General features: G+C 63.0%; 51 protein-coding genes and 1 pseudogene (2 of these 52 only partly in view). 28 read left to right on the forward strand and 24 right to left on the reverse strand.

Translation table 11 applies throughout. The annotated features are described in order from the left end of the window. Positions 1 to 271: the 5' portion of a hypothetical protein gene (locus NOV72_RS32025; protein ID WP_146150028.1), read on the reverse strand. 8 nt of this gene lie to the left of the window's left edge; the window shows 271 of its 279 coding nt (coding positions 1-271); its start codon is at positions 269 to 271; its stop codon lies off the left edge, out of view. Between the two features lie 217 nt (positions 272 to 488). On the opposite strand from NOV72_RS32025, the gene NOV72_RS19660 reads away from it, so the two are divergent. Then, positions 489 to 1,658 carry a YbfB/YjiJ family MFS transporter gene (locus NOV72_RS19660; RefSeq protein ID WP_106856349.1) on the forward strand — a complete coding sequence of 390 codons (1,170 nt, stop codon included), beginning with the start codon at positions 489 to 491 and terminating at the stop codon, positions 1,656 to 1,658. 44 nt (positions 1,659 to 1,702) lie between these two features. Here the strand turns inward: NOV72_RS19660 and NOV72_RS19665 are convergent, their stop codons facing one another. Then, positions 1,703 to 3,109, reverse strand: a complete 1,407-nt coding sequence (locus tag NOV72_RS19665) for a replication initiation protein (protein ID WP_106856257.1) — start codon at positions 3,107 to 3,109, stop codon at positions 1,703 to 1,705. 633 nt (positions 3,110 to 3,742) lie between these two features. On the opposite strand from NOV72_RS19665, the gene NOV72_RS19670 reads away from it, so the two are divergent. Together NOV72_RS19670 and NOV72_RS19675 are read left to right on the forward strand one after the other, a co-directional pair. Continuing rightward, positions 3,743 to 4,954, forward strand: coding sequence for a ParA family protein (locus NOV72_RS19670; RefSeq protein WP_106856258.1), 1,212 nt, complete (start codon positions 3,743 to 3,745; stop codon positions 4,952 to 4,954). After that, positions 4,951 to 5,928 (forward strand): ParB/RepB/Spo0J family partition protein, encoded by a 978-nt coding sequence (locus NOV72_RS19675; protein ID WP_106856259.1) that lies wholly within the window; start codon positions 4,951 to 4,953, stop codon positions 5,926 to 5,928. Before NOV72_RS19670 ends, NOV72_RS19675 begins: the two co-directional genes overlap by 4 nt. 1,326 nt (positions 5,929 to 7,254) lie before the next feature. On the opposite strand, the gene NOV72_RS19680 is transcribed toward NOV72_RS19675, so the two are convergent. Beyond that, positions 7,255 to 7,728, reverse strand: coding sequence for a hypothetical protein (locus NOV72_RS19680; protein ID WP_106856260.1), 474 nt, complete (start codon positions 7,726 to 7,728; stop codon positions 7,255 to 7,257). Positions 7,729 to 7,756: 28 nt separating this feature from the next. Continuing rightward, a complete protein-coding gene (locus NOV72_RS19685; protein WP_106856261.1) occupies positions 7,757 to 8,224 on the reverse strand; it encodes a zinc-finger-containing protein in 468 nt (155 codons plus the stop codon). Positions 8,225 to 8,533: 309 nt separating this feature from the next. Here NOV72_RS19685 and NOV72_RS19690 point away from each other — a divergent pair, with 309 nt between their 5' ends. The 3 genes from NOV72_RS19690 (at position 8,534) to NOV72_RS19700 (ending at position 11,223) form a co-directional block, all read left to right on the forward strand. After that, the gene (locus NOV72_RS19690; RefSeq protein WP_245933096.1) at positions 8,534 to 8,872 is read left to right on the forward strand and encodes a hypothetical protein; all 339 of its coding nucleotides are present in this window, start codon (positions 8,534 to 8,536) and stop codon (positions 8,870 to 8,872) included. Positions 8,873 to 9,153: 281 nt separating this feature from the next. Next, on the forward strand, positions 9,154 to 10,203 hold the full coding sequence (locus NOV72_RS19695; RefSeq protein ID WP_106856262.1) for a catalase: 1,050 nt from the start codon (positions 9,154 to 9,156) through the stop codon (positions 10,201 to 10,203). Positions 10,204 to 10,296: 93 nt separating this feature from the next. After that, positions 10,297 to 11,223, forward strand: a complete 927-nt coding sequence (locus NOV72_RS19700) for an AEC family transporter (RefSeq protein ID WP_106856263.1) — start codon at positions 10,297 to 10,299, stop codon at positions 11,221 to 11,223. A 3-nt stretch (positions 11,224 to 11,226) separates the two neighbouring features. Here the strand turns inward: NOV72_RS19700 and NOV72_RS19705 are convergent, their stop codons facing one another. Both NOV72_RS19705 and NOV72_RS19710 read right to left on the reverse strand, forming a co-directional pair. After that, positions 11,227 to 12,192, reverse strand: a complete 966-nt coding sequence (locus NOV72_RS19705; RefSeq protein WP_106856264.1) for a LysR family transcriptional regulator — start codon at positions 12,190 to 12,192, stop codon at positions 11,227 to 11,229. A gap of 21 nt (positions 12,193 to 12,213) precedes the next feature. Continuing rightward, on the reverse strand, positions 12,214 to 13,059 hold the full coding sequence (locus NOV72_RS19710; protein ID WP_106856265.1) for a helix-turn-helix domain-containing protein: 846 nt from the start codon (positions 13,057 to 13,059) through the stop codon (positions 12,214 to 12,216). A gap of 258 nt (positions 13,060 to 13,317) precedes the next feature. On the opposite strand from NOV72_RS19710, the gene NOV72_RS19715 reads away from it, so the two are divergent. The 10 genes from NOV72_RS19715 to NOV72_RS19760 all read left to right on the forward strand — a co-directional run bounded on the left by NOV72_RS19715 (position 13,318) and on the right by NOV72_RS19760 (position 22,232). Next, positions 13,318 to 14,250, forward strand: a complete 933-nt coding sequence (locus NOV72_RS19715; RefSeq protein WP_245933097.1) for a transporter — start codon at positions 13,318 to 13,320, stop codon at positions 14,248 to 14,250. A gap of 35 nt (positions 14,251 to 14,285) precedes the next feature. Then, positions 14,286 to 16,010 (forward strand): FAD-dependent oxidoreductase, encoded by a 1,725-nt coding sequence (locus NOV72_RS19720; RefSeq protein ID WP_106856351.1) that lies wholly within the window; start codon positions 14,286 to 14,288, stop codon positions 16,008 to 16,010. Then, on the forward strand, positions 16,007 to 16,384 hold the full coding sequence (locus NOV72_RS19725; protein ID WP_106856267.1) for a c-type cytochrome: 378 nt from the start codon (positions 16,007 to 16,009) through the stop codon (positions 16,382 to 16,384). Before NOV72_RS19720 ends, NOV72_RS19725 begins: the two co-directional genes overlap by 4 nt. 23 nt (positions 16,385 to 16,407) lie before the next feature. Further along, complete coding sequence (locus NOV72_RS19730; RefSeq protein WP_106856268.1) at positions 16,408 to 16,842, forward strand: nuclear transport factor 2 family protein; 435 nt, start codon at positions 16,408 to 16,410, stop codon at positions 16,840 to 16,842. A 149-nt stretch (positions 16,843 to 16,991) separates the two neighbouring features. Further along, positions 16,992 to 17,483, forward strand: a complete 492-nt coding sequence (locus tag NOV72_RS19735) for a cupin domain-containing protein (protein WP_106856352.1) — start codon at positions 16,992 to 16,994, stop codon at positions 17,481 to 17,483. A gap of 38 nt (positions 17,484 to 17,521) precedes the next feature. Next, complete coding sequence (locus NOV72_RS19740) at positions 17,522 to 18,517, forward strand: hydroxyquinol 1,2-dioxygenase (protein ID WP_106856269.1); 996 nt, start codon at positions 17,522 to 17,524, stop codon at positions 18,515 to 18,517. Positions 18,518 to 18,551: 34 nt separating this feature from the next. Continuing rightward, positions 18,552 to 20,015, forward strand: a complete 1,464-nt coding sequence (locus tag NOV72_RS19745) for an aldehyde dehydrogenase family protein (RefSeq protein ID WP_106856270.1) — start codon at positions 18,552 to 18,554, stop codon at positions 20,013 to 20,015. Positions 20,016 to 20,029: 14 nt separating this feature from the next. Beyond that, positions 20,030 to 21,085: a maleylacetate reductase gene (locus NOV72_RS19750; protein ID WP_106856271.1), complete on the forward strand. Its 1,056-nt coding sequence runs from the start codon at positions 20,030 to 20,032 to the stop codon at positions 21,083 to 21,085. Then, the gene (locus tag NOV72_RS19755; protein ID WP_106856272.1) at positions 21,082 to 21,900 is read left to right on the forward strand and encodes an intradiol ring-cleavage dioxygenase; all 819 of its coding nucleotides are present in this window, start codon (positions 21,082 to 21,084) and stop codon (positions 21,898 to 21,900) included. Before NOV72_RS19750 ends, NOV72_RS19755 begins: the two co-directional genes overlap by 4 nt. Further along, positions 21,897 to 22,232, forward strand: coding sequence for a Rieske (2Fe-2S) protein (locus NOV72_RS19760; protein WP_106856273.1), 336 nt, complete (start codon positions 21,897 to 21,899; stop codon positions 22,230 to 22,232). The genes NOV72_RS19755 and NOV72_RS19760 overlap by 4 nt, the downstream gene beginning before the upstream one ends. On the opposite strand, the gene NOV72_RS19765 is transcribed toward NOV72_RS19760, so the two are convergent. From NOV72_RS19765 to NOV72_RS19785, 5 genes are all read right to left on the reverse strand, one after another. Further along, positions 22,210 to 23,436 (reverse strand): glycoside hydrolase 5 family protein, encoded by a 1,227-nt coding sequence (locus tag NOV72_RS19765; protein ID WP_245933098.1) that lies wholly within the window; start codon positions 23,434 to 23,436, stop codon positions 22,210 to 22,212. The genes NOV72_RS19760 and NOV72_RS19765 overlap by 23 nt on opposite strands. A gap of 300 nt (positions 23,437 to 23,736) precedes the next feature. After that, positions 23,737 to 24,480: a FadR/GntR family transcriptional regulator gene (locus NOV72_RS19770; RefSeq protein WP_106856274.1), complete on the reverse strand. Its 744-nt coding sequence runs from the start codon at positions 24,478 to 24,480 to the stop codon at positions 23,737 to 23,739. 19 nt (positions 24,481 to 24,499) lie between these two features. Then, positions 24,500 to 25,267, reverse strand: coding sequence for an ATP-binding cassette domain-containing protein (locus NOV72_RS19775; RefSeq protein WP_106856275.1), 768 nt, complete (start codon positions 25,265 to 25,267; stop codon positions 24,500 to 24,502). After that, a complete protein-coding gene (locus NOV72_RS19780; RefSeq protein ID WP_106856276.1) occupies positions 25,267 to 26,277 on the reverse strand; it encodes an ABC transporter permease in 1,011 nt (336 codons plus the stop codon). Before NOV72_RS19780 ends, NOV72_RS19775 begins: the two co-directional genes overlap by 1 nt. Then, positions 26,277 to 27,383 carry a sugar ABC transporter substrate-binding protein gene (locus NOV72_RS19785; protein WP_106856277.1) on the reverse strand — a complete coding sequence of 369 codons (1,107 nt, stop codon included), beginning with the start codon at positions 27,381 to 27,383 and terminating at the stop codon, positions 26,277 to 26,279. Before NOV72_RS19785 ends, NOV72_RS19780 begins: the two co-directional genes overlap by 1 nt. Before the next feature lie 329 nt (positions 27,384 to 27,712). Here NOV72_RS19785 and NOV72_RS19790 point away from each other — a divergent pair, with 329 nt between their 5' ends. Beyond that, complete coding sequence (locus NOV72_RS19790; protein ID WP_106856278.1) at positions 27,713 to 29,455, forward strand: IlvD/Edd family dehydratase; 1,743 nt, start codon at positions 27,713 to 27,715, stop codon at positions 29,453 to 29,455. 5 nt (positions 29,456 to 29,460) lie between these two features. Here NOV72_RS19790 and NOV72_RS19795 read toward each other — a convergent pair whose 3' ends face one another. After that, on the reverse strand, positions 29,461 to 30,366 hold the full coding sequence (locus tag NOV72_RS19795; protein WP_106856279.1) for a DMT family transporter: 906 nt from the start codon (positions 30,364 to 30,366) through the stop codon (positions 29,461 to 29,463). Positions 30,367 to 30,502: 136 nt separating this feature from the next. Here NOV72_RS19795 and NOV72_RS19800 point away from each other — a divergent pair. After that, positions 30,503 to 30,736: pseudogene (locus NOV72_RS19800) on the forward strand (SAM-dependent methyltransferase); the annotation flags it as partial. A 7-nt stretch (positions 30,737 to 30,743) separates the two neighbouring features. After that, positions 30,744 to 31,211, forward strand: coding sequence for a cupin domain-containing protein (locus NOV72_RS19805; protein ID WP_106856280.1), 468 nt, complete (start codon positions 30,744 to 30,746; stop codon positions 31,209 to 31,211). On the opposite strand, the gene NOV72_RS19810 is transcribed toward NOV72_RS19805, so the two are convergent. Further along, positions 31,208 to 31,993 carry a DeoR/GlpR family DNA-binding transcription regulator gene (locus NOV72_RS19810; RefSeq protein WP_106856281.1) on the reverse strand — a complete coding sequence of 262 codons (786 nt, stop codon included), beginning with the start codon at positions 31,991 to 31,993 and terminating at the stop codon, positions 31,208 to 31,210. The two genes, NOV72_RS19805 and NOV72_RS19810, sit on opposite strands and share 4 nt — an antisense overlap. Before the next feature lie 224 nt (positions 31,994 to 32,217). On the opposite strand from NOV72_RS19810, the gene glpK reads away from it, so the two are divergent. Beyond that, a complete protein-coding gene (glpK, locus tag NOV72_RS19815; protein ID WP_106856354.1) occupies positions 32,218 to 33,744 on the forward strand; it encodes a glycerol kinase GlpK in 1,527 nt (508 codons plus the stop codon). Between the two features lies 1 nt (position 33,745). Further along, positions 33,746 to 35,308, forward strand: a complete 1,563-nt coding sequence (locus NOV72_RS19820; protein WP_106856282.1) for a glycerol-3-phosphate dehydrogenase/oxidase — start codon at positions 33,746 to 33,748, stop codon at positions 35,306 to 35,308. A 24-nt stretch (positions 35,309 to 35,332) separates the two neighbouring features. On the opposite strand, the gene NOV72_RS19825 is transcribed toward NOV72_RS19820, so the two are convergent. The 3 genes from NOV72_RS19825 to NOV72_RS19835 are packed head-to-tail and all read right to left on the reverse strand — an operon-like array spanning position 35,333 to position 40,298. Continuing rightward, positions 35,333 to 36,523 (reverse strand): porin, encoded by a 1,191-nt coding sequence (locus tag NOV72_RS19825; RefSeq protein ID WP_106856283.1) that lies wholly within the window; start codon positions 36,521 to 36,523, stop codon positions 35,333 to 35,335. Between the two features lie 49 nt (positions 36,524 to 36,572). Continuing rightward, entirely contained in the window at positions 36,573 to 38,987 is a 2,415-nt protein-coding gene (locus tag NOV72_RS19830) for a glycoside hydrolase family 31 protein (protein WP_106856284.1), read from the reverse strand. Positions 38,988 to 39,011: 24 nt separating this feature from the next. Beyond that, positions 39,012 to 40,298, reverse strand: a complete 1,287-nt coding sequence (locus tag NOV72_RS19835) for an MFS transporter (RefSeq protein WP_106856355.1) — start codon at positions 40,296 to 40,298, stop codon at positions 39,012 to 39,014. 301 nt (positions 40,299 to 40,599) lie between these two features. Here NOV72_RS19835 and NOV72_RS19840 point away from each other — a divergent pair, with 301 nt between their 5' ends. The 6 genes from NOV72_RS19840 to NOV72_RS19865 all read left to right on the forward strand — a co-directional run bounded on the left by NOV72_RS19840 (position 40,600) and on the right by NOV72_RS19865 (position 45,658). After that, positions 40,600 to 40,998, forward strand: a complete 399-nt coding sequence (locus NOV72_RS19840; RefSeq protein ID WP_106856285.1) for a VOC family protein — start codon at positions 40,600 to 40,602, stop codon at positions 40,996 to 40,998. A 61-nt stretch (positions 40,999 to 41,059) separates the two neighbouring features. Next, positions 41,060 to 41,704, forward strand: coding sequence for a twin-arginine translocation signal domain-containing protein (locus tag NOV72_RS19845; protein ID WP_106856286.1), 645 nt, complete (start codon positions 41,060 to 41,062; stop codon positions 41,702 to 41,704). A 39-nt stretch (positions 41,705 to 41,743) separates the two neighbouring features. Next, positions 41,744 to 43,327 carry a GMC family oxidoreductase gene (locus tag NOV72_RS19850; protein ID WP_106856287.1) on the forward strand — a complete coding sequence of 528 codons (1,584 nt, stop codon included), beginning with the start codon at positions 41,744 to 41,746 and terminating at the stop codon, positions 43,325 to 43,327. 89 nt (positions 43,328 to 43,416) lie between these two features. Beyond that, positions 43,417 to 43,746: a ribbon-helix-helix domain-containing protein gene (locus NOV72_RS19855; protein ID WP_106856288.1), complete on the forward strand. Its 330-nt coding sequence runs from the start codon at positions 43,417 to 43,419 to the stop codon at positions 43,744 to 43,746. 320 nt (positions 43,747 to 44,066) lie between these two features. Then, complete coding sequence (locus tag NOV72_RS19860) at positions 44,067 to 45,128, forward strand: catalase family peroxidase (RefSeq protein ID WP_106856289.1); 1,062 nt, start codon at positions 44,067 to 44,069, stop codon at positions 45,126 to 45,128. Continuing rightward, on the forward strand, positions 45,125 to 45,658 hold the full coding sequence (locus tag NOV72_RS19865; RefSeq protein WP_106856290.1) for a cytochrome b: 534 nt from the start codon (positions 45,125 to 45,127) through the stop codon (positions 45,656 to 45,658). The genes NOV72_RS19860 and NOV72_RS19865 overlap by 4 nt, the downstream gene beginning before the upstream one ends. A 10-nt stretch (positions 45,659 to 45,668) precedes the next feature. Here NOV72_RS19865 and pdxR read toward each other — a convergent pair whose 3' ends face one another. From pdxR to NOV72_RS19905, 8 genes are all read right to left on the reverse strand, one after another. Further along, positions 45,669 to 47,186 carry a MocR-like pyridoxine biosynthesis transcription factor PdxR gene (gene pdxR, locus NOV72_RS19870; RefSeq protein ID WP_106856291.1) on the reverse strand — a complete coding sequence of 506 codons (1,518 nt, stop codon included), beginning with the start codon at positions 47,184 to 47,186 and terminating at the stop codon, positions 45,669 to 45,671. A gap of 129 nt (positions 47,187 to 47,315) precedes the next feature. Next, the gene (locus NOV72_RS19875; RefSeq protein ID WP_425428740.1) at positions 47,316 to 48,620 is read right to left on the reverse strand and encodes an MFS transporter; all 1,305 of its coding nucleotides are present in this window, start codon (positions 48,618 to 48,620) and stop codon (positions 47,316 to 47,318) included. 43 nt (positions 48,621 to 48,663) lie between these two features. Continuing rightward, complete coding sequence (locus NOV72_RS19880; RefSeq protein ID WP_106856293.1) at positions 48,664 to 50,337, reverse strand: GMC family oxidoreductase; 1,674 nt, start codon at positions 50,335 to 50,337, stop codon at positions 48,664 to 48,666. Positions 50,338 to 50,546: 209 nt separating this feature from the next. Continuing rightward, entirely contained in the window at positions 50,547 to 51,371 is an 825-nt protein-coding gene (locus tag NOV72_RS19885; RefSeq protein ID WP_245933099.1) for an IclR family transcriptional regulator, read from the reverse strand. A 9-nt stretch (positions 51,372 to 51,380) separates the two neighbouring features. Continuing rightward, positions 51,381 to 52,394, reverse strand: a complete 1,014-nt coding sequence (pta, locus tag NOV72_RS19890) for a phosphate acetyltransferase (protein WP_106856294.1) — start codon at positions 52,392 to 52,394, stop codon at positions 51,381 to 51,383. Between the two features lie 63 nt (positions 52,395 to 52,457). After that, entirely contained in the window at positions 52,458 to 54,224 is a 1,767-nt protein-coding gene (gene xsc, locus NOV72_RS19895; protein ID WP_106856295.1) for a sulfoacetaldehyde acetyltransferase, read from the reverse strand. A gap of 280 nt (positions 54,225 to 54,504) precedes the next feature. Beyond that, positions 54,505 to 55,353 (reverse strand): IclR family transcriptional regulator, encoded by an 849-nt coding sequence (locus NOV72_RS19900; protein WP_106856296.1) that lies wholly within the window; start codon positions 55,351 to 55,353, stop codon positions 54,505 to 54,507. 118 nt (positions 55,354 to 55,471) lie between these two features. Further along, the gene (locus tag NOV72_RS19905) at positions 55,472 to 56,224 is read right to left on the reverse strand and encodes an IclR family transcriptional regulator (RefSeq protein WP_106856297.1); all 753 of its coding nucleotides are present in this window, start codon (positions 56,222 to 56,224) and stop codon (positions 55,472 to 55,474) included. 153 nt (positions 56,225 to 56,377) lie between these two features. Between NOV72_RS19905 and NOV72_RS19910 the strand changes: the two genes are divergently transcribed. Further along, positions 56,378 to 56,572, forward strand: the 5' portion of a protein-coding gene (locus NOV72_RS19910) for an AAA family ATPase (protein ID WP_106856298.1). The gene runs 792 nt beyond the window's last position; only the first 195 of its 987 coding nucleotides appear in the window; it begins with the start codon at positions 56,378 to 56,380; its stop codon lies off the right edge, out of view.

The raw sequence follows: 56,572 nt of genomic DNA on the forward strand, positions 1-56,572 counted from the left end.
CCGTGTGAATCACCGGTGTTGCGAGCGGCTCCGATGCAACCGGTGCCATCGCGGGTCGTGCGGCTTGATCGGATGCGCTTCCTGTCGCTTGCTTCGCCCAGTCCTGAAGCTCGCTCGTTGCGCTGATGGTGGATGTCGCGGACGGCTCGCTGCCCGTCGTGTCGGCCGATGACGATGAATCCGCGTCGGATTTGCTGCAACCGCAAACGATTGCGCAGACGGAAACGGCCAAACACGCCACGACGATGCGGCGGCACGGGACGATCGACATCGGGGTACTCCGGCAGGGTCGCGCAGAACGGATACAGCGCTGCGAAGCTTAGCCACGGCTTGTGTAAGCAATGTGACCGGTCCGCGATACCATAGGCCCGCAGGCCAACGACATGACAGAGGACGACACCAGCGTGCTACAGCGTGACGATGCGAGCGGAGACCTTCGCGAATGCAACCTGCGCCCGACCGATCGCAAGCAAGCGCTCTTGCTCGCGATGGCGCTCTCGCTCGGCAGCGCCATCGCGCTCGGGCTCGCGCGCTTTTCGTACGCACTCCTCCTCCCGCCGATGCGGCTCGACCTTTCGTGGAACTTCGCCCAGGCCGGCGCGATGAACACGGCGAACGCGTTCGGCTATCTGCTCGGCGCGCTCGCGTTCTCCCGCTTGTCGATGCGCGTCGCGTCGCGGACGCTGTTCATCGCCGGATGCGTGCTCACGGCGTTATTAATGGCGGCGAGCGGCGCAACGACCGATACCAACGCGCTGCTCGCGCTGCGCGTCGCGACGGGCATCGGCAGCGCGCTCATCTTCGTGAGCGGCGGTGTGCTGGCTGCGCGGCTCGCATCGATGTCGCCGCGCGACGCGGGGCTCGTGATCGGCCTCTATTACGGCGGCACGGGCTGGGGCATCGTGGTTTCGTCGGTGCTCGTCCCGCTCGCGGTCTTGCCTGCCGCGCACGGCTGGCGTTTCGCGTGGATCGCGCTCGCCGCGGCGTGCGCCGTGTTTTCGAGCGTGGCGGTCCGGGCCGCGCGGCAGATCGAATCCGCGCATCCGCTTTCGTCGGCGCGACACGGCGCGGATCGCGCATCCGGCGTGCCGGTGCAGCGGCGTCGTTTTGCGCTCGCGCTCGCCGGATATGGATGCTTCGGCATCGGCTATATCGGCTACATGACGTTCATCGTCGCCCTGCTTCGCAACGCGGGCATGAGCGCGTCGGTCGTGAGCGGCTTCTACATTCTTCTGGGTGTGGCGACGGTCGCATCGGCGCGGATGTGGTCCGGGCTGCTGAATCGCATGCGGGGCGGTCAGGCGCTGGCGATCCTCAACGCCCTGCTCGCCGCGGCGACGCTCATTCCGGCGATCATCGTGCATCCGCTGGCGGCATTCGTTTCGGGCGCGCTGTTCGGTGCGACGTTCCTGTCCGCCGTGGCTTCGACGACGGCTTTCGTGCGGCACAATCTGCCGGCGAATCTATGGCCGGCCGGCATCAACGCATTTACGATCGTGTTCGCGCTGGGGCAGATCGTCGGACCGGTGGTGATCGGGAGGATATCCGATAGCGCGGGGCTGACGCGGGGCCTCGTCTATTCCGCGTTCGTGCTCGCGGCGGGCGCCGTGCTCGCGGCTTGTCAGAAGCCGTTAAACCAGCCTTCGGAATCGGGCTGACGAATAGTACGGATTCCAGATGAATCCGCGGCGCTTCGTGACGATCAGATCCGGCTGCCCGCGCGCGCCTTTTTCATCTTCGCGTGGACATGCGAACAGAACGCGTCGGCGACCACGCGATTGACCGTGAGAATGTTGTCGGCGCTCACGCTCTCGCGCGAAAGCCCCTGCTTTTCGATGAGCCGCTGCGGAATCAACTGGCTCACGAACGAGTGACACAGTTCCTTGCGCGCCGGGGCGTCGACCGATTCGAAGTACTCGCGGCCCGCTCGAATCTCTTCGCTCATCTTGGCTTTGGCCGTGTCGTTCTGAACCTGGATGCTGGCTTCGAGATGCGCCTGAGCCGTATCGCGCGAACGGCGGTCCTTCTTGTCGTCTTCGAGTTGCTTCGCCTTGATCGACGCCATCTTCCGGTCCGCTTCGCCGATCCGGTAATTCCCCTCCAGCGCCTTGAACAGATAGCCGCGCGGGCTGACCGTCACCTTGCCCTCGTTGAGCTTGTGACGCGTGTATTCGATGGCCTGTTCGAGCCGCGCGTCGGTCCAGACGTCGCGGCGCTTGGCGAGACGTTCGAAGTCGGGCGTGTCGAAGGCGAATTCGTTGTGCAGCAGGAGATACATCGAATCCTGAATGCCGGCGCGCGCGGCGTCGGCGCCCTGCTTCTTCGTGAAGCGGAAACGGATCTTCAGCTTTTCCGCCGGAACACGCTCGGCGTTGGGCTCCCAGCTGACATCGAAATCGGAGACGTCGTTGAGCTGGTCGATGGCGGGCTCGAGGAAGCGCTTCTTGAACTCCTTCACTTCCTTGCGCGACTCGCCGACCTTTCCCGGCCATTCCAGCACGTCGTCGAACGCGAACCACTCCGTCACGCCGTGGCCTTCGCACGGGATGAGGCGGTCGTAAATCGCGCGGGCAAGCGAAAGCGAGAAAGCCGTCGATGCACGCAAGCTCAGCCAGTGCGCCTTGTACGGGCTGATCAAATACTTGATGACACGCCCCGCAAGCAGGATGCAAACGACGTTACGCTCGATGTAGCAATCGCCCAGCAGACTGATGGTGCCCCAGGAGTCCTTTTCGGTCAGCTCTTCGATCGACGGCGCCGTCATGATTTCGACGCGCGCCCTGGCCGCGGAGCGCATCTGCGCGATGAGGTGGCTGTGGTTGCGGCTGTCGTAACGCATCAGCCACTTGAAGTAGTTGATGTCGGCCGTGAACGTGTAGACCTTGTCGTCGATGAGTTCTTCAGGCGCCTTGGTCGCGACGATGAAGTACGCCGCGTCGAGCACGCGCCGCGCGGCGATGCCCAGGCCGCCAACCCGCGTGAAGATGTTGTTGCGCAGGAAACCGATGTCCCTTGTCGATTCGCAGATCGCCGAGCCTTGCGCAGACATGTCTTCGTAGATGTCCAGCGCGAGTTGCTTCGGTGTGACAGTGAGGTCTTGGTTTTCCATGCTTCCGATTCGGCTTCGATCCCCGGCACTCTATCAGGCGAGCAAGGGGTGTCAACACAAAAACCACCCCGGCTCGGCTACGAGTTTATCCGCACAAAAAGCGTCCCGATCGCTGAAGTCGATCACAATTTCCGCCCCGGTCGCCACAATTTCCGCCCCCAGTGACCAATTTACGGTTCGTGCAGCACAAAAACCGCCCTGTGCTTCACAAAAAGCGTCCCTATCCACAGGCTCGGTGATTGATTTTTAAGGAAAATGAGGTCTCTTGTTTGTTGGTGGGTGGGTCTAGGTTTACAAAAAACAAAACAAGCAAGCGCGAAAAGTTTACGGAATTCGGTGTGAAACCGATTACTAAGTACCTGAATATGCAGGGGAAAATGATTGTGCACAAAAACCGCCCTCGGGGTGGTTTTTGTGCTGTCCTCGAAAGAGGCTTAATCGCTGTGGAGGCCGATTGGCTCGTCGGCGTGATATGACCGCTCGAATCGAGCGTTGCGAGAGAAAAAAAGGCGAAAAATCAAATGAATACGGGTTTGCCGATGGCCGAACAGCCAATTCTCCGCGCAATACAACCTTGTTTACGCGTATTCGTGTATTCTGCGCTTCGGCGTCAATACTAGGAGAAAGCGCAGAATGGCAAACGTAGGCACCCTACCTATGGAAGACCGAAAGGTAACCCTTCGCGAAGTAGCGGAGTTCGCCGATAACCTCGAACCCTTTTCGGACAATCTTCGGGAGCAAATCCTCGCTCCGCGTCCGCGCAAGCTCGCGCCCTACTACACGATCAGCGAACTGGCTGAAATGTGCAATCTGACCCGGCAGCAGATCCAATATCTGGTGACGAAGGGCGAAGGCGGATTGCCTGCGGGTACGCTCAATGGAAGTGGCCGCAGTCGCACGTTCACTCTGCCCGAAGTGCGCGTCTGGGTGAAGATGGCTTCCGACATATACCAAACCCGCCTCGACGACGGCGAGAGCGCCTTCCGAGGCAAAGTTTTGACCACCGCCCAATTGAAGGGCGGATCGGCAAAGACCACGACGACGGTTTGCCTGGCCCAAGCGCTAACGCTTCTCGGCCGCAAGGTGCTGCTGATCGATCTCGATCCGCAGGCTTCGGCATCTGAACTGTGCGGTCTGTATGCCGAGAAGGAGATTTCCGGCGACGACACGGTGCTGCCCTATATCTACGACCAGAACGTGGAAGGCGGCCTTGGGGCGAGTGTGCAGTCGACGTACTGGGATGGCCTCGACATCATCCCCGGACATACCTTCCTATATGGAGCGGAGTTTCTTCTGCCCGCTCGACAAAAGACGATTCAGGGTTACCGCTTCTGGGCAGTGTTGCGCGAGGGACTCGAACCGCTGCGATCGCAGTACGACTATATCTTGATCGACACGTCGCCGTCGCTGTCGTACATGAACCTTAACGCGCTGCTTGCCGCGGACGCGCTGGTCATGCCGATGATTCCCGAGAATCTCGATTTCATCAGTTCGCTTGCGTTCTGGCGTTTGTTCTCGGATGTCGCGGAAGACTTCCTTCCGTACGAGGAAGACAAGGTCTACGACTTCATTTCGATCTTGTTGTCGAAGGTGGATTACGGCAAGACATCGTCGGCGCCGGTCGTACGTCAGTGGGCACAGAGCGCGTACGGTCGTTGGCTTGATCCGTTCGAGATTCCGGCAAGCTCAGTGATGAGCGGTGGCGCGCTTTCCTTCTCGACCGCTCTCGACGTCGTCAGCACGCACTCGACAGCGAAGTCGCTGCAACGGGTGCGGCAACCCATGATGCAATATGCGAAGTGGCTGGATGATATGTTCGTCAAATCGTGGAAGGAGCCGGCATGAGCAATAACATCCGAGAGCAACTCATGGCCAAGACGGCCAATCTTCCCAAGCCGGCGGATTTCAAGGGTGAGAACAAGAAGGATAAGACGAATCGCGGTCCGCAGACGATGCCCGGCATCACAAGCGCATTGGCCGCTGCCCAACTGCGAATCCAGGAACTGGAGGCGCGAGGCGTCGAGACTGAGATTTCCGTCGATGCCATCGTGCCGAATCCTTGGCAGCCACGTCGGCAGTTCAATGAGACCAAACTTTCGGAACTGGCACGATCGATAGGCGAGGTCGGATTGCTCCAAGCCGTGACCGTGCGACGCGTTGGCGAGGCGTTTCAGCTCGTTGCAGGGGAGCGACGTTGGCGTGCCCACAAGCTGATCAACAAGACGACGGTTCGCGCGGTAGTGATCGATTGCACAGATCAGGATATGGCGGCGTTGGCGTTGATGGAAAACGTTACGCGCGACGACCTGTCCGACTATGAAATCGCGATCGCGATTCGGCGAGCTGAAGCGGAGTTTCCTAATCGAACGCGACTCGCGGAAGCGATGGGTATCACGCGAAGTGACCTGTATCGCTTTCTCGCATACGACTCGCTACCGGACTTCGTGAAGCGCGATCTCGATTTGAATCCATCGGTGCTTGGAGCTTCGTCGGCGCAGGATATCGTCAACGCGTTGAAGAAGGCTGGCGAGCAGGGACTTAAGGCGCTGCAGGAACTGTGGCCGCAAGTGCTTTCTGGCGATCTGGTTCAAACGAAGGTTGCAGCGAGTTTGAGCGCCCAGGCGAGCCGCGGAGAGTCGGCTACGGATTCCGGTGGTCGAAGCATTCTCAAGATATTCGCGGGCAAGGTTCAGGCTGGAAGTATCACGAAGGATGTGAAGGGGCTTACGTTCAAGTTCAAAGCGGGTGTTATGACTGAGGAGCAGGAGAGTCAGTTGAGAGAGCACATAGGAAAGATGTTCTCTATCCGATCTGAGTGATCGGTTCGATAACCCGCTGCGGCGGGTTTTTTTTCGACCTGCACCGATGAGTGTCCGAATTCGGACACTCATCGGTTGCAGCAGGCAGCCTGCGATCGCGGTGCGGGTCGTTCTGGCAGGACTGTCCGAATTCGGACAGTGCGCGATCTTTCGATATGAGACTCTGACAAGTGTTCGCCGGCGGCAGATCCTGGCCGCTCAAACAGGCTGCTCCCAATACGAAGGGTGTCGACGCACCGCTGGCGCCTACGGTCGTAATTGGGACGAAGCGTGTCGAAGTGCGGCTAGTAGGCGCGGTCTGCAACGGCCCATCGATCCACGTTGATGCGGCTTAAAATGAGCATCAGTTAGCCACACGCGGAGGAGCCATAGCCTCCAGCAAGCAAAGTGTCCGAATTCGGACACTTGAAGACGAGATCAAATCCTGGATACCGCAAACTTCAAAAGGATCGAAGCTTGTCGCCTTTGGTAGAACGACAATTAGGCAGCGCAGAGTCAGCCGATGTGCTGTGGCGCAAGCAAGAATCGTCTCAAGAACTCTCGTAAGTCGCGGTCGCGTATGAAGGCGGATCGTCGATTGGAGCGCTCCCGAAACCTCCGTGCGACTCGTACCCGACGTCGGGGCTTTTGACGCTACGCGTCGCTAGGATTGATACGCAGGCTAGGAAAACAATGTCGCCGAGAAAAATCGATCCAACAAAATTGTTCAACTGAACGAATTCTCAACCGGCCTGACTTCACTACCTTATCGCGGAAGTCGATGTTCGAGACAGAGCCGATCCGCGCAGGAGACGGGCCAGTCATCGAAATCATCGGAACACGCGTCGGAAGAGGGGCCCGCTACCCGGCGACGGGGTGCCACGCCTCCGCGAGGCGTCGCTCTAAGACACCGTGTCCGTGAAACATCGGCGCATCAAAATTTCACGGACAAATGTCTTTTAAATCAGCTATTTAAAACTTACGTCCGAGATTGTTTCACGTTAAAGGACCCGGCAGACGGCGGCATTTTCGGAAACCGGCTCTTAAGCCGGGCAAGCATTCCGGTGAATGCCAACATGAACCCGATAACTGTATCGAACGATACATTTTTGTATGAAACCCGGCGACACACGTTGAAGGCACCTTCGCGCCCCATCGCCGCATTGGATACCGCGTCTGAATAAAGATGCCACACAGCGCCCGGCATCACCCCGAGGTACGAGTTCCGCCCCCGCTCAACGAGCAGCCTCGTCCATTATCGGAAGTCAGAAACTGCACTCGACGAACTCCGTCGCCCCGGCGACGACCGCAGCACGACAAGCCGCCGTCCTCCGCCAAGCCGCCGCATCAAAGCGGCGCCGACTTTCGCACAGGCACCGGCTGATAGTGCTCGCCCGCCTTGAAGCGTTCGAGCCGTTCGCTCGCGACCGACAGCGCAGCCAGCGACGCACGCCGCAACTGATGATCGTAGAGCGATACGATCGCGGCGAGCCGATCGAAGTCCTCCGCTGCGAGCGCCCATGAACCGGACGCGCGGCCCGCGCTGAACACGGCGGCCATCGTCTGGTCCGCGCGAAGCAGTTCGTCGTGCGAGAAGTCGCCGTGGCCCGCTTCCGCGAGGAACTTGGCGAGATACATCGCTTCGGTAATGTGCTGCGCGGGCGCGATGTCGGGCGAGCCCGAACGCAACGCCGTCAGCGACATATGCGCCGCGAGCGCGAGCTCGTCCGCCACGGCGCGCGGAATGGGGAGCAGCTGCGCTTTGCTGAGCCGCGCGCGCGTCGCCTGAGGCGAGCGCTGGAAAGGAAGAGTGCGTGACATGCGAGCATCGATGGTTGACCTTCTCAGGTTAACGTTCATCGATCGCCGAATCTGAAGGGTGCCGGCCGCGTTCCTGTTCGAAATGTTCGACGGCCGCGATCGCGCGTTCGCACTGGTTCGCATCGAGCGTGTGGATGCTGCATTTGTCGGGCTCGACGCCGATCGTCTGCGCGAGCCACTTCATCCCCTTGGATCGCGCCTCGAAAACATTGCAGCCGTCGCGCCGGACTTTCGCCTGCACGAGTGGTTCGAGCGCCGCATGCAGCTTCACTTTCAGATCGCGCAAACGCGCATCGGCGAGACGGCCGAGCGGGACATGGCGCGTGCTGCGCGGAAAGATGCCGATCCACGCCTGACAAGCGGCGCACATCCAAAGCGGGCCGTGATCGTCGCGATACGGATAGACTTCGTCGCCCGCGCGCGTCAGCGTCGCGGGCGCGCCGCAGTAGTCGCAGTTCGGATGAGGCAGTGGTTTGACAGGTCGGCCGACGCGCATAGCCAGAAACTCCCGGGTCGGGAAATCCAATATAACAAAATCGAAAGTCCGCTTCGAAACGCAAGCGCCGTGAAAGTTCCCGACGTCGACGGATCTCGCAGCCCGCTTAATGCAAGCTCGTTCGCAAAGTCATCGGCACGCACGAGTGCAAAGGAACGCGTCGATCGGGAATTTACTTTTTCGATTCACGGTATAGGGTAGGAGTGCGTGCTACAAGCCACGCGCTTTCGGAGCCTACAGGCCCCCAACCCTCAAGTTCGATCAGAAGCCTGGAAGGCGCATCGCCCGCGCCCGCAACCCGGTCCCCGCATGCGTGCTCGCAAGCTCGTCGCAAGCTTGCAGTCCTTAATTGATGTCTCGATCCAGGAGGTGATGGCGATGAGAGCAACTCTTCTATTGGCAGCAACGGCCGCCGGCGTCTTCGCGATGAGCACTGTCGCGCAGGCGCAAGACATGCAGATGTCGCCGGCTCAAGGCAGCGTCACACAGCAAAGTGCGCAGGACAGCAGCGCCGCAACGAGCGATTCAAGCTATGGCGGAACGATGGCGATGAGCAAGTCAGGCAGCGCATCGCGCGATGCGTGGGCGGGCAGCTCGACTCAGCTTTGCACGCCGGGCCTGAGTTGCAACATCTACAGTGGTCAATAAGCCGAAGTACCTCGGCTACATGGCGAAGGCGGCGGGGACGCCTTCGATCTCGCTCCGTCTTCCCGTCCGTCATCTTCCACTCCGCAGTCCCCCAATGGCGGGGTGATCTCCCTCCGCATGCATGGTTTTTCCCGACGATCGTTCGATCGATAGTAGAGCCCATCACAAGACGGCCTCTCATCGGCCGGTTTCCTGGCTTCGCATTCGTCGAGGCCACGCTCGTTCTCTGATGCATGACCCCATATGCACGCTTCGCCCGAAGCGTGAACGGAGATGAAATCATGGACTTCACTCAATCGATCGGCGACGGCACCGGCTGGTCCGACAGACTCGACGACGCCACGACGCTCGCCATGCTCGTCACGGCGATCGGCGAGCAGCAGACGAAGCTCGCCGCCAGCAGCCACACCGGTCTGAACGGGCGGGTGGACCGCGCGCAGCATCAGAAGCAATTGCTGGGCGCGTTCGGAACGCTTCGGATTGCTGATGATATTTTCGATGCCGCGCGATTCGGACCGTTCGCGTCGGCGGGACACAAGACCTATCGCGTCGCGTGCCGCATCTCGAATGGACAGCCGTGCCCGCAGGCCGATACGTCATCGGATGTCCGCGGCATCGCGCTCAAATTCTTCACGGAAGCGGGCGTAGAAACCGATCTGCTGATGACGAATGAAGGCGGCCGTTCGCATGCTCGCGATGCGGCACAGTTCATGGCGGTAGCCGATATCATCGTCGCGTTGCTTGCCGAGGGCACGGTCAGCGGCATCGCGCAGGGCTTGCGCGAGATGATGATGGCAAGGCTCGGGCCCATCGAAGGCGCGCGCATTCTGGCGATACTCTTCAAGGAAACAAAGGCGCATCACGTCGATAGCGTGGCGACCGAGCACTACTGGGGATCGGTCGTGCAGCTCGGGCAGGCCGCGGTCAAATACTCGCTGCATCCGCACCCTTCCTCGCCCGCCGGAACGAACGCCGAGCGTCATGGCGAAAACTATCTGCGCGCGGACATGTTCAATCGTCTGGAGCAAAGTCCGGTGAAGTGGCAACTCGGCTTGCAATTCTTCATCGACGAAGAAGCGACGCCCGTGAACGATGCATCCGTCGCGTGGAAATCGGATGTGGTCATGATCGGCGAACTCGAACTCGATGCGCCGCCATCCGCCGACGACGAAGCGCGCATCAGTCAGTTCGCGTTCAATCCGGCCAATGGTTTTGCGCCGCTCGGCATCACGCATGCGCGCAAGGATGTGTATGCCGCGAGCGCCGCGAATCGCAAAGCACGAGGCTTGCTGTCGGGCGAGGAAGCGCGCGCGCTGCTGAACGGGCATTGAAGTACGCCATCGCGCGATGTTTTTCTCCGATAATGAAGCCCATTCGGAAACGGGCCTTCGCGCCCGGGCGCTTCATTCAAATCGGAGCTCGCCATGCATCTCGCCGGCATGATTCTTCCGATCTTCGCCGTCATCCTGACGGGATGGCTCGCGCGCGTCTCGGGCTACATGCCGCATGCGCTGGCGCCGTCGTTGATGCGCTTCGCCTATTACGTCGCGATGCCCGCGCTGGTTTTCCTGACCATCGCCGACGAGTCGCTGCATTCGCTGCTCGAATGGCGCTTTCTCGCGGCGTTCGGCGGCGGCTCGATGATCTGCTTCGCGGCCGTGCTGCTCGTCGCGCGAATCGCACGCGGTGCCAGCCTCGCGGCGAGCGCGATGCTCGCCGCAGCCGTTTCGATGACCAATACCGGCTTCGTCGCGCTGCCGATCCTGAAGACGCTCTACGGCAAACCCGGCGTGCTCGCGGCGGCGGTCGCGACCGTGTTCGTCGGCGCGATCATGTTTCCCGTGCTCGTCATCATGGTCGAGATCGGCCGCCTGGACGCGTCGCGCAAGATCGACGTGACGGCGCTCATGCGTCAGATCGCGACCAATCCCGTGATTCTCGCGACGATCTGCGGATTGCTCTGGTCGATCGTCGGACTGACGCTGCCCGCGCCGCTCGCCTCGTTCCTCACGATACTCGGCGAAGCGCTCACGCCGTGCGCGCTCTTCGCGATCGGCCTCGATCTGACCTTGAGCGAGCTGCGCGGACGCGTGAGTCTCTACGCGCTGCTGACCGCGCTCAAGCTCGTGATCGTGCCGCTCGTCGTTTATGCGCTGTGCCTCGCGAGCGGACTCGGCCGCACCGCGACCATCGCCGCGGTCGTCTGCGCCGCCGTGCCGACCGCGAAAAGCGCGTACGTACTTGCTTCGGAGTACGAACTTGAGAAAAATGTCGTCGGCGCCGTCATCTCGATGACCACGCTCTTCTCGATCGTCACGCTGCTCGCGTGGCTCTACATGCTCCAGCGTTAGCGCTCACACGTCGCCCAGTTCTTCATCGACGTCGCGCTCTTCGTCGTCGGGCGGCGAAATGCCGAGCGCCTTGTCCCATTGCGGCTCGCTCAGATAACGCTCGCGCAGGAAATCGACAAACGCTTTCACTTTCGTCGTCGAGCGATGCGATGTCGGATACACCGCGCTCAGCCACAGCGGCGGCGCTGCGTAGTCGGGCAGCACGCGCACGAGCCGGCGTTCGAGCAGATCGCTTGCGGCGACCATCGTCGGCAGATAGACGACGCCCGCGCCCGCGCGCGCGAACTCGAGCAGCAAATGCACGCTGTTGGTCTTCAACACGGCATTGAGGGCAATTTCATAACACTCGTTGCCCTTCATGAGCGGCCAGTTGTCGCCCCACGGATAATGCGCATAACGCGCGAAATCGTGGCGCAGCAGATCGAGCGGCGTCTCGATCACAGGCTCTTCCTTGAGATACGCAGGCGTTGCGCACAAAACGCCGCGCACCGGAAAGAGCTTGCGTTCGACGAGCAGATTCGACGCCGGCGGATAGATCTGCAGCGCAAGATCGAAGCCTTCCTGCACGGGATCGATCACGCGATCGTTCACTGTCACGACGAACTCGATGCGCGGATGCGCCTCGCGAAACGCGATCAACGCTTGCGAAAAATGTCCGAGTGCGAACCCCGGAAGCACGTGAACGTTGAGCGTTCCAGAAAGCGACTGCGTTTGCTCGCTCGCGCGCGCCGACAGTTCGCGCACCTTCGAGACGAGCAGCAGGCAATCGCGATAGTACGTTTCGCCGACTTCCGACAAACGCACCGCACGCGTCGAGCGATGAAACAGCGCGACGCCGAAGTGCTCTTCGAGCTGCTTCACGCGCGACGTGACCACCGATTTCGCCACGCCGAGCTGACGCGCCGCGTTCGCGAAGCTCTGCGCTTCGGCTGCGCGAACGAACGCCTCCATCGACATGAAGAGGTCCATGCTTCCTCCTGTTTGCGTCCGCTACGCAGCGCCGTTCCGGTAACGCAGCGGTGTCGTGCCGAGCCGCTCGGAAAAGAGCGCCGTCATATGTTGCTGCGATGAAAACCCGCACGCGGTGGCGACATCGACGAGCGGTGCATCGCCCGAACGCAGCATGCGCGCCGCTGCGCCGATGCGCTTTTCCAGCACGTAGCGATAGAGCGAATAACCGGTGCGCGCTTTCACGCCATCGAAGACGACGCGCACGGGCAGACTGAGTTCGGCGGCGATATCGGCGCAGGAAAGACTCTGATCGATGTTATCCGCGACATACGTTTCGAGCGTGACGAACCCGGCGTCCGTCAGCGCGGACTTGCGCTCGCGCGAGGCGCGTTCGAGATGCCGCGTCGTTTCGATCCATGCAAGTGTGGCGACGCATTGCAGTTCCCACGGATCGGCCTTGTGCGAATCGCCGGGCGCTTTCTGGCGCGCATAGCGCACGAGATGCCGGATCGGATCGGCGCCGAGATTGCTGCGGCTGCCCGCACGCCGCAGCGCGTCCGTGCTGCGATCGGCGATGCGGTTCACGAACGCATCCGCATAACGAAACGCGATGAAGCCATGCCGCACGTCGTGTGCATCGATACGCATGCTGCCGCCGCGCGGATGATACGCGGCCGTTTCGGCGCGAAACGTGAAGGGCGCGGCGGGGCCGTCGTCATAGCGCGTGTCGGAGACGATGGTGCCGAGCAAGAGGCAGATCATGTCCGACGAATTGCTCAGTTCGAGCGAATAGGGGCGCGGGCCGGAGATGCAAAATTCGAGTCCGGGCACGCCTTCGACCGCACTGAAGCGGTCGATGCGGGCCGGCGCGGCGGTGGCGCTCATGGTCGTGTCTCCGTGTTTTACGCGGCTTGCCATCGAATCATCGGACGCCGCTGTTCACGCGAGTATAAAGGCGCGCGCGAAGCCTTTGCACGCGCGATGGGTCGCCGTTCGCGAACGCTGCGTGCGCGCTTTGTGTCCCGGTGTTAACCCGAATCCGCTCGCGATCCGCCCGGAATCTGTAATCCGCAAAACCTGAAAGACCCGCGCGCCGCGTCTTCGTAACGTTCGCTCATACGACACGAACGACCGGAGACGACGATGCAAACGCGACACAGGAAATCGACGATACGAATACGCACGGCATGCGCGCTCGCCATGCTCGGCGCGACCGGCTCCATGACGGCGCACGCCGCAGGCATTCCCTTCGCGACGGACCGCCCGCAGACCTGGCAATTCAGCAGCGACTTCGAAGGCACTTACGATTCCTTCGGCCAGAACCTCGAATGGAATCACGACAACCGCGCCTTCGATTCGCACGGCAATCAGGTCGCGGGTCCGGGCACGAACACGTTCGTCGGGCTCTCGACGTTCATTCACTACTGGAAAGTGCCGTCGCTGCCGCATGTCGGTTTCAACGCGAGCATCACGCTGCCCGAGATCCGCACGCAAGGCTCGCAGTTCTCGGCGAGCGGCATCGGCGATCCGCTTGTCGGCGGGCTCGTCTGGTACAACCCCGCGCCTGCGACGACGCTCGGACTTCAGGCCTATGTGCAGGTGCCGATCGGACAGAACGATGTATCGACGAATACGTGGTCGTTCTGGCCTTCCGTCTTCTACGACGACTGGTACGGACACCTGAATGTCGATCTGCTGCTCGGCGGCATTCTGCGCGGACGTACGCTGCGCTCGGGCCACGACGATCTGAGTCCGGGCAACACCTTTCATCTGAACCTGCGCGTCGGCTACAGCATTTCGCCGCCCGACAGCCCCTTCGCGATTCCCTTCGTCGGTCTCGATTACCAGACGAGCGGCGGCACGTTCAACCAGACCGCGTCGATGCCGGTATCGAACAGCGCGAGCCGCGAAACCACCGTGGGGCTGGGCGTCCTGTTCCAGTTCAAGCCGAACAGCCTGCCGTTTCTGCACCAGAAGATGTACGACCAGCTTTCCGTTCAGTACCAGCACTCGGTTTCGGGGCGCAACACCACGCTCACCAACGGAATTCTCGTGCAGGCGTGGCACTACTGGTGAGCACATTCAAACGACATGAGTCGATGGAGACGAACATGAGTGAGACGAACACGCTTCCCGCCGCGTCGCGGCGCAACTTCATCAAGGCCGCGAGCGCCGGCACAGCGGCGGCCGCGTTCGGCGCGGTGTCGCTCACGGCGCGCGCCGCGAACGACATCAAGTTCGATGCGGAATACGACGTCGTCGTGTGCGGCGGCGGCGGCGGCGGCTTGCCGTGCGCGCTGTTTTCGCGCTGGCTCGGCAACCGCGTCGTGATTCTGGAAAAGGCGGGCAGCGTCGGCGGCACGGCTGCGAAGGCCGCGTTCTGGTACTGGGTGCCGAACAACGAGCCGATGCGCCGCGCGGGCATCGCCGATCCGAAGTCCGATTACATGCGCTATGTCGCGCGCCTGTCGCGGCCCGAGCAATACGATCCTTCGTTGCCGAAGCTCGGTCTCTCGGACTGGGAGTACGAGATGTGCGAGGCCATCTACGACAGCGCATCGCCCGCTGCGGAACTGCTCGCGAGCAAGGGCGCGCTGCCGTACCGGCATGAAGCGGCGGTGCCGGATTACTGGGCCGAATTGCCCGAAGACAAGGCGCCGCGCGGCCGCGTGCTGTTTCCGAAGGACGGCTTGCCGAGCATGTCCGATGGCGGGCGCGTCGCGATCCGCACGATGAGCGCGGCGGCACGGCGCGATGGCATCGACATCAAGACGGGTTATCGCGTGCAGAAGGTGCTCGTCGATGAATCGGGCGCGGTGATCGGCGTCGAATCGCTGACGGAAGAGGGCACGCTCTTTCGTGCGCGCGCGAAAAAGGCGGTGATCTTCGCGACGGGCGGCTTCACGCACGACCCCGAATTGCGCAAAAACTTTCTGCATGGCGCGGTGTATGGCGGCTGCGCCGCGCCCACCAACGAAGGCGACTTCGTGCGCATTTCGAGCGCGCTCGACGTGCAGTTGCGCAACATGAACTACTCATGGATGGCGCCGATTTCGCTCGACAAGGCCATCGCGAAAGACGGCTCGCTCTCCGGCATCTTCACGCCGACCGGCGATTCGATGCTCTACGTGAACAAGTACGGCAAGCGCGTCGTCAATGAAAAGCTCGCCTACAACGAAGTCTGCGCGACCTTCTCCGAATGGGACGGCGCGAAGGGCGAGTATCCGAATCTCACGCTCATTTCCATTTGGGACCAGCAGGCACAGGACCATTGCGCGAGCGACGACTACGGCAGTCTCATCGTGCCGAAGGGATCGAACGATCGTCACGTGCTGCGCGGCAATACGCTCGCGGAACTGGCGGGCGCGATCCGCGAACGCATGGCGAAGTACCAAAGCGCGCTCGGCAGCGCCGGTCTCTCCGACGACTTCGTACGCAATCTCGACGCGACGATCAAACGCTTCAACGGCTTCGCGAAGACGGGCGTGGATCAGGACTTTCATCGCGGCGAGCGCATCGTCGAGAAGCTGTTCAATGGGCCGGTATCGAAGAAGGCCGATCAGAGGAACGAGACGATGTATCCGCTCTCCGCGAAAGGGCCGTACTACGCGGCGTTGATCGTCGCGGGCAATCTCGACACCAAGGGCGGCCCCAAAACCAATTCGCACGGACAGGTGCTGGATACGCGCGGCGAGCCGATCAAGGGCCTGTACGGCGTCGGTAATTGCGTCGCGTCGGCGTCGGCGCGTGCGTACTGGGCGGGCGGCGGCACGCTCGGACCGATTCTCGCGTTCGCGTATCGCGCGGCGCAATCCGCCAATGGAGTTCAATCATGATTCGGATAGCTAATCTATTGACGATACTTGCACTCGCCAGCGCCACGGCGCATGCGCAACAAGACCCTGTCGCGCTCGGCAAGAAGCTCACGACGAACAATTGCGCCGTATGCCATACGTTCGGCAAGGGCGAGCCGAACGGGCAAGGGCCGAATCTCTTCGGGATCGTCGGCAAGCCGTTGGCCTCGGACCCGAGCTTCAAGTATTCGGCCGGCATGAAGGCGGCCGCTGCGGGCAAGGTCTGGGACGACAAGCTGCTCGACGCCTGGCTCTCCGATACGCAATCCGTCGCACCCGGCAACGCCATGACCTATTTCGAAGGCGACGAAGCGCGACGCCAGAAGATCATCGCTTATCTGCGCACGCTGCATTGAACTGGACCACTGGAGACGAAAGCATGAACCCCATCACCATGACCGACGAACAGCGCAAGACCATCGCGCTCGAATATCTGCGCAGGCTCGATCGCGGCGCACCGTTTTTCGATTTGTTCGACGACCACGCCGAAGTCTATTTCCCGAAGTGGGGCATCGCGACGGGCCGCGCGGCGTTCGAGCAACTCTTCGCGGACCTCGGTTCCATTGTTGCGAAGTTCAAGCATGACCTCGCGTATCTGAACGTGATCCAGCAGGGCGATACGGTCGTCGTCGAAGGTACGAGCTACGGCACGACCCAAAGCGGCGTCGAGTGGCGCGCGGGCGTCACGCACGCGGGCCGCTGGACGGACATATTCGAAATACGCGACTTCAAGATCCAGCGCTGCTTCATCTATCTCGATCCCGACTACGAGGGCGCGGACACGCAGCGCTATCCGTGGCTCGCGGCTAAATAGTTGCGGAAGTAAGTACTTTCCCTAGGGCCGCGATCGAGCACGCATCGTTCGGCAAACGCGAACCTCGATTCATTGCCTCTTGCCGCGCGCAGCCCTAATCTTGATTCCAGCGCGACACCGCGAACGTGAACGCAGACATGGAGACAGACATGCAACAGACTCAACTCGGCAGCCTCGAGAACTATCGCAAAGGCACCATCGAAGTCATCAAGGGCAAGGCCTCGCACTACGTGATGTCCAACGTATTCGAAGTCGCGAACCACGCGAAGCCTTACGAAAAAGTGGTCGTCGGCAAGAACCTCAAGTACGTGATCGAAACGTTGCGCGCGGAAGGCGCGTCGCCGTGGTTCAGCGCATCGCACGATGAATTCGTGGTCGCGCTCGACGGCGAAATCGACGTGCATTTCATCAAGCCGTCCGATGGCGCGCTGGTGAGCGACGACATCGAAGGCACGGTCCAACTCGAAGGCGAGCCTTCGGGCCAGAAGATGGGCTTCGTGCGTCTGCGTCGCGGTCATCAGGCGCTGCTGCCCGCGGGCGCGGCGTATCGCTTCGAAGCGCGAAAGACAGGCGTGTTGCTCGTGCAGACGATTTTGGGTTCGGCTTCGGTCGAGAAGTGGGCCGACATCTGCATTCAGTAACGCCGCCGCGAACTCACATCTTTTGGAGCAAAAACATCATGGATCAAGGCATTTTCCTGCAAAGCGTCGTTGCGACCGACCCCGATGCGGACACCGGCTATCGCACGTTCAAGCTCGGCGACTTCGAATTCAGCCGCGACGCGTACTTCGTCACCGTGAAGTGGCCGGCGCAAGGACAGACGCGCTCGCACCAGATGCACGCCGACGACTTCCTGCGCGCGATGATGCGCGACGTCGCGTGGGGCTTCTTCTACGGCTGGGTCAATTTCGACGAAGTGATCGGCACGCGCAATCACTACGGCAAGGTCGACATGTATGCCGGCGCGTATAACGCGAGCTTCCGCGAGGCGGGCGTCGATTACACGCAGCAGTTCGAAACGCCGATCATCATGGCGACCTTCAAGGCGATCCTGAAGGACTGGGTCAACGAAGGCTTCGATCCGTTCGCCGCGCCCGAGGAAACCGGCTCGGCGTTCGGTGCGAAGCACGGCGACAACATCGCGGCGATCGATCGCACGCGTATCGCGACGAAGCGCATGCCCGGCCTCGAAGGTGATTCGCCGCTGCGCGACGACTTCCCGGTGAATCGCCAGTTCGCGGACGTATCGCAGGACGAGCCGGAGATTCACGCGGAGCCTGGATTCGAAGGGCAATTGCACGCGTTCAGTCTGTTCAAGTATCTGTCGCGTTCGGACGTGACGTGGAATCCGTCGGTCACGTCGGTCTGCAAACAAAGCCTCTTTTGCCCGACGACCGAGGAATTCGTGCTGCCGGTCTTTCATGGCAACGACCGCGTCGAGTGGTTCCTGCAACTGTCGGATCAGATCATCTGGGACGTGGCCGACAAGGACACCGGCGAGCCCCGCGCTCGCATCACGATGAACGCCGGCGATATCGCCGCGATGCCCGCCGACATTCGCCACAAGGGTTATTCGCAGAAGCGCTCGATGTTGCTCGTCTGGGAGAACGCGACGCCCGATCTGCCCAAGCGCTACGAAAGCGGCGAACTGCCGCCGTATCCGGTCGCGCTCTAAAGACCTCTCCGTTCCTCTTCGATACGAGCAAGACATGCAAACGCAACTCTTCATCGATGGCCGCTTCGTGCCCGCCCTTTCCGGCGAAACGCTCGCGACCCTGAATCCGCACGACAACAGCGAGATCGCGCAGGTCTCGATGGCCGGCCGCGAGGACATCGATCGCGCAGTGGAAGCCGCGAAAAAAGCGTTCCCGAAGTGGAGCAACATGGCGGCCGCCGATCGCGGACGCCTGCTCCTGAAACTCGCCGACGCCATCGAAGCCAACGCCGATGCACTCGCGCGCCTCGAATCGATGGACACGGGCCACCCGATCCGCGACACGCTCAATCTCGACGTGCCGCGCACGGCCGCGACGTTCCGCTACTTCGGCGGCATGGCCGACAAGTTCGAAGGTTCGGTGATTCCGGTCGAAGCGGGCTTTCTCAACTATCTGACGCGCGAGCCGGTGGGCATCGTCGGGCAAGTGGTGCCGTGGAATTTTCCGCTGATGTTCACGAGCTGGAAGATGGCGCCCGCGCTCGCGGCGGGCAATTGCGTCGTGATGAAGCCCGCTGAACTGACGCCGTTGTCGAGTCTCGCCATCGCCGAACTGATGGCGGAAGTCGGCTTTCCTGCGGGCGTCGTCAACGTGTTGCCGGGGCTCGGGCACGTCGCGGGGCAGTACATCGCGGAACATCCGGAGATCGGCAAGGTCGCGTTCACCGGATCGACGGCGGTGGGCCGCAAGATCGTGCAGGCATCGAGCGGCAATCTGAAGAAAGTGCAGCTCGAACTCGGCGGCAAGGGCGCGAATGTCGTGTTCGGCGACGCCAATATCGATGCCGTCGTGCAAGGCTCCGCGTTCGGCATCTTCCATAACCAGGGGCAGGCGTGCATCGCGGCATCGCGATTGATCGTGCATGAATCGATCGCCGATGAATTGCTGGAGCGCTTCACGTCGCTTGCACGTTCGATCCGCATCGGCGATCCGCTCGATCCCTCGACGGAAATGGGTCCGCTCACGTCGCAGATGCATCGCGATCGCGTGCTGTCTTATGTCGATGTCGCGCGCGAGCAGGGCGGACGCGTGCTCGCGGGCGGCAAGGCGCCGGATGCCGCGGCGCTCGCGAACGGCTGCTATGTCGAGCCGACCATCGTGCAGGCGAAACCGACCGACCGCGTCGCGCAGGAAGAAGTGTTCGGCCCGTTCGTCGCCGTGAGCACGTTCAAGAGCGATGAAGAAGCGCTCGCCATCGCCAATGGCACCGAATACGGCCTCGGCGCGGGCCTCTGGACGCGCGACCTGCAACGCGCGCATCTCTTCGCGCGGCAATTGAAGAGCGGCATGGTGTGGATCAACTGCTACAAGCGCGTGAGTCCGGGATCGCCCTTCGGCGGTGTGGGCGCAAGCGGTTATGGCCGCGAGATGGGCTTCGAAGTGATGCGCGAATATACTCAGGCGAAGTCGGTGTGGGTGAATGTCGACGCCAATATTCCGCCTTACTATCCGCGCTGAGCGCATCGGGAATCATGCAATCGTTCATCTATCAGGGCATGCCGTCGCGCGTGGTGTTCGGCGCGGGGAGCATCGAACATCTCGAACGCGAGATCGAACTGCTGGGCGCACAGCGCGCGCTCATCCTTTCGACGCCGCCGCAGCGCGATCAGGCCGAAGCGCTCGCCGAACGCATCGGCCCGCGCGCGGCCGGCGTGTTCGCGCAAGCGGTGATGCACGTGCCGGTCGAAACGGCGCGCGAGGCTCGCGAGTATGCGGCGCGTATCGGCGCGGATTGCGCGATCGCCATCGGCGGCGGCTCGACGACAGGCTTAGGCAAGGCAATTGCGTTGACATCGTCGCTGCCGATACTCGCCGTGCCGACCACGTACGCGGGCTCGGAGATGACGCCCATCTACGGTCTCACCGAAGCCGGCCTGAAGAAGACCGGCCGCGACATGCGCGTGTTGCCGAAGACCGTGATCTACGATCCGCAACTCACGGTCTCGCTGCCCGCTTCGCTTTCGGTGACGAGCGGCATCAACGCGATTGCGCACGCCGCCGAAGGGCTTTATGCGCAGGACGCGAATCCCGTCGTGAGCCTGATGGCCGAAGAAGGCATTCGCGCGCTCGCGCAAGGCATCGGCAAGGTGGTTGCAAAGCCGGACGATCTCGATGCCCGCAGCGATTGCCTCTATGGTGCGTGGCTGTGCGGCGCGGTGCTGGGCAGCGTCGGCATGTCGCTGCATCACAAGCTGTGTCATACGCTCGGCGGCACGTTCAATCTGCCGCACGCGGAGACGCATACCATCGTGTTGCCGCATGCGCTCGCCTATAACCGCGATGCCGCGCCCGATGCAATGAAGCGCATCGCTCGCGCGCTCGCCTCGGACGATGCCGCCCAGGGCACGTTCGAACTCGCGCGCGCGAACGGTGCGCCGACGGCGTTGAAAGACATCGGCATGAAGGAAAGCGATATCGATATCGCCGTCGATGTCGCATTGAAAAGCCCATACTGGAACCCTCGACCGATCGAACGCGCGCCGTTGCGCGCGTTGCTGGAAGCGGCCTACGAAGGACGACGACCATGAACGAGTCACTGACGCAAAACGTCACCGAAGCCTTCAGCCGGTGCGCCGATGCACGCACGAAGGAAATCGTCACCGCGCTCGTGCGCCATCTGCACGCGTTCGCGCGCGAAGTGAACCTCACGCACGACGAGTGGCGGCAAGGCATCGACTTCCTCACGGCCACGGGAAAGAAGTGCGACGGCATTCGCCAGGAGTTCATTCTGCTGTCGGATACGCTGGGTCTTTCGATCGTTCTCGACGACATCAATCAGCATCACGATGACGCTGCGACCGAAAGCAGCCTGCTCGGCCCGTTCTATCGCGATGGCGTGAAGGAATCGGCGTTCGGTGCGAACATCGCGCAAAGCGACGGCGAACCGGTGTTCTTTCATGGCACCGTCAGCGATACGAACGGAAGGCCCGTCGCCGATGCATTGATCGAAGTGTGGCAGACCGCGCCGAACGGCATGTATGAAGGACAGGACCCGGACCAGCCCGAAGGCAATCTGCGCGGCCGCTTTCGCACGAACGCGAACGGCGCGTACGCGTTTCATTCGATCAAGCCGACGAGCTATCCCATTCCGACCGATGGCCCCGTTGGACGGTTGCTCGTCGCGACCGGTCGTCACCCGATGCGTCCCGCGCATATCCACTTTCGTATCGACGCGCCGGGCTACGAGTCGCTCACGACCGCGCTCTATTCTTCCGACGATCCTTACGTGAACTCCGATGCGGTGTTCGGCGTAAAGCCTTCGCTCGTCGTCGAGTACGCGCCGAAAGAGGGCGGATATGAAGTCGCGCGCGATTTCACGCTGATCGCGAAGGCGCGAGCGTGAACGCGATCTGTTCGCTCGACGACGTGCCCGACGGCGGCGGCCTCGAAGCCGCGCCGTCGGTTCTCGTGCTGCGCCGTGGCGGCGAAGCGTGGGCGTATCGCAACGTCTGCCCGCACTTCTCGATACCGCTCAACTACGAGCCGGATGCGTTCTGGACCTACGAAGGCGGACTGCTGATGTGCGCCCATCACAGCGCGATGTTTCGCTTCGAGGACGGCGTGTGCGTCGATGGTCCGTGTCTCGGCGCGAGCCTCAGGCGCATTCCGATCCGCATCGAAAATGGCGTCGTGCTGGTCGCGGAAGACGTGCTTACATCGGATGCGCGGCGATGAAATTCTTGAACGCGGTGTAAGCGGGCTTCGGCGTGAAGCCGTCGAACTTCAGGAGACCGTATGCGCCTTCGCCGTGCACGGGATCGTCGTCATAGAGCTCGTAGGCCTGAATCGATTCGATATCGTATGTCGATGCAAGCGCGACGAACTGCGCCATCATGCGATTGCCGACGAGATACGCGGCGATCTGCTGATCGGTGCCGTAGTTCGGGCGCACGCCGAACTCGTTGATCCAGATCGGCTTGCCGAGCGCCTTGAGGTCGGCGAGCACGTCATGACAGCCGGTGCCGCCGCACGCGTTGGTGATATCGCCCTGTTCCGAGTACCAGTGCCACGCGGTGATGTCCCAGTCGACGACAGGATGCCCGACGGTGCCATCGGGCTCCATGCCCGCCGCGAGCATCTGTTGAAAGCCGTAGTGCAGCCACGTGCCGCCGCCCATGACGATCTTGCCGGACGTGTCCACCGACTTGATGCCCGCGATCATCCCGCGAATCACGCCGCGCAGGATTCGGAACTTCACGATATCGAATTGCTGCGGATAGATGCCATCGACATTGCCGATGAGCAATTGCGCTTCCATCTCGTTGGTGACTTCGTAGTATGGGTAGCGGCGCGAGGTCGCCGTCTGCTGTCCGAGCGCGAAGCCCACATCGTACGCTTCGGTTTCGTCGTTGAACGTATCGATGCTCATGAGCATCACCGGATACACGGTGATGCCCCCGGCCGCCATCGTTTGAGCGATGCCCGCGAGCTTGTTCGCGGTGCCCTGGCTATATACCTCGTTGCGATACAGCTTCACGCCCAGGTCCTGCAATTGCGAAAGCTGCAACGCGGGGCTGGAGATATCGTAGGCGCCGCCCTCGTTATTGTGGCCGTTCACGCCGTAGAAGGGCCGGACGGATGGCAGCGGCGTCGTGGTGTCGCCGGCGGTGCTGCCCGGATTCGTCGATGAAGAATTCGTCGTGATGTTCGTCGTTTCCGTGCCCGAGGCCGGAATATCCGTTGCCGGGACGGGCACGGCGGATGCGGATGCGGAGGCGGTTGCGGTCGCGGTCGCGGTCGCGGTTGCACTGCCGCTACGCGAGGCGTCCGAGGATGAAGCGGCGCTGTCGCCACCGCCGCCACCGCCGCCGCATGCGGCAAGCAGCACGCTCGCCGCGACCGCGAACGTGACGGCTTTGCATAGATTGAAGTTCGTCATGTACATACGCACTACTAACTGGTAGATATTCGTGTCCACGAAGTAGGCGCACGTTCCGCGAGTCGTCCGGGCGAAGACGGACGGACCGATGACGGACCTTCATCCCGCGTCAGGCGCGAAATGAGTGGAATGCTCGTCTGTCAGCCCCGATGAGCCGCCCGGAGAAGGGCGCTGCCGGAAGCAGGGGCGAAGGAAAGACCGCGCCGAAACCGGTCTCAATAGGGTTTACGGCGGGGATGGACGAGACTTGAACGCGTTTCGCGCAAAGCAAACGTTGCGACGATACGCGATCGGGAATTCTTACCCCGAATGCGGCCGATCCGCTTCGAGCGGTGAGCCGCCCAGGATCGACGTGGCATCGGCGCGTGCGTTGTCGAGTTGCACGACGCTCGCCTGACGCGCCGCGAGCGCGTCGCGGTTCGCGATTGCGGTGAAGATCGCCTTGTGACGCGGCAGCGACAGCGCGTGCGTGTTCGGATGACGGCTCGTCAACTTGATCGATTCGCTGAGCGCGAGCGACAGCATGTTGCCGATATACGAGAGCATGTCGTTGTGCGTCGCCGTCATGATCGCGCGATGAAACGCCAGATCCGGTTCGAGCAGATCTTCCGCGGTTTGCGCACCTTCCATCCGTTCATAGGCGACGGCAATGTGCGCGATGTCCTCGTCCGTGGCGGAAATGGCCGCGAGCGCCGCAGCGGCCGGCTCGATGATCTGGCGCACCGTCATCAGCGAGCGGAAGAACTCGCCTTCGGGAAGATGGTTGATGGTCCAGACGAGCACATCGGGGTCGAGCATGTGCCACTCGTCGCGTGCGCGCACGACGCTGCCCACGCGCGGCTTCGATACGACGAGTCCTTTCGCAACGAGCACGCGCGTCGCCTCGCGCAGCACAGGCCGGCTCACGCCGTAGCTTTCGCACAGCGTGGGCTCGGCGGGAAGACGCTCGCCCGGCCTGATGCGCCCGCTCACGATCTGCATGCCGAGCTCCTGCACGATGCGTCCGTGCATGCTCTTGCGTTGCTTGGGGTTGCGGTAATCCATGATGCGGCCTGCGCGATGTCTAGCTTGCGGTCGTCGCGCGCATCGCCCGATATTCCCGCCTCACGATATCCATCAACTCCGCGACCGACGTATTCGCGCTGCGCTGCTCGTACGTCACGCGTCCGCGCTGCATCAACATGATGCGATCCGCGATATCGAGCGTCTGCGCATAGTTGTGCATGATCATGATGATCGAGAGGCCGCCTTTCTCTTTCAGGCGCATCACGAGATCGATGATGAGCGCGGCCTCGCGCGCGCCCATCGCGGCGAGCGGTTCGTCGAGGAGCAGAATCTTCGCGTTCGAATGCACCGCGCGCGCGACGGCGATGGCCTGACGCTGGCCGCCCGACAATCGCTCGACGGGCAGGTCGACGGAAGGCACGTGCACGCCGATATCCTCGAGGCATTGCGCCGCACGCTCGCGCATCTGCTTGTGATCGACGAGACGAAATGGTCCTCGCCGCACGATCTCGCGATTGAGGAACATGTTGTGGTAGATCGACAGCGAATTCGCGAGCGCGAGATCCTGATACACGCATTCGATGCCGAGCGCGCGCGCATGATCGACCGACTTGAGCAACGTCTCTTCGCCGTGTACGTGCAGCGCGCCGCTCGTCTGCTGATGAAAGCCCGTGAGTATCTTGACGAGCGTGGACTTGCCCGCGCCGTTGTCGCCGAGAATGCCGAGGATTTCGCCCTTGCCGAGCGTGAGCGATACGCCGTCGAGCGCGGTGACCGCGCCGAAGCGCTTGACGAGGTTATCGCCGCGCAGTGCGAGATCGTTCATCACCGTGCTCCCTTGCGGCGGATGCGCCCGACGTGAATGTTGAAGATCATCGCGGCGAGAATCGCGGCTCCGAGAATGATGTTGAACGTGAACGCATTGATGCCGATGAGCGTGAAGCCGTCGCTCAGAATGCCGAGCACCGCCGCGCCGAGCAAACCGCCGACGATCGTGCCCGAGCCGCCCGTCAACGGCGTGCCGCCGATCACGGCCGCGGCGACCGCGAGGAACATGATCTGATTGCCGCCCGCTTGCGGATCGATCGACGTGATGCGAAAGCTTTCGAGAATGCCCGTGAAGCCCGCGAGCACGGCGGCGATCACGAAGTTACCGAGCCGCAGCCGGTTCACGTGGATGCCGGCCTCGCTCGCCCCGAGCGCATTCGCGCCCGCCGCCTGCGTATGCAGACCCCAGCGCGTATGCCGCAACAACACGTGCATGACGAACGCGATCGCCACGGTCCAGATGATCTCGCTATAGCCCCACGCGCCCATGACGGCGGCGAATTCCGGCGAGCCGGGCGTCGCGGCGGGCGTGCCGCGCGAAAGCGTCAACGTGATGCCGTTGATCAGAAAGAGCGTGCCGAGCGTCGTCACGAAGGAGGGCAGACGCAAATAGACCGTCACCGCTCCGTTGACGAAGCCGATGATCGAGGCCGCGACGAGCCCCGCGATCACCGCGAGCCACATCGGCGCGCCCGCCTCGTTCGCGAAGACCATCATGAACGGCGCGAACGCGAACACCATGCCCGCCGACAGATCGATGTCGCCGCCGATCATCAACATGATCTCGCCGAACGCGATGATCGCCACCGGCGCGACATACTGCGAGAGATTGACGAGGCTCGCGTTGCTCAGCAGGAAGTCGTGATTGACGAACTGGAAATACGCCGCGAGCAGCGCGGCGACGAGCAGGATGCGCAACTCGGGCGCCCAATGCGACGCCCACGCACCGCGCGGACTGCTCATTTGCGCGGGCGTGGTTGCTTTACGAGGTTCGTTCACTGTGTTCATCAGGACTTGATCGCGCCTTTCATCGGCACGATTTGCGGCTTGGTGGTCTTGCCTTCATAACGCGTCGAGGTGTTCAGATAAGGCTCGACCGTGTCCTTCGTCACGAACTTGAGACCCGTGTTGATGTTCGCCGGCCCGACGAGCCCGCCCGAGGCGAGGAACACGAACGCCTCCATCACGGTATAAAAGCCCTGCACGTAGGGCTGCTGGTCGATGGTGAAATCGAGGAAGCCTTCGTGAATGAGCTGAATGGTCTGCGGCAACAGATCGAAGCCGCCGCCATGCACGCCCTTCGACGGCAGGTTCGATTCCTTCATCACCTGCGCGACGCCCTGCGTGCTGCCCGCATCGACGGCGAACATGCCTTTCAGGTCCTGATGGCCGAGATAGAACGACTTGATCTTCGAAAGCTCTTCGTTGACGGTCGCGCCTGTCGCCACGGTTTGAATGTCGATCTTCTTGCCTGACTTCTTGATCGCATCGCTCGCGCCGTCGAGACGCGGCTGGATGTTCAATTGCCCCGGCGTCGCGATGAAGAGCGCGACCATGCCGCTGTCGATCATGCTCGCGATGCGCTCGCCCATCTGATAACCCGACAAATACAGGTCCTGACCGATATACGCGAGGCGCGGATTGCTCTTGCCGCGCGGCGCGTCGGCGTTGTAAGCGAAGACGGGAATGCCGGCGTCGAGCGCGGCCTGGATGGGCTTGTCGAATGCGTTCGGATCGACGATAGGCACGGCGATCGCGTCGGCTTTCGCGGCGATCGCCGAGTTCACCGCGCGCACCATTTCGCCCGCGTCGGACGTGGCCGAGCCGGTCCACTGATAGTCCATGCCGAACATGGAGCACGCGTCCTGAATGCCGTACTGCGTAGGCACGAAGAACGGATTCGTCGTCACATGATTGACGAACACGATCTTCCATTTCTTGTGCTGCGGGAACGCCGCTTCGGCCGCCTGCGCGGTCGAGATCAGCCCGCCGCCGCCGGCCACGCCGCCCAGGAGCGACAGCGCCGCGCCGAGTCCCGCGCCCTGCATGATGCCGCGCCGGCCCGCACTGATGAGCTTGCTGTCTTTTGCGTCGTCATCCCGATCTTGCGCCATGTGTTCCTCCGTTCTCTTCTTCGTTGGTCGATGGGTCGACTCATCGTCGATCACGTTCAGATACTGGGTTTCACGGCACGTCGTCCGCACGCGGCTTTCATGAATGAAAGACGTGAGCGTTGCGGACGACGATGCGAACAGTGTGCGAGAGGGCGATTCGAAAGCGCGGCGTATTTGAACTAGTAATTGGGAACTGCAAAGTCCGCGCGCCGACTTCAATAGACAAACTATATGCAGAGTGTTTTGACGTTTCGATTAGCGTTTTCCCGGTGCATGTCCTCGATATAGTCATGCTATTTATAGGACTTTCTTGCAGAGTGAGCACAGCCATGAGCGCCCCCAAAACCAAGCTCCGCTCGGCCGCGTGGTTCGGCACCGCCGACAAGAACGGCTTCATGTACCGGAGCTGGATGAAAAACCAGGGCATTCCGGATCACGAGTTCGCGGGCAAGCCGGTCATCGGCATATGTAATACGTGGTCCGAACTAACGCCGTGCAATTCGCACTTTCGCAAGCTCGCCGAACACGTGAAGCGCGGCGTGTATGAAGCGGGCGGATTTCCCGTCGAGTTTCCGGTGTTCTCGAACGGCGAATCGAACCTGCGGCCTACCGCGATGTTCACGCGCAATCTCGCGAGCATGGACGTCGAGGAAGCGATACGCGGCAATCCCGTCGATGCGGTCGTGCTGCTCGTCGGCTGCGACAAGACGACGCCCGCGCTGCTGATGGGCGCGGCGAGTTGCGACGTGCCCGCGATCGTCGTCTCCGGCGGCCCGATGCTCAACGGCAAGCACGAAGGCCGCGACATCGGCTCGGGCACCGTCGTGTGGCAATTGAGCGAGCAGGTCAAGGCGGGCAAGATTTCGATCCACGAATTCATGTCGGCGGAAGCGGGCATGTCGCGTTCCACGGGCACCTGCAACACGATGGGCACCGCATCGACGATGGCCTGCATGGCCGAAGCGCTCGGCGTCACGCTGCCGCACAACGCGGCGATCCCGGCCGTCGATTCGCGGCGCTATGTGCTCGCGCATCTGTCGGGCATGCGCATCGTCGAGATGGCCCTGGAAGACTTGCGTCTTTCGAAGCTGCTCACGCGCGAGGCGTTCGAGAATGCGATTCGCGCAAACGCGGCGATCGGCGGTTCGACGAATGCGGCGATTCATCTGAAGGCGATTGCGGGGCGCATCGGCGTGAAGCTCGAACTCGACGACTGGACGCGCATCGGCCGCGGCACGCCGACGCTCGTCGACCTGCAGCCGTCGGGCCGCTTCCTGATGGAAGAGTTTTATTACGCGGGTGGTTTGCCTGCAGTCTTGCGGCGTCTCGGCGAAGCGAACCTGATTCCGCATCCGGATGCGCTCACCGCGAACGGCCACACGCTCTGGGAGAACGTGAAGGAAGCGCCGCTTTACAACGACGAAGTGATTCGCCCGATCGAGAAGCCGCTCGTCGCGGATGGCGGATTGTGCGTGCTGCGCGGCAATCTCGCGCCGAACGGCGCGGTGCTGAAGCCATCGGCGGCGACGCCCGCGCTGCTGAAGCATCGCGGCCGCGCGGTCGTCTTCGAGAACTTCGACGACTACAAGCGGCGTATCGCCGATCCCGATCTCGATGTCACGGCGGACTCCGTGCTCGTGATGAAGAACTGCGGCCCGAAGGGCTATCCGGGCATGGCCGAGGTCGGCAACATGGGCCTGCCGCCGAAGCTGCTGGCGCAAGGCGTGACGGACATGGTGCGCGTATCGGATGCGCGCATGAGCGGCACGGCGTATGGCACGGTGGTGCTGCACGTCGCACCCGAGGCGCGCGCGGGCGGGCCGCTCGCGATCGTGCGCGACGGCGACTGGATCGAGCTCGATTGCGACAAGGGCCTGCTGCGCATCGATATCGACGACGAGGAAATCCGCACGCGCCTCGATGCGTGGCTAGCGGCGAAGAGCGAGATTCCCGAGGATCGCACGGGCTATCGCAAGCTGTATGTGGAGCACGTGTTGCAAGCCGATGAAGGTTGCGACTTCGACTTTCTCGTCGGCTGCCGTGGCGCGGAAGTGCCGAAGCATTCGCACTGAGCGCGTCACTTGCGCGGCGTCCATGTAGCAATCGCGACGCCGAGCACGGCGACGCCCATCGCCCACCATGCGGCCGCCGGCAACACTTCGCCGAGGAAGAAGTAGGACAGCACCGCGGCCGCGGGCGGGATGAAGAAGAACAGCGACGCCACTTGCGATACCTTGCCCGCGCGCGTCATCGCGAGCAGCAGCGTGATCGCGATCAGCGAATTGCCGATCACGAGATAAGCGAGCGTTGCGATGAACGTGGGCGTCCATTGCACTTGCGTGTGCTCGAAGCCGAGCGCCATCGGCGCGCAGAACACGAAGCCGACGCTGTACTGCACGAGGTTCGACGTGATCGGATCTTGCGCCGTGCCGAGCCGTTTTTCGTAGAGCATCGCGCCCGTGATGCCGATGAGCGCGCCGACTGCGAGCAGCACCGGCCCGAGCGCATCCGCATGCAGCGGCCCGCGTGCGACGATCACGCCCGCCGCGCCCGCGAGACCGAGCAGCAAGCCGATCCAGCGCCGCACGCCGATTCGCTCGCCGACGAACTTCGGCGCGAGCACGCCGACGAGAATCGGCTGCAAGGAGACGATCAACGCGAGCACGGATGTCGCGATGCCCGCTGTCATCGACAGATAGCTGAGCCCGAAGTACATCACCTGCACGAGAAAGCCGACAACGCCGAGATGCAGCCACGCGCGCGCGCCGCGCGGCCACTGCGGACGCCTGAACGCGCACACGGCGAGCAGCACGCCGACGCTCAACGCGAAGCGTATCGATAGAAACGTCAGCGGCGAGGCGTAGTGCAGGCCGGTCTTCGCAATGGGAAAACCCGCGGACCAGAGCAGCAGAAAGAGAACGGGTCCGCCGACGGTGAGCCAGCGGCGTTCGTTACGCGTGTCGATGCGCGGCGCTTGCGCCATGTTCGCGTCCTTGTGTTCGTGTGCAACGAAAGTACCGATTGTAGTGTTCGAGACGACGCGCACGAACTGTGAGACATTCTGCTTTCATCTGTAGCGTGCGATCTCCGGCTCTCCAGAGCCGGACGCACGTCGAGGTCCGCGAGTTCGAGCGGCAGCAGAAAGGATGGCGGAGAAGGGCGCGCGTGCGAGCGGCACGCCGTTCGTCAGCTTCTTCACGCCGCCGCAGATTCAGGCTCTGGCGCGCGATACGGGCTTCAAGGACGCGCAGCATGTTTCGGCGGCAGATCTCACCCGTCGATACTTCACGAACAGAACCGATGGCCTGCGTCCGCCGAACAATGCCGAAGAACTGCTGATCGCCAACACATAGGCTCGCCATGCCCAAGATCGACCTCGCCGCCGTGCCCAAGATAAAAGGCTCGGGATATCCGCCGCCGTTCGATGCGCCGTGCGCCGATCGCACTCGTCAGCGTCTCGGCGACGCGGGCGGTCTCGGCGATTTCGGCGTGAATCTGATGCGTCTGCCGCCGGGCGGATGGTCGAGCCAGCGTCACTGGCATTCGCACGAGGACGAGTTCGTCCATGTGCTTGAAGGCGAACTGGTGCTGATCGAGGACGAAGGCGAAACGACTTTGCGCGCGGGCGATTGCGCAGCGTTTCCGAAGGGAACGGGGAACGGCCACCACATGATCAACCGTTCGGACAAGGTCGCCGTGTATCTGGAAGTCGGCAGCCGCGTGTATGAGGACCTCACGACCTGTTCCGACATCGACATGATGAGCGCCAACGCCGATGGCCGCTTCGTCCACAAGGACGGCTCGCCGATCGATTCGACGAACGTCTAGTCGCGATCTGGTTCCGCCACGCGCACGGCGACATCCGAGGCGGCGAGGCTCTCGGCCATCCATTCGGGCGGCGGGGAATCGGTGAAGAGCGCATCGATCTGACTGAGATGCCCGAGCTTGACGAGCGCGGCGCGGCCGAACTTCGAATGATCGGCCACGAGAAACACGGTGCGCGACTGCTCGACGATCGCCTGCGCCACGCGCACCTCGGCGATGTCGAAGTCGCGCAGCGTGCCATCCGCCTCGATGCTCGAAATGCCGATGATCCCGAAGTCCACCTTGAACATCCGGATGAAGTCGACCGCCTGCTCGCCGACCACGCCCTTGTCGCGCGCGCGCACCTTTCCGCCCGCGACCAGCAACTCGGCGTCCGACTCGTCCGCGAGAATGTTCGCCACGTTGAGGTTGTTCGTGATGACGCGCAAACCCGTGTGTTGACGCAGCGCGCGGGCGACTTCCTCGGTCGTCGTGCCGAGGTTGATGAAGAGCGTCGCCTGATTCGGGATTTCGGATGCGACGAGCTTGGCGATGCGCCGTTTTTCTTCGAGATACATGTGCTGGCGCGCCGTGTAGGCGGTGTTCTCCGAACTCGTCAGCGCGCTCGCGCCGCCATGATAGCGGCGCAGCAGATTCTGGTCGGACAGCCAGTTCACGTCGCGCCGGATGGTTTGCGGCGTGACCTGGAATTGTGCCGCGAGGTCGTCGATGGTCGCGAAGCCATCGCGGGCGACACGGTCGAGCAGCGCCCGCTGCCTGCCGTTGAGTGCTTGATCGGATGTCATCGGGCTGCGCGCAATCGCAAAAAAATGAAAACTGTCGGATGGGCGAGTGTACGACGAAATACACACCGTCCTGTCAAAAGCCCACTCAGAGGTCTGACGGGAGACGTAAAAGTGTGTCCGTAACCGGCTTTCCGCCACCTGCGTCCGGTGTTAGGATGATTGAAAACGAATATTATTATTCGTTTTCGAACATAAACCAAAACCGGCTGTCTGGAGTTGGCGGCATGAGCCAGCAACGTTTCATTCTCGCGCTCGACCAGGGAACGACCAGTTCCCGCGCGCTGCTTTTCGACCGCTCGGGTGGTGTCGCCGCGAGTGCTCAACGCGAATTCGCGCAGCATTATCCGCAGCCCGGCTGGGTCGCGCACGATCCATCCGATATCTGGCGATCGCAGCTCGACGTCGCGCTGGAAACCGTGCGAAAGGCCGGCGCGCGAGGCTCGGAGATCGCGGCGATCGGCATTGCGAACCAGCGCGAGACGACGCTCCTGTGGGACCGGCGCACGGGCGCGCCCATCGGGCCGGCCATCGTATGGCAGGACCGGCGCACCGCTCCGCACTGCGCGCGATTGATCGAGAGCGGCGCGCAGACGCTCATCGAGCGCAAGACGGGTTTGCGCATCGACCCGTATTTTTCCGCGACCAAGCTCGCGTGGCTGCTCGACAGCGCGCCGGATGTACGGGCGCGCGCGCGCCGCGGCGAACTGGGGTTCGGCACCGTCGATAGCTGGCTCGTCTGGAATCTGAGCGGGCGCCGCGCCCACGTGACGGACATATCGAATGCCGCGCGTACCGCGCTCTTCGATATTCACGCATGCCGCTGGGACGACGAACTGCTCGCGCTCTTCGATATCCCGCGCGCCGTGCTGCCCGAGGTGGTGCCGTCGAGCGGCGTCATCGCGCACACGGATGCCGCGTTGTTCGGCGCGGCCATTCCGATCACGGGCGTCGCCGGCGATCAGCAGGCCGCGACCTTCGGCCAGGGATGCGTCGAGCCCGGTCTCGTGAAGAACACGTACGGCACCGGTCTTTTCATGCTGATGAACACGGGCGCGCAGCCCGTCGCATCGAGGCATCGTCTTCTGACGACGATCGGCTGGCAGCTCGACGGCCGTCTCACGTACGCGCTGGAAGGCGCGGTCTTCATGGGCGGCGCGATCGTTCAATGGCTGCGCGATGGTCTCGGCATCATCGAGAGTGCGCAGGCGATCGGCGCGCTGGCGGCGCAATGCGAATTGAGCGAAGGCGTCGTGCTCGCGCCGGCTTTCGCCGGACTCGGCGCGCCGTATTGGGATCCGTATGCACGCGGCACGCTGCTCGGCATGACACGCGGCACGACGCGCGCGCATATCGCGCGGGCGGCGCTCGAAGCCATCGCGCTCCAGACCGTCGATGTCCTCACCGCGATGGAAGCCGATGCGGGCATCGCCGTGAGCGAGCTTCGCGCGGACGGCGGCGCGTCGCAAAACGACTTGTTGATGCAGATTCAGGCCGATCTGCTCGACAGGCCCGTCGTGCGTCCGGCCGTCACCGAAACCACCGCGTTGGGCGCCGCCTGTCTCGCGGGGCTCGGCTCCGGCTTCTGGTCGGGTCTCGACGAAATCACGCGCGCATGGCCGGCCGCGCATCGCTTCGAACCCGCGATGCCCGCGCACGCGCGCGCAGCGCACATCGAACGCTGGCACCGCGCGATCGAGCGCGCCCGCGGCTGGGAATCGCCCGCCGCTCAATCCACCTGCGTTACTGCCTGACATGCAAGCCATAACTCCTTCCGACCGCGCATCGCTCCTGCGCGAACTGGACAAGACGCCGCTCTTCGATGTCGTCGTGATCGGCGGCGGCGCAAGCGGCCTCGGCACGGCCGTCGACGCGGCATCGCGCGGTTACCGGACCTTGCTGCTGGAGGCGCGCGACTTCGCCAAAGGCACGTCGAGCAAGGCCACCAAGCTCGTTCATGGCGGCGTGCGCTATCTCGCGCAAGGCAACATTCCGCTCGTTCGCGAGGCGCTGCGCGAGCGCGGCCTGCTCGCGCGCAACGCGCCGCATCTCGTGCATGCGCTCGGGTTCGTCGTTCCGGCGTATCGCTTCGGAGACAAGCTGATCTACGGCGCGGGACTGAAAATGTACGACTGGCTCGCGGGCTCGTTGAACCTCGGCGCGAGCCGAAGCCTGGGCCTCGCGGAAACGCGCGCGAAATCGCCGATGCTCGCCGAAAGCCTCGGCGGCCACGCGCTGCGCGGCGGCACGCTCTACTGCGACGGACAGTTCGACGACGCCCGTCTCGCCATCGCGCTGATGCGCACGCTGTTCGACCTCGGCGGCGTCGCGCTGAACAATGCCGCTGTGAGCGGCGTCGGCTTCGATCGCGCGGCGGGGCATCATCGGCTGCTGGTGACGGACGCCGAAACGGGCGACAACCTTACCGTCGGCGCGCGCTGCCTCATCAACGCGACGGGCGTCTGGGTCGACTCGATCCGCGCGATGGCCGAACCCGGCGCGCGCCCGATCGTCGCGCCGAGCCAGGGCGTGCACCTGACCTTGCCGGGCCGCTTCCTGCAAAGCAACGACGCGATTCTCGTGCCGAAGACGAAAGACGGCCGCGTACTGTTCATGGTGCCGTGGCACGGCCACACGATCGTCGGCACGACCGATACGCCGCGTCAGGACTTGCCGCTCGACCCGCGCGCAAGCGACGAGGACATCGACTTCATTCTGGCGACGGCGTCGGATTATCTGTCGGTGAAGCCCACGCGCGACGACGTCCTGAGCGTCTGGGCGGGGCTTCGTCCGCTCGTGAAAGCCGGCGCGCAGGCATCGACGGCGGCGCTCTCGCGCGAACATACGATCGAAATGAACGCAACGGGCATGATTACCGTGACGGGCGGCAAGTGGACGACGTATCGTCTGATGGCGCAACAAGTTATCGATCTCGCCGTCGCGAAGCGGCTGTTGCCGGATGCGCCTTGCCGGACGGCCTCGCTGCCGCTGCACGGCGCGACGGCGGAGCAGCACGGCCAGTACGGTTCCGATGCCGCCTTGATCGAGCGTTTGCCGGGCGCGCAAAACGTGCTGGTGAAGGCCAGCGGGCTGACCGAGGCGCAGACGCGCTTCGCGGTTCGGGCGGAACTCGCGCGCGGTGTCGAGGATGTGCTGGCGCGGCGCAACCGCGCGCTGTTTCTCGATGCCGCCGCCGCCCGCGACGCCGCGCCGGAAGTCGCCAGAATCATGGCGGAAGAGCTGGGACAGAGCGCGCGCTGGCGCTCCGAAGAGGTCGCGCGTTTCAACGACTTCGCGCGAACCTGGATGTTGTCGTAACCGTTCGGCTTGCCGGGCGTCCGATCAGAACGCGTGCCGGACGCCCACCATCGCGACGAACTGCGACGGTCCCGACGAAGGCGACGTATTCTGCGAATCGCCGACGACCGCCACCGTGTTTGCGATAGCCAGACCGCCCGCCGCGCCCGACGCGACGAGCGATTTGCCGCGCGCGCGCTGATACGCCTGCAACGCATAGAAGGTGGTCCGCGCCGACAGGCTGTACGTCTCTTCGAACGAAACCTGATGATATTGCGCCGGATCGGCGATGCCGTTCGCCTTGCTCGCGCGCGTGTAGCCGTAGCCCGCCGCGACATTGACCGCCGGCGTGAACCGGTAAGTTGCGATGACGCCGTAGCTGTTGAAGACCGCTTCATCGGCGAACAGCGAATGCGAGCCCGGCGCGTACTGCACGTTGGAATAGTTGAGGCCGAGCATGAGATCGTTGTACGTGTAGCGCGCGGCGGCCGCAATCAGTTGGGCGCTCTGCGCGCTCGCATAGCCGTTGTTCACCGGCGAATTGATCGCGAAGGTGCCGAGCGCGGGGCTCGTCGCGATGTCCTTCAGCTTGACGTAGCCCGCCGCGAGCGCCACCGGCTTGTAGTCGTAGCGCAGCGCGGCGCTGAAATTGCTGCCGTCCGCGATGCTGCCCGGCACGCCGCCGAGACCGTATTGCGCGCTGAACGCGAGCCCCGCGATGACCGGCGAAGCATACGTCACCGCGTTGTTGAAGCGCAGCGTGGTGTCGAGCGCATCGACGTCGCCGGGATGCGCGCCGGTCGCGCCGGTCAGCACGCCGGTCGGCCCGAGCGCGCCGACCATGCTGAAGTAGGGCGTGTACTGGCGGCCGAATGTCAGCGTGCCGTAGCGGTCGTTGCTCAGGCCCACATAGGCTTGCCGGTTGAAGATCGTTCCTGCGCTGGCCTGCGCGCCCGTCAACGAATTGACGCCGCTTTCGAGACGGAAGATGGCCCGGGTGCCGCCGCCGAGGTCTTCCGCGCCGAGAAAGCCGAACTTGCTGGCTTGCAGATTTCCCTGGCTCATATAGATGTTCGAATGCCCGCGCTGATTGCTTGCATACGCGAATGCGTTATCGACGACGCCATACAACGTGACGCTGTTTTGCGCCGACGCCGTGCCGCACAACGCCGCGGCCGCAAAGGGAACGGACATGAGGACGCCTGCGCGCGTCCGGACGCGATTCAAAGACTTCATTGCTCGTTGTTTTCCTTCTAGCTTCGATGGGCGATCCGGGTGGATCGAGTCAGCGCGCGAGGCGCAGGGTGAGGTGACGCCAGCCGTCAGCGATGCGCTCGCCGGTCAGTTCGCCCGTCGTGCAGGTCACGCTTCGTGCGTCGGCTGCGGGCACGCTCACGCGGACTTCGTTCTGCACGCGCGGCATCTGGCCGTCACGTTCGATCGCGATGCGCAGGCACCGCGCGTCGCTCTCGATGACGATGCGCCATTTTCCTTGCACGCCGTCGCGCCAGGCCTCGCTGTGGCCGTCGTCTTCGATGCATTCGCCCCGCGCGACGCCGGCACCCGCGCAAGGCAAGGCGATGAACGCGCGTTCATCGGCTGGACGCGCGAAGTGCTGTTCCGCGATATTCAGCGGAATCACGTGACCCTCGCGAATCAGCATGACCGGGCGATCGTGCGGCGCGGGCAGGGTCACGCTCTGACCGCCGTCGAAGATTTCACCGCTCCAGTACGACGCCCAGCGCGCGCCCGCGGGCAGATAAACGTCACGCGCGGTGCGATCCGCGTCCACGACGGGCGCGACGAGCAGCGACGAGCCGACCATCATGTCGTCGCCATCGGCGAGGCAGAGCGGATCGTTCGGAAACTCCGCGAACATCGGCCGCAAAACCGGTTCATAGGCCCGATGCGATTGCCACAGCAGTTCGTACAGGTACGGAATGAGCCGGTAGCGCAACTTGATCAGCCCGGCGACGACTTCCGTGGTCTCGGGATACATCCAGGGTTCGTTGACCGTGCCGTCGTCGTTCCATGAGTGAATCGAAAAGCGCGGCAGGAAGATGCCGAACGCGACCCAGCGCGACAGCAGCTCGGGCCCCGGCGCCGGGCCCGCAAACCCGCCGATGTCGTGCCCGCTGTTCGACACGCCCGACATCGCGAGACCGAGGCCCATCTTCAGATTGAACCGCAGCGTTTCCCACGACGTGTAGTTGTCGCCGGACCACGTCTGCACATAGCGATGCATGCCGACGCCGCCCGAACGCGACACGAGAAAGGGCCGCTCGCCGGGCGCATGTTCGCGCTGCGCGTCGCGCGACGCGCGCATCATCAGTTGCGTCTGCAGAACCTTGGCCTCGCGCGCCGGGAACGCCTCGCCGAAGCCGCGCGCGATTGCGTCGGGGCTCCAGATCTCGAATTCGTTGTTGTCGTTCCACGTCGCGGCCATGCCGTGGCGCAGCAGGCTGTCCTTCACGCGCGTCTTCCACCAATCGATGGTCTGCGGATTCGTGAAGTCGAGATAGGCGCCCAGTTCGTCCCAGAACTGCACCCATGCCGGCTCGCCGTCGCGGGCTTCGATCAGCAGCCCGGCAGCGGCGGCGGATTCGAACAGCGGATGATCCTGCAGCAGACAGGGCTTGATGTTCGGGCACAGGCGCACGCCTTCGCGCAGATAGCTCGCGACGAAGCCGTCAATGTCGGGGAACTTGTCGCGATTCCAGTTGAACACGTAGCGCTTGCCGCCTATCGACGTATAGCCCGACGACAGATGAAACGAGTCGCACAGGATGTCGTGCTCGCGGCATCGTTCGATGAATTCGCTCATGCGCGCCTGCGCATCGGGCGCGTCGGTGTAGCTCATCGTCGAGCCGGAGTAGCCGAGGCCCCACTTCGGCATCCACGCGGGCCGGCCCGTCAGCCACGTGAAGCGGCGCACGGCGTTGAGCGGCGTATCCGGCGACGCGATGAAGTAATAGTCGAGATCGCCATGCTCCGCGATGAAGTGCCGATAGTGCCCGTGATAGTTGTCGAGCTCGCGGCCCATGTCGAAGCGGCAATCGGCGAGCGTGTCGTAGAAGAGGCCGAAGCCTGTGGACGTTTGCGGCTGCCACGTCACGTAAAACGGAATGTGCTTGTAGAGCGGGTCCGTCGTGCGGGCGCTGTAGCCCATGGCATCGACGTTGCGCATTTCGAAGCTCTGATTCGTGCGATCCAGCGAGCCCGCGCGCTCGCCGAGACCGATCACCATCTCGCCCGGCTTGCGCTCGACGTAGTGATAGACGCGCTCGTCCCACCAGCCGAAGTTGTATGCCTGCGTCCTGCGATCGTTCATCGCGTCGTGCCAGCGCCCGCCGCGCCGGATCTGCCACGCACAGAAACCGCCGTCGAGCGCGACCGTCACGCGGATTTGCGCGGTTTCGACGGCGACACGACCGGCATCGTCCGACACTGTGAACGGCACGGGCGCGAAGCCGCTCGTATCGCGGCGGTCGCGTCCTTCGAGCGGCACGTCGTCCTGCCCGGGCGCGATCGCCCACGTGCGCGGGCCGCGCAGTTCGCCGTGCGGCAGCACCAGAACGCGGATGATGTCGTCGGCGAGGACGAACAGTTCGATGCGCGATCCATCGGCGGAACTCAGCACGACGCGTTGGCCCGCCTGTTCCGATACCGCGAAACGCGGACGATTCTTCAAATTGCCCATGAGGTAGCTCCGGTTGGTTCGGTCTCAGGCGGCCCGATGCGCCGTTGCGCCCGGATTCGCGTCGCCCTTCACGTCGCGCATCAGCACGACGAGCAGCGCCGCGCCGATCAGGTCGAATGCGCCGAGCGCGGCGAACAGCGGCGTGTAGCCGATCGAATCCGCGAGCGCGCCGACCACGAGCGAAAAGCCCAGTCCGCCGATCCACGCCGCCATGCCCGCGAAGCCGGCGGCGGTGCCCACTTCGCCAGGCTCGAAGACATCGGCGGCCAGTGTGTTGACGAGCGCGGAGATCATCTGATGCGCGAAGCCGCCGACGCAGAACAGCGCGATGGCTTCATACGGCGACGCGACGAGCCCGATGCACGCCGGCCCGATCATCATGAACGCGCCGAGCACGACGCCCGCGATGCGCGATGCGACGAGCGGCAAGCGAAAGCGCTTCATCAGGAACGGCGACAGATAGCCGCCGAACAGCCCGCCCAGATCGGCCGCGAGGAACGGCAGCCACGCGAACATCGCGATGTGCTTGAGATCCATGTGGCGCTCGGTGGCTAGATAGAGCGGAATCCAGAAGCTGAAGGTCTGCCACGCGGGCTCGGCGAAAAAGCGCGCCTGCGCGATCGCCCAGAAGCGGCGCGTGCCGAGCACTTCGCGGATACGGCGCTTCCCGTTCGAGCTGTGCGCCACCGGCGTTTGTCCGTCGACGATCGCGCTGTGTTCCTTCTCGCCGATGCGCGGATGCTCGCCCGGCGCGCGGTAGAGCCAGTACCAGAACGCGGCCCAGACGAAGCCCATCGCGCCGGTGACGACGAACGCGCTTTGCCAGCCGTAGCGCAGCGAAAGGAAGACGACGAGAGGCGGCGCGAGCAGCGAACCGAGCGACGTGCCGGCGTTGAAGTAGCCCACCGCGACCGACTTCTCGCGATTCGGAAACCATTCCGCGACGACCTTCATGCCGGCCGGAATGGCGACGGCCTCCGACAGGCCCATCAGACCGCGCAGCGCGGCGAGCGACATCCAGCCCGTGGCGAACGCATGCGCGATGCCCGTCGCCGACCAGAGGCACGCGAAAAGCGCGAAGCCGATCCGCAGCCCGATCACGTCGATGATGAGTCCGCACACCGGCTGCATGATCGTATAGCCGACCTGGAACGCGGCGACGACGTAGGAGTATTGCTGCGTGCTCATGTTCATGAGCGTTTTCAGCTCGGCGGCCATGACGCCGAGCGCGTTGCGCGAAAGATAGTTGACGATCGTGCCCGCGCAGACGAGCGCGATGATCCACCAGCGCAAGCCGATGACTGTTTTCAAGATTGAGTCTCCGTTGTTCTTGGCGGGCGAAGAGCGGCGGCGCGCTGTGCCCGTTTGCCGGATAACGCGATGATCGAATTCGAGTATCAATCATCGTAAACCGTCATTTATCGTACTACTATCGAAAGTATTTATCGTCTTTGCGACAAATAGTTTCGTTTGCGATTGCAAATGTTCGTTTGCGCGCATTCCCGGCAAGGCGCCTGCGTGCGCTTCGGGGAAACGCCTACATCCGATTTAACCGGCCATTACCCTTTGCCCGCGCCGCTTCCTACACTTGTCTCACAAGGAGGAGACGCCCATGTCGAAACTCATTCACACGATGATTCGCGTGCAGGATCTGGATCGCTCGCTCGATTTCTATCGGAAGGCCTTCGATCTCGGCGTCGCGCATCGGCTGGACTTTCCGGACTTCACGCTTGCCTATCTGCGCAACGACGAAACGCACGCCGAACTCGAACTCACCTGGAACAAGGGTCGCGCCGAGCCTTACACGCATGGCGACGGCTACGGCCACGTCGCGGTGAGCGTGCCGGATGTGAAGGCGGAGCGCGAACGGCTCATCGGACTGGGTCTTGCGCCCAACGACGTGCGCGAGTTCAAGAACGACGACGGCTCGCTGATCGCACGTTATTTCTTCATTCAGGATCCGGACGGCTACAAGATCGAAGTGCTCGAGCGTCACGGACACTACGAGTAGTCACGGCGGCACGGCAGGACCACATACAAAAGTTGTTGCTGCACCCCACAAGGAGAGAGACATGCGAGACACGATCATTCCGATCGTCGCGCAGCGGCGCGCGCACGACGGTGGACATCCTCACGATCACGATGAAATCGCCGCCGCCCCACCGAAAATTGCACTGACGCGGCGTGAATTTTTGCGCGGCACCGGCGTGCTGGTCGGCACGATCGCGGCGACGTCGATATTCGCGGGCCTTGCGCCGAGCCGCGTCTGGGCGCTCGAAATGCAGGGGCTCAGCACGCATCAGGGCGAAGTGCTGCTGCAGGTGACCCGGCAGATCTATCCGCACGCGACGCTCGATGACGCCGTCTACGCGCTCGTCGTCAAGGATCTCGACGCCAAGGCGAAAGCCGATCCCGCAGTGCGTCAACAACTCGCCGACGGCGTCGCGCAACTCGATGCGAAAGCCGGCTCCGACTGGACGAAGCGCGGCGCGAACGACAAGGCGCAGGACGTCGCCGCGCTCGCGGGCACGCCGTTCTTCAACACCGTCCGCAGCACCGCCGTGGTCTCGCTGTACAGCAACGCGATGGCGTATACGCACTTCGGCTACGGCGCGTCGCGCGGCGATGGCGGCTATCTCAATCAGGGCTTCGACAATCTGTCCTGGCTGCCCGACCCGCCCGCGGCCGACAGCGGCCCGATTCCGAAAGACAGCTAATCCAATCGAGCGATCCGACGGAAAACGGAGACAGACATCATGTACGCAGAGAACAAGACGCAGTTCAAGCACAACGACGGTCACGTCGTGGTGGTCATCGGTTCGGGCGCGGGCGGCGGAACGTTGGCGAACGAACTCGCGCAGAAAGGCATCGACGTGGTCGTGCTCGAAGCGGGCGCAATGCACACGCAGAAAGATTTTTCGACGGAAGAGTGGAACGCGTTCAAGCAGCTTTCCTGGCTCGACAATCGCACGACGTCCGGTTCGTGGCGCGTCGCGAAGGACTTTCCGAACCTGCCGGCGTGGATCTGCAAGACGGTGGGCGGCACGACCGTCCACTGGGCGGGCGCGAGCCTGCGCATCCGGCCGTACGAGTTCAAGGCGAAGACGACGTACGGCGATATCAAGGATGCCAATCTGCTCGACTGGCCGTTGACGCGCGCGGATCTCGATCCGTACTACGACCGCGCCGAAAAAAAGATGGGCGTGACGCGCACCAACGGCTTGCCCGGCCTGCCCGGCAACAACAACTTCAAGGTGATGTCGGCGGGCGCGATGAAAGTCGGCTACAAGGAGTGCAACACCGGCCATATGGCGATCAACAGCACCGTGCGTGACGATCGCACGCACTGCTTCCAGCGCGGCTTCTGCTTTCAGGGCTGCCGCATGGGCGCGAAGTGGTCCACGCTCTATACGGAGATTCCGCACGCGCAGCAGACGGGCCATATGGAACTGCGCCCGCAGTCGCATGTCGTGAAGATCGAACACGATGCGCGCGGCAAGGCGACGGGCGTCGTCTATTACGACAAGGACGGCAAGCTGCAACGGCAGCGGGCGCGCGTCGTCGCGGTGGCGGGCAACGCGATCGAAACGCCGCGTCTGTTGTTCAACTCGCAGTCGGGCAAATTCCCCGACGGCCTCGCGAACGGCTCCGGGCAGTTGGGCCGCAACTACATGCGGCACACGACCGGTTCCGTCTACGGCGTGTTCAACGACAAGGTCGAGATGTTCAAGGGCACGACGATGGCCGGCATCATCGAAGATGAAGCGGTGTTCGATCCGAAGCGCGGCTTCGCGGGCGGCTATCACATGGAGACGATCTCGCTCGGATTGCCGTTTTACGCGGCGTTTCTCGATCCGGGCGCGTGGGGCCCGAACTTCACGGCTGCGCTGGATCAGTATCAATACACGGCGGGCATGTGGATCGTCGGGGAGGACATGCCGCGCGAATCGAACCGCATCACGCTCAATACGAACGTGAAGGATCAGTACGGCCTGCCGGTGCCGAACGTCCATTTCGACGATCATCCGAACGACGAAGCGATGCGCGAGCACGCATTCAAGCAGGGCAGCGCGGTGTACGAAGCGGCGGGCGCGAAGGCGACGTATATCGTGCCGCCGTATCCGTCGACGCACAATCTCGGCACGGCCCGCATGAGCGCGAAAGCCGACGACGGCGTCTGCAATGCGCACGGCCAGACGCACGAAGTGGCGAACCTGTTCATCTCCGATGGCAGTCAGTTCACGACAGGCGCCGCGGAAAACCCGACGCTCACGATCGTCACGCTGGCAATTCGCCAGGCGGATTACATCGCCGGGCAGATGAATCAGCGCAGGGTTTGATGCAATTGCCGGCAAAGACGTAGCGGAGTAGCTTGTTCAGTCGGCCGTCGTGCGCGAGCGCGGCGGCCCGTTTTCTGGAGGCTTTCGTCATGTGTGGCGTGTACATCAACGCCGACCCGATCCTCTACGAATCGCGCACGCGTTCGCTGCGCATTCATGGCGTGATCACCACGGTCAGGCTCGAAAACCTGTTCTGGGACGTGCTGCAGGAAATCGCCGGGCGCGAGAATCTGACGACGAGCCAGTTCGCCGTCAAGCTCTACGACGAACTCATCGCGTTGCGCGGCGAAGTCCCGACGAACTTCGCGTCGTTTCTGCGCGTGTGTTGTCTGCGGTATCTGTCGATGCGCGAGCAGAAGCAGAATGCGGAAAGCGAGGCGGCGGGGGCGGTGGCGTTGCGGGTGTTGAAGACGGGGTAGGCCGGCGGGCCTGCTTTTGCCGCTCCGGATGTACAACGGCATGCCGATGCCGTGCTCTCGTTGTTTTCGTTCGGCGTCACGCCGGATCCTTCGGTGCGTCGCACGCATTACCTCACTCGACCCTCGGCTTCAATCAACCGATATCGCTCGGCGCGGACCTCGACGAAGCTCAGCTTTTGATGGATCGCGATATCCAGCGGCATTGCAGGCGTTCTGCAGCCATCGAAAACAGGGTAACTGCGAACTTCGCACATTGCTGGCACGATTCCCCTCACGCTGCTAGATTACCGTGCAACAGAATCGTCGATCGAGAGTCCGCGATGACTGACAAACCCGCTTCCCCGCGTTCGCCCCTTCCCGCGCTGATCCTCATCGCGGCCATTGTCGTCGTGCTGGTCGCGGCCTTCGCCTACACGGCGGGCTGGCTCACGCCGCAGCGCCTCACGCCGGCGAAGATCGTCGGCAGCCTGGCGCCGCCCGGCGGCGCGGTGCCGGGCTTCAGGCGCAATCACGCGAAGGGCATCTGCTTCAGCGGCGATTTCGAATCCAACGGCTCGGGCGCGGCGCTCTCCAAAGCCAGAATGTTCATGCCGGGCACGTATCCCGTCACGGGCCGGTTCAATCTCGCCACGCCGGACCCGAAAGCATCCGATGCGATGGCCCGCGTGCGCGGCCTCAGCCTGCGCATCGTGATGCCCGATTCGAGCGAGTGGCGCGCCGCGATGATCGACGCCCCGTTCTTCCCCGTCGCAACGCCGCAGGCCTTCTACGATCTGCAACGCGCGCTCGCGAACAAGAGCGATCCCGAGTCGATGCAGAAGTTCGCCGCCGCGCATCCGGAGATCGCTGCGTTCGGCGCATGGGCGGGCAGCGCGCCGTGGACGGCCTCGTACGCGCAGGAACGCTACAACAGCCTGAACAGCTTCGTCTTCACGAACGCGGAAGGACAGGATCAGACGGTGCGCTGGTCCTTCATTCCCGCCGCGAAGCCCGAGAACGTGACGCCTGACGAGCTGAAGCAGAAGGGCGCGAATTTTCTCGATGCCGAGATCACGCAGCGCGTCCAGAGCGCGCCACAACGTTGGGCGATGGTCGTCACCGTCGCGAATCCCGGCGATCCCACCGCCGATCCGAGCAAGGCGTGGCCCGAAGACCGGCACACGGTCGAAGTGGGCACGCTCGTCGTCAAGGCGATCGAACCCGAGCCGGACGGCCCATGCCGCGATCTCAACTTCGATCCGACCGTGCTGCCATCCGGCATGCGCGTATCCGACGATCCCTTCCCCGCCGCGCGCTCGGCCGCGTACTCCGTGTCGTTCAATCGACGCACCGCCGAGGACAAGGACTATCCGCGCACGGCAGCGCAAGGAGCCAAGCAATGAACGCGATCAACGAGCGGTTCTCGCCGCTGCAGCGCGCCCTGCACTGGATCATGGCGATATGCATTCTCGCGATGCTGTTCATCGGCGTCGGCATGGTGTCGACGGTGAAGCCGGACTATCTGACACTCGTGTCCATCCACAAGCCGCTCGGTATCGCGATACTCGTGCTGGCGCTGATTCGCCTCGCGGTGCGAATCGCGCGCGGTGCGCCGCCGCTGCCCGCGAACATGCCCGAGCCGATGAAACTTGCCGCGCATCTGTCGCACTATGCGTTCTATGCGCTAATGATCGCGTTGCCGCTGCTCGGCTATGGGATGCTGTCCGCTGCGGATTATCCCGTCGTGATATGCGGCTTTCACTTGCCGTCGCTTCTGCCGCATAGCAATGCGTTGCACACGCTGTTATGGAATGCGCATCGCTTTCTTGCGCTGTGCTTCTTCGCGTTGATCGTCGTGCATCTCGCGGCCGCGCTGTTTCATGCGCTCGTGCGGCGCGACGGCGTGTTCCATGCGATGGCGCCGTGGAAGTAAGCACGCACATTCAAGGGCGCCGCTGCTGCACGACCTGAGCCAGCGCCCGCACGCCCGGATCGATCAGTTCCGCGCGTATCGCTGAAAAGCCCATGCGAAAGCATCGCTGGCCATCGGCGGGATCGGCGAAGAAGACGCTGCCCGGCTCGATCAGCACGCCGAGCGCCTGCGCGTCTTTCGCGAGGCGCGTCGCGTCGAGCCACGGCGGACCTTCGACCCAGCACGATGCGCCGCCCGTCACCTTCGACGCACGCAACTCCGGCAGATGCGTAGCGAGCGCATCCATCAGCACTTCGGCGCGTTCCTTGTAGACGCGCCCGAGCTTGCGCAATAGCGTGTCGTGGTGACCGAGCGCGAGAAAGGTCGCGAATGCGCGCTGAATGTACGCGGCCGGATGCCGGATCATCAACCGGCGCAGCGCGCGCAATTCGCGTATCAACGTGCGCGGCGCGACGATATACCCGAGCCGCAGCCCCGGCGCGAGCGTCTTCGACAACGAACCGATATACACGACACGTTCCGCCGTATCGAGGCTCTTCAACGCCGGATGCGGCGTGCCGGAAAACGTGTTCTCGCTTTCGTAGTCATCTTCGATGACGATGAAGTCATGCTTCACCGACAGATCCAGCAGCCTGCGCCGCCGCTCGATCGGCATCGTCACGGTCGTCGGGCATTGATGGCTCGGCGTGACATACACGTAGTCGCACTGGGCGATCACGCTTTCATCGTCGATGACGGCGCCGTCTTCATCGACTTCCAGCGGCACGATCTGCGCGTTGTGATGCTGAAAGATGTTGCGCGCGTCGGGATAGCCGGGGTTCTCCATGCCGACCTTCGCCTGCGCTCCGCACAGGAGATCGCCGATCAGATAAAGCGCCTGCTGACAGCCGTTCGTGACGACGATCTCTTCGGGCATCGCGAACACGCCGCGACGCGGCAGAACGCGCGTGCGAATCTGTTCGACGAGCGTTTCGTCGTCGCGCTCGATCAGATCGGGCGCCCAGTTGCGTATCTCCATCACCGATAAACCGTGCATGCAGCTCTCGCGCCAGTCGCTCGTCGGGAACAGCTCGGTGTCGAATTGCCCGTAAATGAAGGGATATTCGTAGGTCTGCCAGTTCGACGGCTTGACGATGTTGCGCTGATTCGAAGGCGCATGCCGGATGCGCGCGCTCCAGTCGGGATGACCTTGCTGCGTCTCGATGGCCGTCGTATCCGCGACGCCCGTCGCGGTGAAGCCGCGCTGCAATTCGTCCGTCGCCGGATTCACGAAGTGGCCGCTGCGTTCGCGCGACACGAGATAGCCTTCCTCCACGAGCTGCTGGTAGGCGAGCACGACGGTATTGCGCGACACGTTGAGCTGATCGGCGAGTTCGCGGCTCGACGGCAACGCGGAATCGGGCGCGATATGGCCGCTCAGGATCGCATTGACGATCATCTGACGGATCTGGTTCTGCAGGCTCATCCCCGAGACCCGCGAACGTTCGAATAGCTGCGCCCAAAGCGTGGCGGCCGGGCGGGTGGGCATGCATGTCTCCTGCGAAATGTTCTGGTGATATCCGGATATTACGTGCGGCTTGCACGGCTTGCCAGTGCAACAAAAAACCGCTGCGCCGATCGTGCGGCGCAGCGGCTGTCGATGTCCCTGCGCGAACCATCAACCCACGGAAAACGCCATCTCGCGCCGCTGCCGCAATCCGACCCACGCCGCCGACAGCGCGCTGATGACGCCCGCCGCGAGGCAGTATCCCGCGATCATCCACGGATCGCCGCCGTTACGCTGCAAGAGCCATGTCGCGACGATCGGGCTGATGCCGCTCGCGAAGATGCCCGAGAACTGATACACGAACGATATGCCCGAATAACGCACCTTCGCATCGAAGAGTTCGGAGAAGAGCGCGGCTTCGGGACCATAGATTGACGCATACACCACGCCCAGCGGAATCACGACCGCGAGCCACGCGAGCATCGTGTTGCCGCCGCTGTTCTTCATGAGCCAGAAGCCGAAGAATGCGGAGAGTCCCGTCGCGAGCGATCCCCAGAAGTAAATGCGCGCACGTCCGATGCGATCCGACAGCCGCCCGAAGAATGGAATCGTGAAGATCATCACGAACGCGGCGACCATCACGCCGAGCAGCGCATCGGTGCGTTGCAGATGCAATGTGCCCGTGAGATACGAAATCGAGAACACGCCGAACACGTTGAAAAACACGCCGTCGATGAAACGCGCGCCCATGCCCGCGATCGTGTTGCCGGGATACTTCGAGATCACATCGACGATCGGCATGCGCGCTTCGCTGCCCGTCTTCTGAATGCGCGCGAATTCCGGCGTTTCCATCACGTTCAAACGGATATACATGCCGATGACCACGAGCGCGAACGACAGGAAGAACGCGACGCGCCAGCCCCACGCGAGGAACTGCGCATCGGTGAGCGTAAGCGAGAGTCCCGCGACGACACCCGACGACAAACACAGGCCGAGCGCAAGACCGATCTGCGGAATGCTCGCGTAGAAGCCGCGCTTGTTCTCGGGCGCGTATTCGAACGCCATCAGCACCGCGCCGCCCCATTCGCCGCCAAGACCGATGCCTTGCAGCACGCGCAGGAACAGCAGCAGCGAGGGCGCCCAGACACCGATCTGCGCATAGGTGGGCACCATGCCGATCAGCACCGTCGCGACGCCCATGATCGTGAGCGTCATCACGAGCATGCTTTTTCTGCCGACGCGATCGCCGAAATGGCCGAAGATCACGCCGCCCAAAGGCCGGCTGAGAAAGCCGACGGCGAAGGTGCCGTAGGCGAGCATCGTCGAGATGAGCGGATCGCCGCTCGGGAAATACAGCTTGTTGAAGACGATGCCGGCGACCACGCCGTATAGAAAGAAGTCGTACCACTCGATCGTCGCGCCTATCAGACTGGCGACGACGACTTTCCTCATCTGTTTGCCATCGGTTCGGGGCAATGCGTTCATGGTTGTCTCCGTGATGTGTGTGCGAGACTTGTGTTCAGTCTCTTTGGCCTGCATGGGCCATGGGCTTTTTCACAACGACTTCGGGTACGTCTTCCACGCGCGTGACGTGTTGATAGCGCCGGTCTTCGAGAATCATGTCGGCGGCTTTCTCCGCGATCATGATGACCGGAGCGTTCGTGTTGCCCGATACCAGTTCCGGCATGATCGACGCATCGACCACGCGCAGGCGTCCGATGCCGCGCAGCTTCAGCCGCTCGTCGACGACCGCGAGTGCGTCGTTGCCCATCTTGCACGTGCCTGCCGGGTGATAGATCGACTGACTGAACTTGCGCGCGACGTCGAGCAGTTCGGCATCGGACTGATACTGCGAGCCGGGAATGAACTCCGACACGATATGCTTCGCGAGCGACGGCGCAGCGGCGATGCGGCGCGCCACCTTGATACCGCCGATCACAACGGGATGATCGCGTTCGTCGGAGAGATAGTTCGCGTGAATCGCCGGATAGCGCAGCGGATCGTTCGAGCGAATTTCGACGCTGCCGCGGCTATACGGCCGCAACTGACATACCGACGACGTGAACGCCGAGAACGGATGCGCGCCCTGGCCGGGCTTGTCGGCGGAAAGTGGTTGCATGTGAAACTGGATGTCGGGACGCACGACATCCGGCGACGAGCGCGTGAAGATCGCGACCTGACTCGCCGCGAGCGTGAGCGGCCCGGTGCGCGACAGCGCGTATTGCAGCCCGATCAGCGCCTTCTTCAAGGGATTGTTCACCTCGTCGTTGAGCGTGCGCTCGCGCGTCTTGAAGACGAGCCGCACTTGCAGATGATCCTGCAGATTCCGCCCGACACCCGGCAACTCGTGCCGGACCTGCACGCCCGCGTTGCGCAATACGTTCGCGGGACCGACACCCGAGTTCTGCAGAATCTGCGGCGAGCCGATCGCACCCGCCGCGAGAATCACTTCGACGCGCGCACGAACCGTCTTCACGACGCCCTCATGCACGTACTCGATGCCCGTCGCTTCCTTGCCGTTGAAGAGCACCTTGCGGGTCTGCGCACGCGTCTCGACGATGAGATTGCGGCGATCGCGCACCGGCTTGAGAAAGCCTTTCGCGGTGCTCCAGCGAAGCCCCTTATAAGCGGTCTGCTGAAAATAGCCGACGCCTTCCTGCTTCGCGCCGTTGTAGTCCGCGTTGAACGGGATGCCGGTCTCCTGCGCCGCCGCGATGAAATGATCCGCGATCGGCCGGCGCAAGCGCAAATCCGATACCTTCAAAGGCCCGCCTGCGCCGTGATATTCGCTCGCGCCATGCTCCTGATCTTCGGACTTTTTGAAGTAGGGCAGCACGTCCCTGAAACTCCATCCCGCATTGCCGAGTTCGGCCCAGCGGTCGTAGTCCTCGCGCTGGCCGCGCACGTAGAGCAGCCCGTTGAGCGAACTGGAACCGCCGAGCACCTTGCCGCGCGGCCAGTCGATGCTGCGTCCGGCCACGGCATCGTCCGCTTCCGTGCGATAGCACCAGTCGAGTTCGGGATCGTGCATCGTCTTGAAGTAGCCGACGGGGATATGAATCCACGGGCTCGTGTCGGGGCCGCCCGCTTCGAGCAGCAACACGACATTGGACGGATCGGCGCTCAGACGGTTGGCCAGCACGCAACCCGCTGAGCCCGCGCCGACGATGACGTAATCGACTTCCTGCTGCATGACACCTGTCTCCTGAAGTCTTCTTTTGGAACGAATCGTTTCGTTTGCGTTTCGTTCAATGTGGAAGAAGCGGGCAAGGAAGCCAAGAGAAAAGCGCGGAAGCTCGCGAAAGTGAAACGGAAAATGCGAAATCCGATTCAGAAGTGCGCAGGGGATTCGGGTTGTCCCTGATATTGATTCGCTATCCGAAATATCGATGCTGCGGCGCGTCAGAAAGTGGCCGTGAGATCGGCGGCGGCTTCCTGAAGACGCGGCACGAAGGTCAGCGCGCGCGACAGCGCCATGCGCGACACCGGCCCATGCACGGCGATGGCCGCGATGCATTTGCCGCGCGAATCGAAGACCGGCACGGCGACGCACGCGATGCCCAGCACGAACTCTTCGTTATCGACGGCGATGCCTTTGTGCGCGATGCGATCCAGTTCCGCTTCGAGCAGGTGCGGATCGTCGAGGGTATTGGGCGTGAAGCGTTCGAGCCGCATCGCGCGGATGAGCGCGGCGCGTTCGTCGCGCGGCATCGTCGAAAGAAGCAGCTTGCCGCTCGCGCTGCAATGCGCGGGCACGTGCGAGCCGGGCTTGAGTTCGAGCCGCAGCGCCCACGGCGATTCGCAGCGGTCGAGATAGAGCACCTGCGTGTCGTGCAGCGTGCTCAGGTTGCAGGTCTCGCCGAGATCGGCGACGAGGCGCTCCAGAATTGCGTGGCGCTGACGCCTCGCGCCGCTGTGCATCATCACGTCGACGCCCAGCCGTTCGAGACGCGGGCCGATCACGTATGCATTCTTCTGGCCCGGCTCTCGCGCGACGAAGCCGCCCGCTTCGAGCGATTGCAACATGCGATGCAACGACGCCTTCGGCTGCCCGATGATGTTCGCGAGTTCCGCGAGCGACAGCGCGCCCTTCGCCGCGACGAGATGTTCGAGCACGCTGAACGCGCGCAGTGTAGGCGTTTCCGCGCGCGCGGCGTTGTCGATGAGCGCTGCGCTTTCCGTCGATTCAGATTGAACGAACGTTTCGGTATCGGCTCGCGTATCCATGATGCGCACTCACGTCGTCTGATGCCGCGCGGCCTGCGCCTGCACGCAGGTCACGGCGATCACGTGATAGATATCGTCGGCGCTGCAGCCGCGCGACAGATCGTTGGCCGGCTTCGCGAGCCCTTGCAGCAAGGGGCCGATTGCCTTTGCGCCGCCGATGCGCTCCGCGAGCTTGTAGCCGATGTTGCCCGCTTCGAGACTCGGGAAGATCAGCGTGTTGGCATGACCTTCGATCTGCGAGTGATGCACCTTGCGCATCGCGATTTCCGCGACGATCGCGGCATCGAGCTGCACGTCGCCGTCGATGGCGAGGCCGGGGCGCGCTTCCTTCACGCGCCGCGTCGCGTCGATCACCTTGTCGACGGCCGCATGATGCGCGCTGCCGCTCGTCGAGAACGACAGCATCGCTACACGCGCATCTTCCATCAGCAGGCTGCGCGCGCTGTCGGCGGCGGCCATCGCGATTTCGGCGAGCTGCTCCGCATTCGGCTCGACGACGAGCGCACAATCGGAAAAGATGAGGCCGCCTTTCATCGTATGAAAAGGCTCGCACAGCATCATGAGAAAGAAGCTCGAAACGAGCTTGAACGACGGCCGCACGCCGATGATCTGTATCGCGTTGCGCACGACATCCGCCGTCGTGTTGACCGCGCCGGACACGGACCCGTCCGCTTCGCCCGTGCGCACCATGAGGTTCGCGAAGCACAGCGGATCGAGCACGGCGGCGCGCGCCTGATCGGGCGTCATGCCTTTCTTTTCGCGCAGCGTGAAAAGCGCCTGCGCAAAGCGTTCGCTGAGCGGCGAATGAGCAGGATCGATCACGTCGATGCCTTCGAGATCGATGCCCGCGCCGTCCGCGACCTGATACGCGCGCGCTCGTGCGCCCACGAGCACGATGCGCGCGATGCCTTCCTTGTGCGCGCGTTCCGCCGCCTGAAGCACGCGCGTGTCTTCGGCTTCGGAGAGGACGATGCGCATCGGCAGGTCGCGAGCCTGATCGATGATGCGATGCATGGCTTTCATGACGGGCTCACTGTCGTTGTTATGAAAACGCCGCTCCGGGCGCGGAGCGGCGTGACGCCGGACTTAAACGTAGTCCTTGTACTTGTCGAGCATGCGCACGGGTTTCGCGAGTGCATCGCGGCGGAACGGATCGCCGAGTTCTCGCGTACACATGATCTCGATGATCGTCGTCTTGCCGTGATTCATCTGCAGATCGATAGCTTTCTTCAGCGCCGGGCCCACATCTTCCAGCTTGTCGACGACGATGCCTTCCGCGCCCATCGCCTTCGCGATCTCGGCGAAGCTCTGGTTGTCGAGCTCGCCCGCGACGAAGCGGCGATTGTAGAAGTCCACCTGATTCTTCTTCTCCGCGCCCCACTGACGGTTGTGGAACACGACAGCCGTCACCGGAATGTTATGACGCACGCAGGTCATGGTTTCCATCAGGCTCATGCCCCACGCGCCATCGCCCGCATACGAAACGGCCGGACGATGCGGTGCCGCGACCTTCGCGCCGATGATCGTCGGGAACGCATAGCCGCAATTGCCCCAGCTCATCGCCGCGAAGAAGCTGCGCGGCTTGTTGAAGCGCAGATAGCTATTGGCGACCGAGTTGATGTTGCCGATATCGGTCGACACCATCACGTCTTCCGGCATCGCCTTTTCGAGTTCGCGCAGCACTTGACGCGGATGCAGATACTGGCCGCCGCTGAACGGCTTCTCGCTCTTCTGCTCTTCGATCATGTCGAGGCTGTACGGATCGCGCTCGTGCGTCCATTCGTCGAGTTCTTTTTCCCATGCGGCTTTTTCGGCGGCGATAGTCTTCGCGCGGGCGTCCTTCGTCGCATCGCAGTCGAGCTTGCGATCCGCGAGCCGCTGCGTGAGCGCGATGGCCGTTGCCTTCGCATCGCCGCAAATACCGACGGAAATCTTCTTCACGAGGCCGAGCATCTTGTGGTCCGCGTCGATCTGAATGACCTTCGCTTCCTTCGGCCAGTAATCGAGGCCGTGCTGCGGCAGCGTGCCGAACGGTCCGAGACGCGAGCCGAGCGCGATCACGACATCGGCCTGGCTCAGGAGCTTCATCGCGGCCTTCGAGCCCTGATAGCCGAGCGGACCGCACCACAGCGAATGATTCGCCGGGAACGAATCGTTATGCAGATAGCTGTTGACCACCGGCGCGCCGAGACGCTCGGCGAGCGCCTTGCATTCCTCGATGGCATCGGACATCACGACGCCGCCGCCCGAGATGATGACGGGGAATTTCGCTTCGGCGAGGAGATCGGCGGCTTCGTTCAGGCTCTGATCGCCGCCGGGGCCGCGGTCGAGACGCTGCGGCTTCGGAATCTCGACTTTTACTTGCCCGTAGAAGTAGTCGCGCGGAATGTTGAGTTGCGTCGGGCCCATCTCCGACATCGCGCGGTCGAAGCAGCGCGCGGTGTATTCGGCCATGCGCGCCGGGTGCGTGACGTGGCCCTGATACTTCGTGAATTCCTGGAACATCGGCAACTGCTTCGCTTCCTGGAAGCCGCCGAGGCCGATGCCCATCGTGCCCGCTTCCGGCGTGACGATCACGACCGGGCTGTGCGCCCAGTACGCCGCCGCGATCGCCGTCACGCAATTGCTGATGCCCGGGCCGTTCTGACCGATCACGACACCGTGACGGCCCGACACGCGCGAATAGCCGTCCGCCATGTGACCCGCGCCCTGTTCATGCACGACGGGAATCAGGCGGATGCCGGCGGGCGCGAAGATGTCCATCGCGTCCATGAAGGCCGAACCCATGATGCCGAACATCTCGGTCACGCCATTGGCGGCGAGCGTTTCGACGAATGCTTCGGACGGGGTCATCGCCTGCGGACCGGCGGGCGCTGCGCTAGCGGCAGCGAGGGTGGTCTGGGAAGGACGGGCTTGGTCGTGCTCGCTCATGAGTGTCTCCGGGTGAAAATAAATCGGAACGCTCGGTTCCGGAATATGTATCGTGAAGACATGGTAGGACGGGCCGATTTCGACGTCAACCAGTTTTTCAAATAAATGGAATGTTTTGTCTCTAAAAAATTCGGAATTTCTAGCGATGACGATCTGGACGCGCCGCCGAGGCCCATGTGGCGGGCTTCGGCGGGGAAAGTGTCTAGCGCGTTGCGGGGCGCTGGCGCGCCATGAGCGTCAGTCCGTCGGAGGTATCGATGAGCGTGGCGAGCTTCACGGCGGTTTCCCGCAATTGCGGAACCGCCTGGAGCAGGTCGTTGAGATTGGCGCGGGCGGTTGGGGCATGCGCGGCGAGGCAGGCGAGCACACGCCCGGTTGCGGCATCGGTGATCGGCACGGCGACGGCCACCATCCCGAGCACGAACTCCTCGTTGTCGATGCCGATGCCACGCGCGGCGAGCCGATCGAGTTCGGCTTCGAGCAACGTGCGATCGGTCAGCGTGCGATGCGTCTTCTTCGTGAGCGTGAGGCGGCCGAGGATCTGTCGGCGTTCCGCGAGCGGCATCTGCGAAAGAAACAGCTTGCCGCTCGCGGTGCAATGCAGCGGAACGCGCATGCCGGCCTGCATATGCAGGCGCAGCGGTTCGGCCGTTTCGACGCGCTCGATATACAGGACCGTATCGCCATCGAGCGCGGTGAGATTGCAGCTTTCGCCTATGACATCGACGAGCGAGCGCAGGATCGAACGGCAGGCGCGCGTGAACGAGTTGTTGGCGAGCGTGGCGAGCGCGAGCTGGGCGGCGCGGGGCCCGAGCGCAATCCCGCGGTCGGTGCCGCGCGAGTCGGGCATGTGCGTGACATAGCCTTGCGCTTCGAGCGAATCGATCAGCCGCAGCAATGTCGCTTTGGGGATGCGCACGCGCGCCGCGAGCTGCGACAGCGTGTACGCGTGGCCGGCCGCGGCCAGTTGTTCGAGCACGGCAAGCGGACGGAGTGTCCGCGCTTCATCGCCGGCATGTTCGGCGGAATCGAGATGAGTGACGTTGCGCATGTGCCGGAAACGGAACGTTTGGTTTCGAATTCCGACTACTCTACGCCCTTTGTTCCGCTCCGCGCCATAATTTTCGGAACGTGCGGTTGCGTTTTTATTCTTCCGAGGATCGGTTTTTTTAGAAGGTCTTGCCCAGCTCGGCGGCAGCTTCCTTGAGGCGCGGCACCATTTCCAGCGCGCGGGAAAGCGGCGTGCGCGACACCGGCGCGTGAACCGCGATTGCCGCGATGCACGCCCCGTTCGTATCGGCGATTGGCGCCGCCGCACACACGATGCCCTGCACGAATTCCTCGTTGTCGATCGCGACGCCCTTCTTCGCGATGCGGTCGAGTTCCGCTTCGAGCATCTCGGTGTCGGTGATCGTGTTGGCGGTATAGCGCTCCAGCTTCATCGCGCGCACGAGCGCATTACGTTCGTCGCGCGGCTGCAGCGCGAGTAGCAGCTTGCCGCTCGCGCTGCACCAGATGGGCACGTGCGAACCGGGCTTCAGGTCGAGCCGCAGCGGCCACGGCGCTTCCACCCGGTCGAGATACAGCACTTCATTCTCATGCAGCATCGTGAGATTGCAGGTTTCGCCGAGATCGGAGACGAGTCGCGTAAGGATCGCGTGCCGCAGCCGCCGCGCGCCCGCGTGCGTCATCACATTCAGGCCCAGTTGCGCGAGGCGCGGACCGATGACATACGCGTTCTTGTCGCCGGGCTCACGAATCACGAGTCCGCCCGCTTCGAGGGACGCAAGCATGCGGTGCAGTGAAGGCTTCGGCATGCCGATGTCGTCGGCCATATCGGACAGCGACACGGGGCTGCCGGCCTGAACCAGGTATTCCAGCAACGCGAAGGCTCGCAGCGTGGGCGTGTCGGGCTTGTCCATCGGCGTGGTTTCCGTGTGAATTTGTTCGGCATTATTTTAAATGAGGTGCCGATCGACGCCACATCGGCCATTCGGTCAAAATTAAACGAAATGATTTGTTCCGTAAAAATATAGTTGCTATGCTTGGGGCTCTGTTACGGGAGACGAAGCCTCATGATGCGCGACACATGGTTGGACGAGCCGGATCGAAAAGTGTCCGTGCGTACGCTTTTCGGTATCGATACGGAGCTGCAAGTGCCGGCGTTCAGCAGGCGCGATCCGCACGTTCCGGAAATCGACGAGGCGTACCGTTTCAATCCCGAGGTCACGCTGGCGATTCTCGCCGGCTTCGCGTGCAACCGTCGCGTG

The organism is Caballeronia novacaledonica (assembly GCF_900258035.1).
In the GTDB taxonomy this organism is placed as follows: Bacteria; Pseudomonadota; Gammaproteobacteria; order Burkholderiales; family Burkholderiaceae; genus Caballeronia; species Caballeronia novacaledonica.

What these genes read in the sequence shown, in the direction of transcription:
- NOV72_RS19725 (WP_106856267.1), top strand. Translation starts at nt 16,007, where the DNA reads ATGATTCGGATAGCTAATCTATTGACGATACTTGCACTCGCCAGCGCC.
- NOV72_RS19860 (WP_106856289.1), top strand. Translation starts at nt 44,067, where the DNA reads ATGACTGACAAACCCGCTTCCCCGCGTTCGCCCCTTCCCGCGCTGATC.
- NOV72_RS19775 (WP_106856275.1), bottom strand. Translation starts at nt 25,267, where the DNA reads ATGAACGATCTCGCACTGCGCGGCGATAACCTCGTCAAGCGCTTCGGC.
- NOV72_RS19885 (WP_245933099.1), bottom strand. Translation starts at nt 51,371, where the DNA reads ATGGATACGCGAGCCGATACCGAAACGTTCGTTCAATCTGAATCGACG.
- NOV72_RS19735 (WP_106856352.1), top strand. Translation starts at nt 16,992, where the DNA reads ATGCAACAGACTCAACTCGGCAGCCTCGAGAACTATCGCAAAGGCACC.
- NOV72_RS19840 (WP_106856285.1), top strand. Translation starts at nt 40,600, where the DNA reads ATGTCGAAACTCATTCACACGATGATTCGCGTGCAGGATCTGGATCGC.
- NOV72_RS19670 (WP_106856258.1), top strand. Translation starts at nt 3,743, where the DNA reads ATGGCAAACGTAGGCACCCTACCTATGGAAGACCGAAAGGTAACCCTT.
- NOV72_RS19740 (WP_106856269.1), top strand. Translation starts at nt 17,522, where the DNA reads ATGGATCAAGGCATTTTCCTGCAAAGCGTCGTTGCGACCGACCCCGAT.
- NOV72_RS19660 (WP_106856349.1), top strand. Translation starts at nt 489, where the DNA reads ATGGCGCTCTCGCTCGGCAGCGCCATCGCGCTCGGGCTCGCGCGCTTT.
- pta (WP_106856294.1), bottom strand. Translation starts at nt 52,394, where the DNA reads ATGAAAGCCATGCATCGCATCATCGATCAGGCTCGCGACCTGCCGATG.
- NOV72_RS19820 (WP_106856282.1), top strand. Translation starts at nt 33,746, where the DNA reads ATGCAAGCCATAACTCCTTCCGACCGCGCATCGCTCCTGCGCGAACTG.
- NOV72_RS19905 (WP_106856297.1), bottom strand. Translation starts at nt 56,224, where the DNA reads ATGGACAAGCCCGACACGCCCACGCTGCGAGCCTTCGCGTTGCTGGAA.
- NOV72_RS19745 (WP_106856270.1), top strand. Translation starts at nt 18,552, where the DNA reads ATGCAAACGCAACTCTTCATCGATGGCCGCTTCGTGCCCGCCCTTTCC.
- NOV72_RS19665 (WP_106856257.1), bottom strand. Translation starts at nt 3,109, where the DNA reads ATGGAAAACCAAGACCTCACTGTCACACCGAAGCAACTCGCGCTGGAC.
- NOV72_RS19715 (WP_245933097.1), top strand. Translation starts at nt 13,318, where the DNA reads ATGCAAACGCGACACAGGAAATCGACGATACGAATACGCACGGCATGC.
- NOV72_RS19690 (WP_245933096.1), top strand. Translation starts at nt 8,534, where the DNA reads ATGCGTGCTCGCAAGCTCGTCGCAAGCTTGCAGTCCTTAATTGATGTC.
- NOV72_RS19855 (WP_106856288.1), top strand. Translation starts at nt 43,417, where the DNA reads ATGTGTGGCGTGTACATCAACGCCGACCCGATCCTCTACGAATCGCGC.
- NOV72_RS19795 (WP_106856279.1), bottom strand. Translation starts at nt 30,366, where the DNA reads ATGGCGCAAGCGCCGCGCATCGACACGCGTAACGAACGCCGCTGGCTC.
- NOV72_RS19880 (WP_106856293.1), bottom strand. Translation starts at nt 50,337, where the DNA reads ATGCAGCAGGAAGTCGATTACGTCATCGTCGGCGCGGGCTCAGCGGGT.
- NOV72_RS19825 (WP_106856283.1), bottom strand. Translation starts at nt 36,523, where the DNA reads ATGAAGTCTTTGAATCGCGTCCGGACGCGCGCAGGCGTCCTCATGTCC.
- NOV72_RS19900 (WP_106856296.1), bottom strand. Translation starts at nt 55,353, where the DNA reads ATGCGCAACGTCACTCATCTCGATTCCGCCGAACATGCCGGCGATGAA.
- NOV72_RS19710 (WP_106856265.1), bottom strand. Translation starts at nt 13,059, where the DNA reads ATGAGCGCCACCGCCGCGCCGGCCCGCATCGACCGCTTCAGTGCGGTC.
- NOV72_RS19755 (WP_106856272.1), top strand. Translation starts at nt 21,082, where the DNA reads ATGAACGAGTCACTGACGCAAAACGTCACCGAAGCCTTCAGCCGGTGC.
- NOV72_RS19770 (WP_106856274.1), bottom strand. Translation starts at nt 24,480, where the DNA reads ATGGATTACCGCAACCCCAAGCAACGCAAGAGCATGCACGGACGCATC.
- NOV72_RS19685 (WP_106856261.1), bottom strand. Translation starts at nt 8,224, where the DNA reads ATGCGCGTCGGCCGACCTGTCAAACCACTGCCTCATCCGAACTGCGAC.
- pdxR (WP_106856291.1), bottom strand. Translation starts at nt 47,186, where the DNA reads ATGCCCACCCGCCCGGCCGCCACGCTTTGGGCGCAGCTATTCGAACGT.
- xsc (WP_106856295.1), bottom strand. Translation starts at nt 54,224, where the DNA reads ATGACCCCGTCCGAAGCATTCGTCGAAACGCTCGCCGCCAATGGCGTG.
- NOV72_RS19830 (WP_106856284.1), bottom strand. Translation starts at nt 38,987, where the DNA reads ATGGGCAATTTGAAGAATCGTCCGCGTTTCGCGGTATCGGAACAGGCG.
- NOV72_RS19785 (WP_106856277.1), bottom strand. Translation starts at nt 27,383, where the DNA reads ATGGCGCAAGATCGGGATGACGACGCAAAAGACAGCAAGCTCATCAGT.
- NOV72_RS19765 (WP_245933098.1), bottom strand. Translation starts at nt 23,436, where the DNA reads ATGACGAACTTCAATCTATGCAAAGCCGTCACGTTCGCGGTCGCGGCG.
- NOV72_RS19705 (WP_106856264.1), bottom strand. Translation starts at nt 12,192, where the DNA reads ATGGACCTCTTCATGTCGATGGAGGCGTTCGTTCGCGCAGCCGAAGCG.
- NOV72_RS19865 (WP_106856290.1), top strand. Translation starts at nt 45,125, where the DNA reads ATGAACGCGATCAACGAGCGGTTCTCGCCGCTGCAGCGCGCCCTGCAC.
- NOV72_RS19675 (WP_106856259.1), top strand. Translation starts at nt 4,951, where the DNA reads ATGAGCAATAACATCCGAGAGCAACTCATGGCCAAGACGGCCAATCTT.
- NOV72_RS19790 (WP_106856278.1), top strand. Translation starts at nt 27,713, where the DNA reads ATGAGCGCCCCCAAAACCAAGCTCCGCTCGGCCGCGTGGTTCGGCACC.
- NOV72_RS19680 (WP_106856260.1), bottom strand. Translation starts at nt 7,728, where the DNA reads ATGTCACGCACTCTTCCTTTCCAGCGCTCGCCTCAGGCGACGCGCGCG.
- NOV72_RS19695 (WP_106856262.1), top strand. Translation starts at nt 9,154, where the DNA reads ATGGACTTCACTCAATCGATCGGCGACGGCACCGGCTGGTCCGACAGA.
- NOV72_RS19780 (WP_106856276.1), bottom strand. Translation starts at nt 26,277, where the DNA reads ATGAACACAGTGAACGAACCTCGTAAAGCAACCACGCCCGCGCAAATG.
- NOV72_RS19700 (WP_106856263.1), top strand. Translation starts at nt 10,297, where the DNA reads ATGCATCTCGCCGGCATGATTCTTCCGATCTTCGCCGTCATCCTGACG.
- NOV72_RS19850 (WP_106856287.1), top strand. Translation starts at nt 41,744, where the DNA reads ATGTACGCAGAGAACAAGACGCAGTTCAAGCACAACGACGGTCACGTC.
- NOV72_RS19805 (WP_106856280.1), top strand. Translation starts at nt 30,744, where the DNA reads ATGCCCAAGATCGACCTCGCCGCCGTGCCCAAGATAAAAGGCTCGGGA.
- glpK (WP_106856354.1), top strand. Translation starts at nt 32,218, where the DNA reads ATGAGCCAGCAACGTTTCATTCTCGCGCTCGACCAGGGAACGACCAGT.
- NOV72_RS19720 (WP_106856351.1), top strand. Translation starts at nt 14,286, where the DNA reads ATGAGTGAGACGAACACGCTTCCCGCCGCGTCGCGGCGCAACTTCATC.
- NOV72_RS19845 (WP_106856286.1), top strand. Translation starts at nt 41,060, where the DNA reads ATGCGAGACACGATCATTCCGATCGTCGCGCAGCGGCGCGCGCACGAC.
- NOV72_RS19730 (WP_106856268.1), top strand. Translation starts at nt 16,408, where the DNA reads ATGAACCCCATCACCATGACCGACGAACAGCGCAAGACCATCGCGCTC.
- NOV72_RS19810 (WP_106856281.1), bottom strand. Translation starts at nt 31,993, where the DNA reads ATGACATCCGATCAAGCACTCAACGGCAGGCAGCGGGCGCTGCTCGAC.
- NOV72_RS19750 (WP_106856271.1), top strand. Translation starts at nt 20,030, where the DNA reads ATGCAATCGTTCATCTATCAGGGCATGCCGTCGCGCGTGGTGTTCGGC.